Raw genomic sequence first — 57,671 nt, 5'->3', positions numbered from 1 at the left:
CACCGCGATACTGCTTTTCAGCTGGACGGCTAGCATCTAATGGCAGCTGATGGAGTGCCGGCACCTGTTGCAGCTGTTGCTGCCAGTATTCCAGCTGCTTTTTTAGCCCTGCTTGTGCAAAGCTGCGCTGCTGCCAGTGTGCAAAGTCGCTGTACTGAATGATAAGGGGAGCAAGTGGGCTCGGTGTGCCTTGTTCGAGTGACTGGTAAATCGCAAAGAACTCTTTGGTCAATACATCCATTGACCAGCCATCCGACGCAATATGATGCATATTAAAGCTCAACAGCGCCTGACAGTGTTCTGCATCATCATGCGTTAATTGCAGATAGCTGGCTCTTATCATCAGATCCTGGCTGAGATCAAAGGGGCGGCTTGCTTCGCGCTCCAGATGAGCCCTGGCAGCTTGATGCGGGTCTGCCTGGTCACTCAAATCTAACACTGTGATATGCAATCTGGCATCGTCTAACACGCGCAGACACGGCGCACCATCACACTCATAAAAAACCGTTCTTAACACCTCATGGCGCTGCACTATGACATTCAGTGCTTGCTCCACCTTGGCTACATCCAGGCATCCATACACCTCGAAAGCCATCGGCATATTGTACTCGCTGGAGCCGCGATTCAGTTGGTCAATAAACCACAAACGGCGCTGAGAAAAAGACAATACCGGCGGCTCGCCAGGCTGAGCTTTGGCAACCGCAATAGGCGACTCAGTAACGCCACTTTGACGCTGTCCAATCGCTTGGATGATCTGTTGTTTGTTGTTCTTTAGAAAGTCTTTCTCGTCTGCTGTCAAAGCCTTGAGCTTACCTCTGACCAGTAACTTACCCTGTTCGTCGACAGTAAGTTTGATCCCTTTCTCGCTGAGCTGTAAAAAGAACTGTTTCATATTTTCGCTTTTGCAATCATATTGATATAAAGAAAAAACACCGGCATCAGAATCCCTAAAGCAGGGAACCTGTGATATCACCACCAGTGATACATAAGTCCAATCAGTCTTAATCTTTTTGCCATATTGAATGAAAAGTCCAGCACACTGTACTTATTCAAAGCCCCATTCGATGAACCTAGGCTCATACCCGGGTTGTCATATTGTCGCGACACTTTTTCGCTACAAAATAGCGTACACAATTAAGTGAATTGGCATCATAGAACCCCGCATGCAAATGCAGGGCTCTTTGGTTTATTGTTGCTGTTGTAGCCCGCTAACATGCCGCAATGTCAGTCAACGGGACTAAGATATGTATAAATTCATAGCCTGACTTATGCGTCAAGCTCGCAGCCACTTAATGAACGCAGTGACGAAGCCGGGCAAACGTATACACCACTACGCCCGTCTTGGTAACCAAAGTCATAGGCTATCTTGAAGATGTGATGGAGCAGCTGTACATCTACAGCCTCTGAATTCATATTGTGGATATTCAGATTGATGCCCAGTTCTGTCAGTGCGTCATTTTTCATCTTATCAGTCCATGTTAAAAAGTATTGCAAAGTGTTAAATTTTCACGCAAACGCATTATTATGTAATCTGCATCTTTTTTCTACACTTTTATTTCTCAAAATTATAAATTTCATAAACCAAATCAATAAACCTTTATTTTTATTGACTTAATTGAGTTTTTCACTTCTTTTTACTTGATCTGCAAAACTTACCTAAAACAGGTATAGAACAAAGCAACATTTAAACAACAACATTAACAACCCTGTGCCAAAGCCCTCTCTGTGGCGCAATATCCAGTTCACAGCTCAATGCAGACCGATACTATTTACGCTTTTCGAACCTGGTCAATGTGCTTCATTGGGGACATTTATACCCCATACATCGGGACAATAACATGACGGTTTAGGGAATTAATTGTTTCAAAATGGTGCAAAAGCGCTGCAGGGCGCGCAGCCAGCCGTTCAGACTCACCGTGTTTATGACGTTTACAGACTTGATTAATTTATAGATTTTATTTTCATGGATGGCGCAATAAAAAAGCCATAAAAAAGTGACTTCTTGCTGTCATATTCTCAAATTCGTGCGGTTTGTTGGCACAAATGCAAAACTGGCATCAATGCCCTGATCACAAATAACTCCCAGCTTAAACCCCGACAAAGACTACACGGCTTACCCAAAATGAACACCAAACTGATCGCAGTAAACCCAGCCGCAGGCGCATGTTTGGCGGCATCCTGGTGTCTACTTAATGAGCAAAATTCATTGTAATGAAATAGAAAAATCGTATAAAACGCAACAAAGGGGCGCGCCATGGCGGCCCCAAGATACCGCCATTATGTCACTATTTACACTGATACAATTCTAAGAGGGTAACGCACGTCAGGTTTTGTTGATGTGATTACTCTTGTTCAAGATGGGCAATCACCTGTGCCAGCGCCGTTGACACGGCTTTTTTATCCTGCCAGTCAAGTGTGGACCAGTCGACGCCGCATGCCAGCTGCGTGACATCCTGTGTCAGCAATTTTTGCAGTGCACCGGGCGAGCCAAACGATGTGGTGACAAAAGGGGCTTTACTTTTCTCAGGTCGCTTTTTGATCCCCTGTAATTGCTGCACAATGAGGTCAGAGATAGCGCGTTTATCCACAGCATTTAAGGTCGACTTGTCATGCTGCGCCTTATATTGCGACTCCACAGACAAAATAAGTCGCTTCATTTTGACAAAAGAATAACTGCACCCGGTTTCATAGGCTGACATAACCACCGGATAACGTGATAGCACGTTGTAGTTATCGTATGCGCCCATTGAAATGCCAAGTTTGGGGACTATGGTCCTGACCGTGAGTCGCGACATGCCAGCCTGCAGGCGTGCCTTATTCAGCTGTTCAATCTCTGTCATCGCATTAGAAAACGCCTGTAACTTACCATACTGAGGCAGATCCTCACGACTGGCATTTTCCTGAAACTGCTTAACCTTAGTCAGCAGGGGCTTATTATCGTAGACCTTAAACTGCGCAGCCGCACCATACCCTTTGGCGTATACCAGTGCGAAAAATCGGCGGTGTCCCGTGAGGATTTGAAAGCGACCATCCTCCAGGGGATATAAAGTGGGTACCTGGATCATTTCAGACACAGAAATGTTGTTGCCCAGCTCAATGATGGAATCTATGGTTTGCGAAGCCCGTTTCCAGTCTTCCGTATCGCGTTTCAAACAGTTAATGATGATCGATTTACCGATCAGAACGTGGTTTTCTCCCTGATAAAGCTTGGTGAGCTGTGCTTTACTCAGTTTACGCGCCACAAACAGACGAGCGTCTTCATCACTGACGAAAATAGACGGTAAAAATCGACCATTGGAGGGATCCGGAACAACTGAGCTCAAAAAAATGCTCTTATACTCGAAAGACTCATCGCTGAGTTCATTCTTATTGTTCAGGTTGCTCAGTAGCATTTGCTCTAACATAGTTTGTACTCTTAATCAGGCTGACATACGCGCTCAGCCGGGCGCCGTGGAACTTTGCCACAAACAACTCAAAGGTGATCACACCTAAAAAAGAGCAACGGCTCTGCCTTCAAGTTTAACGAAAATTTCATCGGGTGCCTACCGCCTTGCAATCCCTTTGCTATCCCTCACGGGTCAAATGACACACAAAGTTAAAGTCACTTTCTTGCACAGGTCAAGGCAGGAATTATTATTTTGTGCGTTACAGGGCCTCTATCAGATTATTGATGGCCTGCTGCTGCGATACCTGACCTGCCATATAGGGCTGCCAATATTGCGTTAGTTTGGCAAGCGGCTCCGGACGATTTTTATATAACCCCTTCCAGTGCGCATAAGGCACAAAGGTATGCCCCTGTGCGGCAAGCGCCTGTCGGGTTGCCTCACCGACAATATAAAATAACATGGGATGCCACAATGATTTAAACGCAGCTTGCTTACCCTGTTGTTTCGCCCGGCTTTCCAGCGCCTGATACAAAGGAGAATCCGGGAAGCTGGTGTGTGCCACCTCATGAAACAACATTTCGAGCGCAAACCAGTCATTAAAACCCGCCTGATAGGTATTGATAAACGTAATCAAGTTCCTGCCAGAGGTAAAAGCACCAGCGTGTGTAAACGGTCGGGCAACGGTTAAAACGCGATGCTGCTGCGCCACAATCACATCTGTTCCAAATATTTCATTCAGCCGTGAACAAACCTGTTCGCCGTACTCATCGAGCAATGCAATGCTCTGCGCCGTCCAGGCCTGGTTCTGAGCCTGATGTTGTGGCCATATCTCGTCTCGGTAGCTGCTCATCACCGCAAAATAGCCACGCGTCAGGTCGTTTACAGGTAAGTCGGTCACCGCACTGTTGGTATCAAACAGGTGTTCCGTCAACTCACTCAATACAGAGTCACTAAACAAAGGGTGAAACCTGGGCTGGCTTGTATGTAACTGATACTGCTCGATAGCAGCATGCCATTTTTGCCTGTCCTGAGCGTTTAATTTGCTCGGTAACGCGCTGGGGTTGCGCGCCAAAAAACTCAGATAGGCATGTAAGTTGTCTTCGGCTCGATTATTAAACTCCAGTGTTTGCTCATTGCATTGCCAGTGGGACTCAGAAGTCTGTGCAGAAACGGGAGCCTGCAAAGCAACACTCACCAAAGCACCAAGTAATCCGATTTTATTCATTATGCTTTCCTTAATTGGGTCTGTCACTGTTGGTCGCGACCAAGTGTACCTTATAATTATACGCCGCCAGTATCTAATCGGTAAACTGAGCGACTCCTTAACGGTAAAGATTCTATTAAATCGAACGAAACCTTCAATATTTGCAAATTTCATTCTCACATAGCCATTGCTAAAGTGATCACATCAGGCAGACACAGCGCATTGGACTAACTTTAACTGATGGCGCAGGCAACGAGGTTTTTATGCAGATTATTCGTATCAATAAAGCACAGGCTACGCAGGATGGCGCGGGCGTGAACATCAGCCGTATTGCGGGCTTTGATGGCAAGAGTTTAGATCCCTTTTTGATGATCGATGAACTGAAATCAGACAACAGCAACGACTATATGGCGGGCTTTCCGCCTCACCCACATCGTGGTATTGAAACCTTTACCTATATTCGTAAGGGCGGCTTTGAACATCAGGACCAGATGGGCAATAAAAAGGCTATTCGTGCGGGTGATGTGCAATGGATGAGCACCGGGCGCGGCGTCATTCACTCTGAAATGCCACTCAGTGACGCCAAGCAGGGTATGCATGGTTTCCAGATCTGGCTCAATATGCCAGCCAAAGACAAAATGCGTGCGCCCCGCTATCAGGACACAACCGAACACAAGGCGCCTGTAATTACCACCGACTCTGGCGCCGAGCTCAAAGCACTGGCGGGTAGCTGGCAACTGGGTGCACAAACGGTTCGCTCGCCACTGAATGATTTAGCAGGCAATGGTGCCATTGCGGATGTGATTTTACCACCCAACCAGCAGGTTACACTGGATATGTCGGGCTATGGCAAAGTCCTTATCTATATTCATACCGGCACACTGGCAGACTCGCAATTCAGTGCCACTTATCAGCTGGAATTGGACCCGACACACCCGGTTGAACTGAGCAGCGGTCCGGAAGGTGCAGGGATGCTGGTGCTGGCCGGCCACCCTATTGGTGAAAAAATTGCCCACATGGGTCCGTTCGTTATGAACACCCAGGCAGAGCTGCAACAGGCAGTACGTGATTATCAGGCCGGAAAATTCGGTAGCATTTAATGCCCGGCACAGTAAAGCATTTAGCAAATTAAGAGGACAATACAATGGGACGATTAATTGAAGGTAAGTGGCATGATGTCTGGTACGATACCAAGAGCAATCAGGGCAAGTTTAAACGCGAAAACGCGCAATTGCGCAACTGGATAACGGCTGATGGCAGCGCCGGACCATCGGGCGACAGTGGCTTTAAAGCCGAGTCTGGCCGCTACCATTTATATGTGTCGCTGGCATGTCCGTGGGCCCACAGAACACTGATCTTTAGACGCTTAAAACAGCTTGAAGCACACATTGATGTGTCTGTAGTCAGTCCTGATATGCTGGAGCACGGCTGGACCTTTGACAAGGCAACCGGCAGCAGCGGAGATACTCTGTTTGGTCATGACTACATGCACCAGCTGTATACACGCAATAAAGCAGACTATTCAGGTCGTGTGACAGTGCCAGTGCTATGGGACAAACAAACTCAGCGCATCGTCAGTAATGAGTCGAGCGAGATTATCCGTATGTTCAATTCAGCTTTTAACGAGCTGACAGGCAACACAGATGACTACTACCCTGAAGCACTGCGCCAGGACATCGACGACATTAACGATTTTGTTTACCACAAAATCAATAATGGGGTATACAAAGCTGGCTTTGCCACCGAGCAGGCAGCCTATGAAGAAGCGGTACAGGCCTTATTTGAGGCGCTTGAGCAGCTGGAACAAAAACTGAGCAAGCAACGCTATCTGGTTGGTGACACCCTCACAGAAGCAGACTGGCGTTTATTCACCACCCTGATCCGTTTCGACAGTGTTTACCATGGTCACTTTAAATGTAACCTCAAGCAAATTGAAGACTATCCAAATCTGGCCGGCTATATCCGCGAGCTATATCAATGGCCTAATGTCGCCGAGACGGTGGATTTCTACCATATCAAGCGCCACTACTATTTTAGCCACACCATGATCAACCCGACTCAGGTTGTGCCGGTTGGCCCGAATATCGATTACTCGCAGCCACACCAACGCGGTTAAGCGCCCTACACAGCCACTGTAAACCCCGTTTACAGTGGCTTTCTTTTAGCTGTTAACATGCCAATCCAACCTAACCCAATAACGTCGCGTTGCTATTTTTTCATTCCACATTTATTGAAATAAATAGCATAAGGTGTCTTTTGGTGCTAAATTAGCCACTGTCTAACGTGACTTTAAAGGAGTGAAATCATGAAGACAGATAAACAAAATCGTAAAAAGATAGCCAGCAAAATTGGCGTCAGTATGGTCACCGGATTGGCTGTTGGTACTGCTATAGGCGTCTCTTCTGAGAATATCGTCAATGGCGTAACGCTTGGTGTAGCGATCGGTGTGGCCGTCGGTATGCTGCTAGACATCAACAGTTAGTGCCCGAGTCAATTCGCATGCTTCGAGTCACAAAAACAACGTCAGCCCGAGTGATGAATGTAATATCTGCGCATTATTCGTTTACTCGATACTGGGCATACCTCTTTAGTGTGTCTGCGCTGAGCTACTTCAGCCACCCTTTAGAGCAATTTTTCAGCTTTGTAACGCTTAATCTTATACTCGGATTGTTCAACCTGACCCAGATGAACAACTACCAACTGGGGTTTCCTATGTATATTGGTCCATCCGAACACCCCCTGCCAAATAAACCGGAGTTTCAGCCATTACGTCAAACATGGTATGCCGGTTACACGGTGTTTTTTTGGCTCGGTATTGTTATTCAGCTAACCGTGATCCTGGTTCATTCACTGAGATAACACTACCGACTTTTGTGCAAAACGACAGGGCGGGCGCACCACTTGCTCATTAATCACTGATCACGTCTGCGGCAATGGCAAACACTTTTTCAAGATTGCTGCGTCCATCCTGCTCAGACAATTTATAACGCTTTGGGCTGTCAACGTGAAAGGTCTGGTGCGCTTCAAGCATTTTGACCCTTAGCATCTCACGCTCTTTTGCACTCAGGTGATTCTCATGCAATGTATCCAGCTCACCAGTATCAAGCCAGATGCCACCACAGCCTGGGCACTCATCAATTTCAACCACACGTAACGGACTAAAATAACGACGCATCATGACGATATCAGGGCATTTCGGGCACTTGATCCGGGCGCTTTCATCGCCAAGCGGAGCGGAAAACTGGCGCAGGTGTTTTGCCAGCACCTCTGAGCGCAATGCAGAGGGGTTAGTGAAATTAGACAGCACCTGGTTGTCAAAAAAGACACCACCACTGTGCTCGGATATATACACTTTAATACCACCCACTTTCACTGGCTTAAGTGGGTGTGACGTTCTTGGGCACTGCATGTTACTACTCCAATCATCTGCACCGGTTTAATAATCGCAGTATACTGATTGCGCTCAAGATTGAAAGCCATCTTGTCGAAGCACAGATTTAGCTGGTTACAGCCCGGCTTCCCTTGGCTTATCAAACAAATATCCCTGTGCAAAATCAACCCCCAGCTCCCGGGCGATAGCTAGCTGCTGCTGCGTTTCTATGCCTTCGGCCAGCACCTTACCACCATATAGATGCACCGTATCAACCACTTGCCTTATCTCATCGATGATCTCAGCGCCATAATCCAGGCGACTGATAATGGTGATACACAGCTTCACCACATCGGGTTTCACTGCATTGATCAAAGTCAGCTCAAAGAATCCGCAACCAACATCGTCGAGCCAGAAGGTGTAACCTAGCTGGCGCAATTCGGCCATCTTTGCTTTGATGGGGGCCCAGTCATCGACTGGCAGATGTTCAGTCAACTCAATACAGAGCAAGTGCGCATAAGGATAATCGAGCAATGCGCCCGACACGTCCGCGTCAAATAGTAAAGCGGGTGAGAGATTAACCGTTAACCTTACCGTGCTTTGTCGCTCGCATTGACCCTGATGCGTTGCTAAGTGGGTAGTCAGTGCCAGCTTTTCCATATCAAACTGTCGCCCCTGCGCCATGGCAGCACCAAAGAGCTTGTCGGCACGGTGCAAGGGTGACGCCTTCGGACCTCGGATCAAGGCTTCGTATCCAAATATGCCGTTGCTTTGCACCAGCTGAATTGACTGCCAGTAAGGCAGCAAGTTTTTGTTGGCAAACACCCGCAACAAGTCTTCTTTGCTATCCGGGTAAAGCTCGTTCAGAGCACAGGCCGCACCAGCCCGAATAGTTTGTTCCTGTGAGGTTTGCTCTGTCACCTGCGCTGAGCTCACCTGGATCTCGGCTTCATGTACCAGCTGACAATCCAGCTCGTGCAGCAGGTGCTGCGCCACAAGTTGACTCAGTGCTCTTTCCGCCTGCGCGGGAGAATCAAACTGTTCGGTTTCGAACCACAGCTCACCCAGCTCGAATATGTCCTGCTTCAACCCGGGTTGGCCATTTTGCGACAGTAACACCACTAACGCACGCCATACTTTATGTGCTGTAGGCTGGCCAATACGCTCGACAATATCGGACCACCCCGACAGAGAGACTAAGGTTAAAGTAAGCAAAGGACCTCCGGCTGATTCACACTGTATTCGCTTGCAGTATAGCAGGGCAAATCAAAACCAGCCTCACGTGCGGTAACCAGCACACCTCACATCCTATTAAATAAAGGTGATGTAAATCAGAGTATTAACATCAGTGTTCTCCAAAACAGAATACTTTATCCGGATCTTTGCGGCATTCATTCACATCACGAGCTGTTACCATCCTGGGAAGTAACCAATCATTATCCGGAGCAACCCCGTGAGCATCACAAATACCCCACGAGATTATGGCACCATTGCAAAATGGCTACACTGGGGCACAGCCCTGTTATTTCTTGCGGCTTATGTCAGCGTTTATTATCGTCAGTGGTTTACTGAAGCCAAAACCCCGGAAAACTGGACCGCATTGCAGCTCCATTTGTCATTCGGTGTTTCAATTGCGGTGATTGTCGCACTCAGACTCATCTGGCGATGGCTAAATACCGCACCCACAGCGGAACCTGGCACCCGCATCGAGCATCTGGCCGCCCATCTTGGTCACTACGCTTTGTATGCCGTGATGATCATTGCACCATTAACCGGCTATATTGGCACGGGCGTGGACACCGAGTTTTTCTTTTTGTTTGATATTCCTAAATTTGAAAGCACAGCGCTGTTTAGCACGCTCGTCGAGCAGGGGCTGGGACTGTCATTCGCCGAGTTTGAAAAACCCATCGACTTTATTCACAAGGAGATTCTCGGCGCCTGGCTTGTCTGGCTGCTGATCCTGGGTCATGCCGCTGCAGCCTTGTACCATCACTTGGTTAAACGCGACCGGACGTTGCTGAAAATGACCCGCGGTGGCGAGCGCTAGCCGTCAGTCAGGTAACACGTTGATCCCTTTATTTTTGCATTAAAAAAGCAGCCGAAGCTGCTTTTTTATACCAATTTGCTTAGTTAAGTGGGCTATTTTGAGGCGAGAAAATAGACCAAGTATTAGGTCAAATTGATATTACTTAATTGCTTAGCGTGTACAACTTGTGTCCTGACCAAGCAATCTCCATACGCCCCAGGTGCCCGATTCACTTGGCACATCGCCACGTGTCCACCAACGTGCTTCATACTTAAAGCCCTGATAAGTCACCTGATCTGGCTTATTGTAAACCTTGCTCGCATCCCAGTTGCCAGGACAGTTCGTATCACCACCAGATGTGACCGTCGCCGTGGCTTTGGCGCTGTAGTTCACCTGGCTTTCTTCCAGGGTAAAGTTGACAGCAACACCGGCTGAGCCACTGCCGCTGGCACCAAATTCAACCCCCACCTGACAGCTCTGATTTGCAGCAAGCGTGCTCGCGCTACATGTATCAACCGGCTTAACCAGACCAGAAGTGACACCGCTGGCGGTTACATTTAAGGTCTTAAAGCTGAATGGCGTATTGCCTGAGTTGGTGATGGTGAAAGTATGTGCTTTGGTTTCGCCAACCTTGAAACCCGTCAGCGTATCGTTTGCTTTGAACGACACAGAAACCGGCTCTGCACCGCCTTTTACGCTGTCGATCCAGCTGCGCAGTGCCGCCACATCTGAGTACACACCATATTTTGCAGGACGTGCACAGCCAATCCCCCAGCTGACGATCCCCAGCTGTACCACCTGGCCGCCGGAGTTTGCTACGATTGGGCCACCGCTGTCACCGCTACAAGAGTCTTTCTGACCCTCAGGGTAGCCGGCACAGAACGCCACGCTGCCCACATTCTGATACGAGCCGCCAGACTGACGACATACCTGATCAGAGACCAGTGGCACGTCTACCTCATACAGGTTAGTAGGACGACTGCCGCCTTCGCTCAAACGGCCAAGACCAGCAACAGAAATTAAATCACCAACGCGTACATATTGCTCAACATTACCCTGCGCCAGCGTAACGCTAGACCCCTGAGTTGGAGTACGAACCAGCTTAAGCAGTGCAATATCGTGGTTTAACGTGCTGCTGTTATACTGTGGATGAACGTATTTTTCGGCCACAGCAATGCGGTCACCATCATTGCCACCAAGGATAAAGCCCGCCACTTTAACATTGAGGCCGCTTGCCGATCTGCCACTCACACAGTGTGCTGCAGTCAGTACATAACCATCACCGACATAGCTACCACCACAAAATGCCGTGGTGCCATTCGAGCTTAAAATTTGTGTATAGAATGGCCAGTCTGCAGTATTGGCTGGATTACCACCAACAATTTCAGGCTCATAATATTCAGTACTTATACTATCAAGTAAGTGCTCACCGACATTAGCCGGCTGGGCAATCGCTGCGGCACTCAGACCCAGTCCCAGCGAGACAGACAACGCTGTCATTGAAAGTGTTTTTTTAACCTTTAACATGTGTATACCTTTGTGTTTCCTTTATTGGGAACCAAAAAATATAAACACTAATTTTACAGTTGTAAATAAAAACAACATAAAACTGATCATTTTTTATCACCTTTCAGCGTCTGAAGTGCGGGGCGAAGCAAGACCGACGATCAATTATCGTCGCAGTTTGCTGAGGTGAGGCCATGGATGACCGATGGGCACAACTACACGGATGTATTTCAGCTCGGTACTTATTGTGACTTCGTTCAATCCTCTCTCGTGCGGAGAGCTCAGCTCAATTCCGCGAGGCTATAAATCATTTTTAAGAGTCTCAATCCCCTCTTGTGCGGGGAACACAGCCTGGCTCTTGCCGACCAGTTCGATTGTTGGATTGTCTCAATCCCCTCTCGTGCAGGGAACGCAGCTTTAGAGTTTTTAAGTGTAGCCTTTCGTCATGTGTCTCAATCCCCTCTCGTGCGGGGAAAGCAGCAGACCTTTGAGGAAATAAGCATCAGATTGTCAGTCTCAATCCCCTCTCGTGCGGGGAAAGCAGCTGTGAAGGTGAGGGCCTGCCGGAGCCCATCAACGTGTCTCAATCCCCTCTCACGCGGGGAACGCAGCCTGGATTGATGAAGGCGCTGATTCGCCAGAATCTGTCTCAATCCCCTCTCACGCGGGGAACGCAGCCCGCTGGAGTTTAGTCCGGTAGACGACAGAGCCATGTCTCAATCCCCTCTCAAGCGGGGAACGTAGCCACTGATACCGCCGAATTTGATATTCGAACAGCCAGTCTCAATCCCCTCTCGTGCGGGGAACGCTGCAAAGAAAAATTACTCCAGTTAAAGCAAAGGTATGGTCTCAATCCCCTCTCGTGCGGGGAACGCTGCCTGAAGGCGGTCTCGTTTACGGTGAAACCCGCCATCTCAATCCCCTCTCGTGCGGGGAACGCTGCTTGCCTGAGAGCTTTTTTGATGAGCTGAGCTGTGGTCTCAATCCCCTCTCGTGCGGGGAACGCTGCTTCCACCCCATGAGCAACCGCTACTTCCAGCTGGTGTCTCAATCCCCTCTCGTGCGGGGAACGCTGCTAGCTGGCCGTTAACGCCTGAGCATCAACGGCAGGTCTCAATCCCCTCTCGTGCGGAGAACGCTGCGTATCGGTCCAACGGGCCGGTGAGCTGGTATTAGTCTCAATCCCCTCTCGTGCGGGGAACGCTGCTTCACTGCTCATCTTCCCACTGAGTCAGATAGTAGTCTCAATCCCCTCTCGTGCGGGGAACGCTGCCAAGCTGGTACAGAGATTAGCTGCGCCAGCAATGTCTCAATCCCCTCTCGTGCGGGGAACGCTGCAGCCTAAGCTGAAGCCAGCATAGCACAAGGCCAAAAACAGGCTTTTGCGCTAACCTCTGACTTTTTTGTTCAAAGCCGACTTACACTATGAGCTTAAACTACACAACATTCTAATAAACATCAACTTACAGAAGCGCTAACCTCCCCGGGTTTTTATGAGCACCAGGGGTTAGCGCAAAAAGCATGTAGCATCAGCGGGGAATGCAGCATAGTGCCAGATTGCATAACGGCCCTGAGCGGTGTCTCAATCCCCTCTCGTGCGGGGCGAAGCAAGACCGACGATCAATTATCGTCGCAGCTTGCACAGGTGAGGTCATGGATGACCGATGGGCGAAGCAAGACCGACGATTAATTATCGTCGCAGCTTGCTGAGGTGAGATCATGGATGACCGATGGGCACGGCTACACGGATGTATTTCAGCTCGGTACTTATTGTAACTTCGTTCAATCCTCTCTCAGGCGGAGAGCACAGCTCAATTCCGCGAGGCTATAAATCATTTTTAAGAGTCTCAATCCCCTTTCGTGCGGGGAACGCTGCGCGGGAGTTGGTGTTTGCCAATATCCCAAATCTGTCTCAATCCCCTCTCTTGCGGGGAACGCAGCCAGATCCAGATTACGACTATTTGCTTATTAGCGGTGTCTCAATCCCCTCTCATGCGGGGAACACAACAACATGCACGAATACTCATTACCAGGTCGCATTGTTTCAATCCCCTCTCACGCGGGGAACGTAATTGCTAATTTCAATAATGTGCTGTGAATTCATCCATGAAGCGCCAAGTGGTGCGTTCGCCAGAATCGGCGTCCATTGCCTGTTTTGTTGATTTACTGTCCTTGCAAATCACCAAAACCGGCTTTCGGCTTCCTGCCTACAGTGTTCAAAGTCATTTAAGCGTTGCTTAAACAGCATGACTTTTCACCGTTCACGCCTGAAAAAGCAGTGCTTTTTCCGGGCGGCGCTCACCCTCTCGTGCGGGGCGAAGCAAGACCGACGATTAATTATCGTCGCAGCTTGCTGAGGTGAGGTCATGGATGACCGATGGGCATAGCTACACGGATGTATTTCAGCTCGGTACTTATTGTGACTTTGATTATTCTCCTCTCGGGCGGAGAACACAACTTCGATTTTGATTTTACGCCGGTATACTTCGCTGAGTCTCAAAACACAACAAAGAAATCACCGCGTTAGATTTAGAGGTAAAGGGTCTCAATCCCCTCTCGTGCGGGGAACGCAGCCTATGGGCTGACTATAACGACGCAAAAGAGCAGTCGTCTCAATCCCCTCTCATGCGGGGAACGCAGCGTGGCAAAGGCGTTCCATGCGGGTACTGATTTTTTGTCTCAATCCCCTCTCGTGCGGGGAACGCAGCCACATACTTTGGTGATGTGAATTTGCTGGATGCAGTCTCAACCCCCTCTCACGCGGGGAACGCAGCCAAGATCAAAGCCGCGCAGAGCCGGGCCGGAATGTCTCAACCCCCTCTCGTGCGGGGAACGCAGCATCTGATGAAGATTTAGTTGCTGTTTCGTCAGATGTCTCAATCCCCTCTCGTATGGGGAACGCAGCCAAGTACCATCACCGTGGGCATCATGCTCGATAGTCTCAATCCCCTCTCGTGCGGGGCGAAGCAAGGCCGACGATTAATTATCGTCGCAGCTTGCTGAGGTGAGGTCATGGATGACCGATGGGCACAGCTACACGGATGTATTTCAGCTCGGTACTTATTGTGGCTTCGTTAAACCCCCTCTCGTACGGGGAACGCAGCTACCGACGATGACTACCACTTGGCAATGTACGGAAGTCTCAACCCCCTCTCACATGGAGAACGCAGCACCCAAATGTAATTAATATGGAGGCGGCAGTAAAGTCTCAATCCCCTCTCGTGCGGGGAAAGCAGCAGCCTAAGCTGGGGCCAGCATAACACAAGGCCAAAAACCAACTTTTGCGCTAACCTCTGACTTTTTTGTTTAAAACCGACTTACGCTATGAGCTTAAACTACACAACATTCTAATAAACATCAACTTACAGAAGCGCTAACCTCCCCGGGTTTTTATGAGCACCAGGGGTTAGCGCAAAAAGCATGATTGGTTGGGGGAATTAGCCTCAAGCATACAATGACAAAACATAGTACGCAGGTTCAGACATGTAAAGTGAAAGCTCTGGAACCAATCACTGGTGGCAAAAATGACATTAAACAGAAGGGGCAGTGCAATATATCGGGGCATCACAGTGACGCCCCAGAAACTGCCTGGTTTTTTACGCAGGCAAACACAAAGCGGCTTAGTATTTTGCGCTGATGCCGATCAAGGCGTTTTCTGACTCACCATCATAACAACGGGTATTGCCGCCATCGCGATTCTCAATAACCAGGTTGTAGACTGTGCGTGAGTCCTGGCCTGCTTCAATGGCTTTCAATACCGGGCCAAGCAGGTAAGTGTGCGTACTATAGATGATTACCGGCTCCATCTGATTACCAGTGCGCTCACTGTTGTATCTGACTTCAAAATTACCATTGTGAGAAGCAACGCTGGTCACAACTCCTGAGCAGGTAAAGATGGTTGCTTGTGCAGCAAATGCGCTGCCTGCCATACATACGCCAATAGCGACGCGTAATAAATGTGTTCTCATTATTCTTCCTTAAGTTGATTAGTGCCAATACTGGCAACACACAGACTAAGCCCGCAGAGTGAATAAAAAGACACCAAAAAGTTAATTTTTTATTTCAGCTGAAGTGATAACTAAAAGCAATCGCCAATTTACCTGCTGTCAGCCTTCGTAATGCGGAAACAGCAAGCGTACCCGCGCGCCCTGGCCGTCCGGGTTATTGTCGAGCTTAATGCTGCCGCCATGTGCAAACATGATCTGCCGACACAGAGCCAGACCAATCCCGCTGCCCTGTGCTTTGGTTGTGTAAAAGGGCACAAAAACATTGTCCGGGTTTGCGATCCCACCACCATTATCCACCATGGTCAGAACCAGCTGGCCCAGTGAAGTAGTAGAAGACAAAGTGATTTCGACCTGCTGGCCGGGCGTGACGGCTTCCTGCGCGTTCTTGGTGAGGTTGAGTAATACCTGTTCAAACTGCTGTTGATCAACCAGCACCGAGGCAGACTGATCCAACTCAAATTGCCAGTGTATATCTGGGTAAAGGGTTGTGAGTGTGCTGATCACCCGGTCCAGTTTTACCGGAACTTTATTGGGTTGAGGTAAGTGCGTCAGACGAGTATAGCCTTCTAAAAAAGCCCTCAAAGAGCTGGCGCGTTCACTGATAATGCCTATGCCCTGGCACAAACTGTCGGCAGATGGCTGTTTGTCTGGCTGTGATAAACGCTTGCTGAGCTGCTGCGCTATGGTGCTGATGGGGGTCAGGGTGTTGTTTACTTCATGACTCAGTACCCGCAACAGACCCTGCCAGGCCGTGCGTTCTTTTTCCATCAGCAAGCGCTCAGCATTACTGATAATTAAAAACTGATGTGCTTTGCCTTCACTGATAAAGCGCTCTCGTAATACCAGATATTCACCGCTGATCTGGCCGTCGTCCAGCATCACTATTTTACCTTCACAAGCCATCAGTTGGCGACCTACAGCGCTGCTGGCAAGTGCGAGTGGCTGCTCTGTGCTGGGAGTGCCAGTAAGCAACACAGTCTGGGCAGGCTGATTGGCCATAATGACCCGCGCTTGTTCATCCAGCACCAGTACCATGGCATCCATCTGATTAATGAACTTATTTAGCATCAGGCGCGATTCCACCGCCTGAGTTTTATGATGGCTGAGGCTGTCTGCCAGCAGATTAACCTGACTGAGTAGATCAGACATGGCTTTATCGCCGCTCACCCGTCCCCGCATCGAATAATCCCCCACTGTCATGGCTTCAATCAGGTTCGTTAAGGTATGCAGCTGATGCGCCACCATGGCCTTGCTCGCCACCACCAGACAGATCAGCAATAAGGCAAACACAGTCGCAATAAACACCACCAAATAGCCATTCCAGTTGGCCATATACAAGCCTGTCACCATCAACAGATAACAAGGCAGACATACCGCGATGATCAGGCGCTGCAAGTGCGTTAAGGCAAAACCAGAGACCTTGCGCATTGCTATTCGGCCATCCCAAACTTGGCCAGCCTGCGATAATAACCGCTGCGACTCAGCCCTAAAGAACGGGCTGTTTCACTGGCATTGCCCTGGTGATGGCGCAGTCTCTGACGCAGCACGGCTTGTTCGATTTCATCCAGCGTCAGGCTAGGGTCATCCACATTAGCCTCCGCAGGCTCCCCGGTTGTGATAGCCAGATCGTCCGGGATGATCTGAGCCGTACGACACACAAACAGCGCCCGCTCCAGGACATGACGCAACTCGCGAATATTACCAGGCCAGTCATACTGACAAAGCGCAGTGAGGGCTTGCTCACTCAGTTGCGGCACAGGTTTGTTGTACTTTGCTGCAAACTGTGTCAAAAAGTGCTCGCTCAGCGGACCGATGTCGGCCACTCTTTCTCTGAGCGAAGGTACTCTGAGTTCCACCGTATTCAGCCGATAGTAAAGATCCTGACGAAAGCCACCAGATTGGATCTGCGCTGGCAAATCACCATTGGTGGCCGAGATAACCCGGACATCAGCAACCTGTGACTGACTGCTACCAACCGCCTCAAACCTGCGCTCTTCCAGCACGCTGAGTAACTTAGCCTGCTGAGACAACGGTATATTGGCAATCTCATCCAAAAACAAGGTGCCATGACGCGCCATTTCAAAACGACCCGCTCTGGCGGCTTTGGCATCGGTAAAGGCCCCTTTGACATGGCCAAACATCTCACTCTCGAACAGGCTTTCTACTATCGCCCCCATGTTGGCCGTGACAAACGCCTGCTCAGAACGCGCCGAACAACGGTGTACATAAGCCGCCAGCATGCTTTTACCGGTGCCGTTGTCGCCAGTCAGCAAGATGCTCATATCACTTTGAGCCAGTTGTTCAAGCTGAGTCAGCAACTGTTGCATCGGCTGTGAACAGGCCACAATCTCGCTGCGCTCCTGAGGATATGCGGCTTGCTGTAGCAATTGGTTTTGCTGCTTCAGCCGCTCATTTAACCCCTGTGATTGTGCAAGCGTGATATGGGTTTGCAAGGTGTGCAGCAAACGCTCGTTGTCCCAGGGTTTTTGCACAAAATCCTGAGCACCACTGCGCATCGCATCTACCGCCAGTTCAATGGTCGCCCAGCCGGTCATCATCACTATCGGCAGACGGCTGTCGAGCTGTCTGAGTTCAGCTATCAGGGCAAGTCCTTCTTGTCCTGAGGTGGTGTCTTTACCAAAGTTCATGTCCAGCAAAGCGCAGTCAAACGACTGCACTTTGACTTTTTCCAGCGCGGCCTGGGCCGTGGTAACACAACTCACCTCGTAGCCTTCGTCCTGCAACAAAAAAGACAGACCTGCAATGACGTTCATATCGTCATCGGCGACCAGAATATGTTGTTTTGTGCTCATGCCAGTTCTTATACTTCCTTCACTTTTATGGGGTTATTCATAACGCAGCGCTGCGATCGGTTCAAGCTTAATCGCCCGCTTGATAGGCATATACACCGCTAGCAATACCACAGCACTCAGCGCAGCACTCACCGCCGCAGCCAAAGCATAATAAGCACCAACGGGGAATAAGCCCTCGGTAAACTTCTGAAAACCCATCGCTAATAAAGCAAACAACAGCAATGCCAGCCCAAGGCCAATTACCAGCTGAACCGCCCCCTGGCGCATAAATAACCCCACAATAACACCATCACGTGCGCCCACGGCACGACGAATGCCAATTTCATGCGTGCGTTGTGCCACGGCATTGGCTGTCAGGCCATAAATACCAATCACTGCGAGCACCAGTGCAAAGCCGCCGGTTGCAAAGGTTAATTGAGAAATAAACTTCATCGACTCGCGCATTTTATCGCGGTTTTTAATGGCTGGCATCACCGTTTGCGTGACCTCCAGGTTAGGCGCAATTTTGTACACCGCCTGATAGAAAATTTCATCGGCATTGAGTGTACCCGGCAAAATGCGATACGACAGCTTTTGCAGAGTTTGCACAAACTGACTGCCACTGATGTAAATTTCATCGGCTGAGTCCAGCTTGCCAAACAGAGATTTCGGGTTCATCAGGTTCGAGACCACCCCCACCACAAACACTTGCTGCTTTTTGCCCTCCAGCTCCATGGTAAAGTGCTGCTCCAGCGCCGATTCTCCCGGCCAGTAGCGTTGTGCCATAGAGTCACTGATGATCACCACCCTGCGCTTGTCCATGGTGTCGCCCAGGTTGAATAAACGCCCTTCGAGTAGCTTAACCCCGGTGGCCTGGAAATCCCCCAACATGGAAATCGTGTCAATTTCAGTGCCCATTTGCTCATCCCCATAGGCCTTATCGGCAAAAAAGACGTTGCGTGGGCCTAACCACTGTGCCACCGATACATGTGTGACTGCGTTGTGATTTTGCACCTCATTCATCAGTGCATAAGTCAGGTTAAGACGCTGTTGTGGGCTGGGATAATCATGTTCCGAGGTACTGTAACGCGTGCTCATCACATTCTGATAATCATCGCCCAGGTCAAGATTGACAAATTTATTGGCGATCAGCGCCGATATAGAGCCTATCAACATTAACAACGCGACTAAAAAGACCTGAGTGGTTACCAAAACACGAGATAAGCGACCGGCTTTGCGACTTTGTGCTCCTCGGGTGCCGTCTCTGAGCGTGGCATTGATATCCTGACGCGTACTGCGCCAGGCAGGCAAAAAGACCGCCAGCAACACAGTACTCAGCATATAGGCCAGCGCCATCAACAAGGTTGCCCCGTCAAGCCCATATTGCCACCAAAACAGGCCGGCACCAGGCAACCAGGAACGCAGCGCCACGTTAACATAATCCAGTACAGCACCAACCAGGCAAACACTCAAAAATGTCCCCAACAGGGTGATTAACACGCCCTCCCACATGAGCTGGCTGATCAGGCGCCCAGAACTTGCCCCCAGCGCGTTGCGAATAGCCGTCTCTTTTTGTTTTTCAAGAATTCTGGCCAGCAACAGATTGCCCACATTGATACAGGCCAGCAGTAGCACTACCCAGGAAACCGCACTCAGAAAGAAAAACACCGTGGCGCCCTCTCCGCCGGTTTGCGCCATCTGAAAGGTGAGGATGCGCGCCTGTTTTTGTACCGGCTCCATGCCATAACTCTGCTGATTTTGCAGTTGCAGGGTACGCAGTATTTGCGTCATTTCGCGCTCAGCTGCGGCTATTTCAACTCCTTCTTTGAGGCGAATATACGCATTAAACTGCTCGCTCACCGGGGCTTGCGCGTCGATTACCTTGTCGGGCAGAGGTAACCAGATACGCGCAATATGTGGAAAACGATACCCCTTCGGCATAATCCCCACCACTTCGGTCTGTACACCATTGAGCTCAATAGCCTGACCCAGCATTTGCGGGTCGCGGTTAAACTCATCCTCCCAGACCTCTTCGCTGATCACCGCAACAGCAGGGGCGCCTGGCAGGCTGTCCTGAGCATTGAGCGTACGCCCTGTCAGTGGTTTTATACGGCTGAATTCAAAAAAGCCTCCCTGTACCGCAGCACCAAAAAAATTGCGGCCAGCTTCGCCTTTACTCATCCGCACATCCTGATCGCGAAAGATCCCCAGTTCAGAGAAGGCCTGTGCACCTTGTATCAGGGCCTGAAACTCGTTGGCAGTGGGCGTATCGAATTCGCCATCGTTATAAACCACCAGGCGTTTTGCTGACTCGCCATCTGGCAAAGGCAGCGCTTTGTAGATAGTGGTATACAAGAATGAAAACGTAAACAGGGCTATCGACAGGCCACCAAGCAGTACCCCCAGCGTCATCACGGTAAATTTGGGCGACTTATAAAGCTGACGCAATGCGTATTTTAGGTCCAGCAACATGGCCATCATAACGCCTCCAGATCCAACGCGTTGTGCGCCACTGGCTGCGAAGTCTGTGTATTACGGGTGTCTCCTACCAGGCGGCCATCGAACATTTCCAGGCTGCGCTGCGCACGCAATGCCGATGCAGGGTCATGGGTCACCATGCAAATGGTTGCGCCTTCGCTATGCAACTTATCGAACAACGACAACACCGCCGTGGCGTTTTTAGAATCCAGATTACCTGTGGGCTCGTCGGCCAGAATAATAGCAGGGTCATTCACTAATGCCCTGGCAACGGCAACACGTTGCTGCTGACCACCGGATAGCTGGGATGGAAAATGCGCAGTACGATGGCTCATTTCGACTTTCTCAAGCACTTCCTGCGCCTTGGCCTGCATTTCTTTACGGCTGATCCCGGACTGATAGCTTAAAGGCAGCATGACGTTTTCTGCTACGGTGAGGTCAGAAATGAGGTTAAACGACTGAAACACAAAGCCAATTTGCTTACTGCGGATGGCTGCACGCTGATCGCGCGACAGCCCGGATACATCCTGATTGCTCAGTATATAGTGCCCCTGTGTGGGTGAATCCAGCAATCCCAATAAAGACAACAGGGTTGACTTACCACACCCGGATTGCCCGGTCAGGGCCACGTATTCACCCTCTGTGATGCTCAGGTTAATGCCGTGCAATGCCTGAGTTTCTATTTCATCGGTGTAAAAGCTTTTACTGATATTTTCTAATCTTATGAGTGCGCTCATGAATGACTCCATTTCAGAGCCAACAGGGTGCAGCAAACAGCCTCTGTTGGCAAGGTTAAGGCGTAACAGCCTGCTTGTTTCTTAAGTAGAAACGCATTAATTCAGTTTGATTTCGGCATGATCCTGCCAGTCACTGCTGTCGGATATAATCACTTCATCCCCGGCGCTCAGCCCCGAGACGATCTGCACCCGATTAACAGACACCTGACCCAGGGCCACCGCCGTTTTGTGGGCAAAACGTCCAGCCTGATCGAGTTTATAAAGCTGGATCCGGCTGGATTTGGGTGCATAAGTTGGACGGCGGACATACAAAGTATTGCTCAGATGGCTGACCTGAACCTGTGCGTCTACCGTCAGCTCAGGACGGGCATCCGCAGGCAGACTGTCGGGTAACGCAACATCGACCAGTACCATGCCATTTTCCACTGCGGGGTCTATACGTGAGACCGTGCCGGTTATTTCATTGTTTCGGGTATCCAGCGTCACGCTCTGGCCAATCTGAATATCCTGAACCCTGACTTCCGGCACTTGCAGCTCGGCGTATAAATTCTGTTGCGATGCCAGCAATGCGATGCTGCCGCCCAGGCTCACCTGCTCACCCAGCTCCAGCGAAATTTGCTGTACGACACCACTTTTATCTGCACGTACCTGCAAAGCATCAACCTGTTCCTGCATACGCCTGAGATTATTCTCCAGCAGACCAAAGCGGGCTGTTTGTGCGGCTTTGGTAGCTTCAATTTCAGCGCGCATTTTGAGCGCCTTTTGCTTCGCAGCCTGCCACTTTTGTTGCTCACGCTTTACCGCCAGCTGGCTTTTTTGATAATCCAGTTGAGACACAGTGGCATTGCCTTGCTCAATCAACAGGGTTTCGGCGTCGAGTTTTAGCTTTTCTGCCTGATAACCCAGATCTGCCGAAACCACCTGATTGTCGAGTTCTACCAATTGAGACTCCAGCGAAACTATGGTGGCGTTATTTTCAGCTTTAGCGGCTTCTTGCTCCCAGCGAGCCTGCTCAAGTTCTCGTTGCAACTGCGGATTAGATAACTTGAGTAGCAATTGCCCGACTTCGACCTCAGCACCCGCTTTAACTAGCACCTGCTCTACCCGACCGGATACCTGCGCTGCCACCCAACGGATCTCTGCGGGCTTGAGTACACCGGTAGCCCGCACGTTGACCTGAAAATCGCCCTGCTCCACCTTTGCCGTGACCACGGTTTCCCGATCCACGAAATAAGACGCATCACCGGTGAACTCCTGCATCGCGAAGTAACCCAAGGCCAGCGCGACAACCGGCAGCAAATAACCCAGTTTTTTCCAGCGCACAGGCTGTGTAAGATCTCTTTGTATATCCATCTGCTTTTCCCTTCTGTTATTGGGTCTGGTTTGCAGAAGGTGTTACAAGGGATATGCCAGATTTAAAAACACTGTATGCAGCTGTTTTAATTGATGTTTATTTCTTTCCCTGGAAAATGGATTTTGCAGGTGTATCGGTTTTGAGACAGGTGAAACAGGCCAGTGTGTCGAATTTGACACAGGTGTTTAATTGACGAAGTCGATGGAGGTAGGGGTTATGAAGCCATTGTGTAAAAAGGCCAGGCAAAAACTTCTCGTATTCGGGTGAAAAATCACAGGCACTGGCTTTGCCGTTGAAATAGCATCAATGTGATTCGCGTAGCTTGCCTCTGCATGTGCTAGAACAATACCGCGATTCTGTAACCTTGCACCTGATCCGAACAACCTGGGTTTTATTCAAGCTTGTCACATGATGTACTAAGATTATGATTTATCTGCTTTATTAATCGTGGAAAGCCAGTGTCTGTTTTATAACTTACCGACACACCACCAGGAAATACAGTAACTGAAAAAGCAGAACTATGATAAGTTGCACCTGCAATTTGCGTATTCCAGTCTCTCATCCAACCTCTGGTATTTGAATGGAGCTAATCAACTATTTCACTGTACTCAGGGTCTGCGCCCGTTATGACTTTTCCGCAGTATTGAAACGCGTTAGGAATAAAACCAACTTCAACCTTTTGACCTCGAAAATAAAGTAGATATCCTGTCGTTGCTGCTATCAGCACCAGTACGATCAATCCGGTTACTATTCTCACCAAAATATTCATAGCACAGCTGTAAGCATATTTTTCATTGCTACAGCTCAAAGCTTACTTTTTGAGGCAACATAAATTCCATTGTTAATGCGTAACCTTTTAAACCACACTTGGAAAAGCCATCTCTGGGTAATAGAGGTGTGAATTTTGAGCGTGCGATCATATCCAAAACAACCGATTTTGATACTTCCATTGGTTGAATGTCCGTAATGACGATCTTCTCAATTTTTCCCCTATAGTCTACATCCAGCTCAAATGAAACTTCACCCATCATGAGCCTGCTGGAAAATTCTTTTTGGAATTTGGGAATTGCCTGATGGGAAACCTTCAGCGCTAAGTCTTTATCGCATGGTATACATGCTAATGCGGACAAACTCACGAATGACATCAAAAATAAAATTAACCTCATAGATGACCTCTTGGCATAACCATGTTATCACTGGCAAAATGAGGCTTCCTGACAACCTGTAGCTGGACCAGAACAACCTTAATGCCTATGTGAATTTACTTACTTTACCCAAAAAAACCTTTGTATTTACTGAACCATTAAAACTCTACACCAACGATCAGCTCGATAGGAAACTCTCTGTCTTCCTGGCATACAGCTAAAAAGAGGATGTACTCTTCTTTCTCCCAAATTACAGAATAAAAAGAGCAGGGGACATAAAAGTCCTCGTCGTCTTCCTCCGCGAGATAATCTCCCTCTTCTTCGCTTTCTTCTGCATCATCAAAAACTGCCAAGTCATCGACTATTTTAGGCGTGCCAAACTCAACTTTTAACTCGTTTTCAAACTGACCAAGTAAAACTGAATATTCTCTCATGATCGAAGCTATCAGCTGATCATCATGTTGCTCATCTTCTTCCTTTAAATACCGTGACTTGATAATTGCATAGTCAGCCGTATTGGCTTTTATTAGACCATGAACCAAGTTGGTTATGTCTTCCGGGATATTACACTCTTCCATAAACTATTCCTCTAACCTTCAAGCACAACGCCCACATTAAGTATCCTCCAAAGGTATCAAAAAACTGGGCACTTACTTACAACACCATTCTAAAAATCAACGGTTATTAAGAATTATGACATTAATATTAATTCCATTATTTTGACTCTCGCCAGACTTTAATGGCAGTAGCCAAGTCAAACTCATTTCTGAAACTGGATTTTCTGCGCGAATAAGCCCCGGGGTTAAAAGCGATACTTTTAGCCAACTCTACGATAAACCCACGACCAAAACTCTTGTAAGAAGCGATTTCTGTTTGAGTGAGCTGAATATCAACGTTAAACATCGCGACACCACCGCAAAGAACAGTTAAATACATGTCATTTTGATTCTGAAATAATAACCATGACCAGTTTTCTTCATCTACAACAAACATCTCACCTCTCATGTTCATCACAATTTCACAATCTAACCATAACAACCTGATATTGCGCATGAGCCAAACAAAAATACCATCGGAGGCAAATCACTCCCGATTTTAATGCACTTAACTCATGTCTAGTCCGATATGCCATGCAACATTTCACCTTTATCCAGAGCATAACCTATAGCAGCTAAAAACTTGTGCAATAACTGTCTTTCCCCATCAGACAAGTCACCAATAAGCAGTACACCTAATTCAGTTCTGGCCTGACGCAGCTCGACAATAGAAAACGAGCTATCGCTAAACTGATCACACACCCTTCTCAGAAAGAAGTTATCTGACTTTTTCAGCAAAGCGCATATTAACGGATACTCACTGAAACAAATCGAGGCCACAATGACAGGAGCGTCCTTAACATATTTACTTTTTCCAACAGCCAGATCGTAGGCCATGACTTAGTTTTCCTGTCTTACTGATGAATGAGAAAAAAGGACAACCACCTGAAATCTAATACAGCCACTTTAAGTACTTTTTAGCCCAGTCTTCATCAAAACTTGAAGGTAACATCAATATACGCACTTTTATGTGCAGCAGTGCCAGAAGAACGCAACTATTGTCTAACTGTTCAGTCATTTTTGCGAGGCCAAAGCCAGGAGCTCTGACTTAGCAGGCGCGCAACAGCAACATAATATTTAAACTAGGCCAACTGCCGTGCACGCCAATCCTGATAAGTCTTACTCCACATTTCACTAGTTTGTGAAAATACCAATAAAGTTTGCTCCATTACACTCATTGTTTGAATAATTGTGTATTCTGATCTTCTTCCCACTCATTGCCGCTGCAAGGGCAATTGAAAAGGCTTGATTGTAAGACTCCACTGACTGTGACTGATTTGCAGGAAACTCAACAGATCCGTTGGCGCATGGACCTGTCCCTCCGCTTAACTTAACGTAAAACACATCTTTATTACTGCTGGAACTAGCCACTTCAGTAATGACAGCATTCCTTACCAACTCCCCTGCTCCACTAAAAAAAGGAGCCAAAAACAAAGCCGCACAGATTAAATTTCTCATACATTTTCCTTTAAAACTAACGTATTCATCAACGACGAATGCCTGAATGACTTCTTTACCGCGAAGCAACTAGCGAAAAATAGGCCAGAGAGTAGGCCTCCGTTTTGACGACACTTGTTAGCTGCTATTAATTTCCAACCAATTTAAAGCAACATTTTGATTTTATTATTGCCAAGTTTAAAATATTTAATAATCTTTTTTCGCTGCCAAAATGCGTTCTTCTAAGTGCGCACTCCTTCCCTTTCATGATCTCTAAGTCGATTTTCATTCGTAAAGTTGCATAATTCTTTATTAAAACCAACAGAGCTTTATTCACTTAAAGTAAAAGTTGTATAAATTTCAAAATCGGCGACTTATGCCTTCACACACTTCTCTAGCTACTTTTTTGTAGTAGCGCGCTATGTCTTTGGGAACATTAATTTCCGCATTCTTCATCGCGAACACACTGACGACATCACATAGTAACGTTCTACTTAACCTATAATTTTTAGCTAGAGTAAATTAATTCGAATTTTATTCTCTTATTATCAAATTCATTTAACAGACTGTTTTTCAATTTCTCAACTTCCTTTTCCTGCCATGAGTTAGCAGAAATAATAACCACCACTTTGCCACTAGTTATTTTCTCTCTTATTTTACCAATATACGCTTCAATGCCAGGTTGAGATTTTCGTGCTTTCATGAGCCCTTTTTCTGAGAGCCGTATATGTACTTCAGATGCAGGAAGCGCTTCAGGTTTAACAAACAGTGAAAATAAAAACAAACACAATACCAATGTAGAAAAGTAAAGTAATGGCTTCATAAATTTACGCTCAAAAAGCTCTCATAAAACCAGCAGCGAGCCACCAGTTGCTTAATTTTTTATGCCGATACATCGAGTTAGGCATAACAATGTCTATTTAAATGCTATCTCAGGGGCCTTTCTTGCTGAGCGCTGCGATACCTGCTCCAGCAAGCTCCCCTACCAAAGCAACAACTATGTACCCATTAAACTTACTTTCTACTTATTTTACAAGCGCCCAAAGGTATAATGCTGATGTAATTCATCATACTAACTAAGCCGTCAATTCGAAGTAACTACTTACACTCAATATAAAGTCGAGGCATCAGAGGCTATTGTATACTTCTTGCTTTTCTCGGCTAATCCAATATATAACTCTAATTGCTCGTATATAAACGTTAAGCTCACATAAAAACAAGGGATTCAACGGTGAAGGCCAAACAAAAAGAACTATACAAAGCGATAGCCTCGATACTATGGCATGACTGGGATCCAATCGGTGTTAACGATGGTGAAAACGAGTGGAGTGATGAATACGACAGCTATGTGCCTCATTTATTTCAACTTGTGTTAGAAGATAAGGATGCATCTAACATTGCGCAATACCTTTCCTCTTCTATCAAGCAAAATATGGGGCGCTCTGTATCCGAGCAACATAGCTTAGAAATAGCACACAAAATAGTGAACGCTAAAAAGCAAATTTTAGACTAGCCTATAAAAACCTTGCCATGCAAAAATCACCATAAAACACTGTTTTAAAAGAGATATAACAATGCTACGTGCTTTTTTATAACCACCAAACGTAGCTTAAATAGTCAAAGTTGGGTTGCATAATTTACTCTGAGAACGACACAGCTAAGAAATGAATAAATGAAAACATTAAAAGCAAAATACACAACCCAAAGTTAAAGCTCAGTCACATTACTGCAGAGTCACGTATTTTACATAGGCATCGGCCTGGCAGTAGTAAAATCCATACACTACCGTTTCCCAATGCGGCTGACATTGAACGCGATTGTTATATGATCCCTTATTCCACCAATCGAAATCACCAAACTTGGCTTTGGCCTTTTTATTCCACTCATTTATCGCGCTGCCGCGGAGTTGAGATATCGCAGCATCAAGTTGGTTTTTCCAGATAATACGAGAAGCTGTTCCCGTGAAGTACTCTCTGTTTTCAGAAGAATAAATATCAGCACCAAAACGATAAGCTTCATTTTCATCACCTGAAACCAAGCCAATTGAAGTAGTTTTACTCTGCACCTTCAGTACATTATTAGTAACGTCAGACTGAAGGCCATAACCACTCATGTTTCCACTCATAGACTCGATAACAACAGCCGACCAGGGGCCTTGTATCTCCGACTTTAGTGAACACTGATTATGCTCCGTCGAGCTACATGACAGTATTTCAGAATGAACAATATCGCCGTTCTTGTTGTGGAAACTCACATTAAAATCACCGTATTCCGTGCCTTCTGAATGGGCAGCGACATGCAACTCAAGACCACTAAGCTGTGATACTTCCGTTGCCATAACACTCCATGCACTTGAAACGGAGATCAATGCAGATAGCAATATCGGTTTTTTATACATTTTAAAACCTCAATTATTTGTTAGTTAAAAAATTACCGTATGGCAAAGCCACGAAATTAAGCTTATGGTTACCTGTGTAACCTTTCGCCTCCCCACCTGGTGGTAATTGAGCAACGACAACAAATAAATCAATTTTGATTATTTAATTTATTACAACATTAAACATACCTATTAACCCCAACAACTTCCAACCAAAGCATGAACAAATTAAAAATCAGAAAAACCATTATAGATAGATTTAATTAGCCATATTAAAAACAAAAAGCATAAAATATATACATGAAAAAAGGCCCAGTCAACAACCGAGATGTTCCACCGAAACAGTCCTCACAAAATTAAGTACACTCGCTACTTTCTCGATAATTCAGCCTCTGATAAAGATGCAGGCCTCCTGATAAAAAGTCACAAAAGTCTCGCGCTATGAAGGGGGTAGGCTATCCTGATTAATGTTTAAAGGATGAAAAGGTGGCCTATGCAACAAATACTTAAGCTCTTACTGTCCATTGTAATCGTGACCATGACCTTTATCGTTTCAGCGACGCTTGCCGGCATGCTGGCCGAATACGCAGGTTGGTGGAAAAAGCCAGTAATAGGTGGCGTTGCCGCGGCCTGTGTGGTGCTTTCTGGTTATATGAGTGCGCCCGGGCATAAACTGTATTATGCAACCGCATGGCTGGGAATTGGTGCAGTCGCAGCTTGGGTAATGTCTAACGCATTTATGTATGCGGAGGATGCCAATACATCTGCCCCTTTGTACATCACCTATGCCTGTGGTTTCTTTGCCCTGATACTTTGCTGGATGTGGGAACGCAATCGGTATTATCAAAATTAATCGAATCACCAACGGCGATACTGTATTGTTACTTGCATAAACGCCCGACTTTAAATGGCATTAATTGAATACAACATTGGCAGCGGCCTGGACAGCCAGATTAACTTCTGCCCCCCCGCAGAGTGAAATTGTGGTGATATAAATTCGTCCGTTTGCGGCGCATAGGCCGAAAAACTCTCGCTGCTCTGTGCACACCATTGCCCGTCGATCATATGCTTGCCGGTTAACACTGACATTCTTCTATCCTGTATTTGTTTTTTCACTGTCAAATACTCTAGGCAGAACACAGCCGTGCGGATAGTGATAGATATTTACAGGGCCAGTGAGCCAATCCTCATGCCCCGGGAAAGCCACAAGAGACGGGAGCTAGACCCTCTTTCAGGTAAGGAGAATAAAATCAGACCGGTTTTAAGGGTAAGCATAAACTCATCGCTTACCCTTGCTTATTGGCGTGCCCCTCATAGCCATAATTGGCGAAACCAGTTTTGGATAGTATTAATATCCAATAACATGAACACGTCACCCATTAGAGGGCTGGATCTGTCGATAACGGTGCTAAGAATGCGCATAAGGCTGCGCAACTCTGTTATGCACAGTGATATAAGTTCGCACCTTGCAGGCAATATGATGATAGGAAAGTAATGACGTGCTTATGATGCTTTACAAAAGAGAGTGCTCAAAAGCTCCTTAAACCGACCTCAAATTTAACCTAAATACGCACTCCATGTTTGTAATGATAATGCGCCTGGCTTGCGGTTGTGAACCCGCCAATGAATTCCGGCTGATTACTCTTTTCAATGATTTTCTCAGGCTTGATATTGTGCATATCATTGTCAATCGCCCAGTCAAAGACCCCCTGATCAAGTGGATACTGAGTTAAAACACCCGACAGGCTGTTATTTTTTATCCACGCTTCAGCTAAACCAATTTCGCTGAATATACCACCAGGAAAACCAGAATTACTCTTATTGAATACCCAAACGGATCCCATTTCTTTTCTCCGAAGTCAAAAGCATATAATAACAAAAGCGCTTATAGATCACCCTGAGCAAGTTTAAGCAATAATAACGCTTCATTATACGATGACCTGTTTGCCTGCCGTATTTATAAAGCGCTGGACGAACACCTCTAGCTCATTTGCGTAATCTTTGACGTCATCATTAGAAAACGATTTAAGCTCATCTATCGCTTCACGCACTTTTTGCGCGTCAAAACGCTTATCATCGGAGCAAAGGCTCTCCCTGACTGAAGCGTAAAAAATGCTGTAGCATTGATGGAACCGATTATATTGCTCTGGATTACGAATATGCGGAGTGCCTTGTCGAACGAGATCACGCCATTGCGTCAGCACTTTAGTCAGGCCCCTTTGCTGAATTGAACGCAATTGAGAAGGTCGAAACCCACTATTTTGCTTCATAAAACACCGCATACACAATCCACCGCACTCAAGCTTTGTGGTTTCAAGCACCTGAGACTGGCAGGATTCACAACTGACTTTTTTCACCAAACTATTTAGTACCTTAGCCACCTCTTTGATGGACATTCAATGCGTTGATTCTCAAACAATGCGGGGGATACTTGCCCGACTTCATAGGGCCACCTTAGAGGCCTATAGTGTCTCATCTGTAATTACCATCCTGTCGTCTATAACTTCTCCTGTTATGTCCGTAACCCAACAGTAATAACCAACGTCATTGTCATCAAAAGTAATATTCAGAACCACCTCAATGTAAGGCGCTGCTCTAAACTCGTGTTTAAAGCACAAGTTACAGGCATACAGCTCATAAACAAACTGGCTTGTTTTAGCGTTTTCAATATCAAAGTCACTGCTTGCAGCCCATTGCCTGGCACCTTCAAGCGCCTTTGATTCAAGTTTCTTATCAACAACTAATTTATCCAGGGCTGCTAAAACTTCACTCGTCATTACATCTCACTTTATGTCACTGCACTGTGGCCAAATGACACATAAATACCAGCATGAGTTAAGCACCGCCATATGGCAGAACATAGTATGAATAACGATAAGGTATTGTGCATCAGCCCCCGGTTTCTGATAACCACAAATTATCGATCATACATGAGATGCGGACACTCAACTCTTAGCGTCCGCTGCTGCGTACTTTACTGTGCAAGCACTTCTTTGATGAGCGGGTACCCATGCGTTGCCTGACACCCGTCAACATATATTTTTATTGGTTTACCCGTAGCATAGGCAGACAACAACAGAGAATATGTTTCTTTGAATAAGTTTTCATCTGCACTTAAAAATAAATTCGTTCCCCTCGTACAGCCACCCGAAACCATGTTCTCATGAGTAAAGTAAATCCCATTTCTAGTTGGCTTTGGGTACACTTTCGTGATTTTTCCGGCCTGATTCCATTCTCCAGCCATCGAGCCAAAAGACGAAAAAGCCATTAATACCGTTGCTATTATTCTTTTCATTTTCTCTGCTTCCTATCATTTTTTTATGGTCATACATGAATAGAGTGGATGCCAAAAATAAGCGAGTTATTCTGATAAAAATTTAGTTAAAAGTAGCGTACCTTCATCACACCAAAGTCAGTGCTGAATCCAGTAAACAGTTTTGTCAGACTCTTTTTGACACAACACCCTAATTTTGCAAGTGGTTAATATACCAATAAACAGACTATCCAAGTGAGCCTTTATTGTATGCTAAGCGGATTATGTAACAAGCACTTAAGTGCTTGTTTTTCGATTCAATCATGATCATGAACTGATTATATTGAAAAGCCAGGGAGCACAAACAGTATCACCACCATTAATCTAACCAAATAGGGTAATACCATGCTTTTACACAAGCGCCCGGCTTTTGCTGGCCTTGATTGAATACAACATGGGCACTTGCTGACCTTGAATTAGCTTTTGGTACCCCTGCTCCGACACAAACTCCAGCCCCTCAAAGCAATCGTATGGGCTATACGGGTGCTCAGTAAGTGACTCGATATTCAAGCCAGCGCCAATCAGCGCGTTAACCACATCACTGACCGAGTGAGTCCAGGTCACGGTTGTGGCTTTGGTGCCATCGCAGTTTTCTGTGTAGGTTCCCTCTTCTTCAATATCAGGCGCACCATGAGGAAAATAAGCATAGCCTGCCAGCAGGTCATTAATAGGATGAAACTCAACCAGATGGAACACTCCGCCCACTTTGAGTGCGCCAGCTACTGTCTTTGCCCATGCGGTTAAATCGGGCAACCAACACAGTACGCCGTAGGAGGTGAATACGATATCAAACTGACGCGTATTACTTTGGCCAAATTGGACCACATCACTTTCAATAAACTCTGCGTCAATTTCAAGCGCATCTTTGAGGGTATTCGCCTGAACGATGGCACTTTCAGATAGGTCCACACCTGTCACATCGGCACCCAAACGCGCCCAGGATAGCGTATCCTGACCAAAGTGACATTGCAGATGCAGCAAAGACTTGCCCTTCACAGTGCCCACCTGCGCCAGTTCAACCGGGTTCAGTGAACATTGCCCGGCCTTAAATCCGGCCACATCATAAAATTCAGATGCTACGTGTACCTGGGTTCTTTTATCCCAGGCTGACTTATTAATACTCAAATAATCCATCGTCTTTCCATGCGCTATTTATCTATTCGGAGAGTGTTCACTTTATTTAAGGATTATAAGAGTGCTCAGAAAAACACTCAATATTCAGGCCAGCACCAATCAGCGCATTAACTACATCACTGACCGAGTGGTTCAAGATCAGAGTAGTGGCTTTAGTGCCCTATCAGCTTTCTGCATGATTACAAGACAAAAGAAAAAGCAGGATAATAAAGGCCACTATCTTTTTACACTAAGTGCTCTTTAAGTGATTAAAGAGCTATCAGATTAAAAGAAATCTAATATTGTCACAAGCTATAATCATATAAGATATAGAAAAAAACAACAGTATCCCCCCAGATGCAAGATAATGGTCATCTTCTGTCATAACTTTAATGAAAATACTTAAACCTCCAAATAAAAAGACTAAAAATGGAAAGCTAAATACTGAAGTACTCTTTTCCCCCACCTCAAGGACAAAGAACTGTGCGGTAACTGCAACACTAATCAATGACACTAACAACGCAAAAACGACATAGCCGCCTCCCATTAGCCCTAAGCGCCGTTTAAAATTGAATTTGGCCTTGTCCAATACCCAATCAATTAACAATGCCGATGTAACAATTGAACCTAACCCGACTAGCCAAAATATGTCATTCAAATATTTGTGGTTTGAACTAGTAACGGATGCCATCATAGGTAAAGTAACAGCCGACGTTGTTACCAACAGTGCTGCCATTGCAATTGCAATGTTAACCATTGCACCATCAGTCCAGTCAGGTTTTAAGTTGTTTGGATTTTGTGGGTTTCCTGTCGAATTATTATGCACAGTCTTTAAAGCTGCATTGCTCATTTTTCTTACACCGACTTTTAAATTTAGAATCATAGAACACTCACGTGAGCGCTATGCTCACGCGAAACAAAGCGCTAATGTATCGAAAATACAAAACTTAGCGATAGAATTAAAACTGCCAAAAGAGGCCTTTACCCATACTCTCAGTGCTCCCAATGGCAATCTTCGTAGTAAGATTTGATTGAATCTGGCGATACCTCTGCTAATGGCTCACCGGTGTCATACCCGGCAGCAAAAAACAAAAACGTACGAGAAGGCGATTCAAACTGAAGGAGTGCACACCCCAGATCTAAGAAGTACAGTGATCCCCCCTGCGATTGCCCATAGCTGTTACTTTGGTCCGCAAAATAAAGCGCAGCCTTTAGCCTATCCAGCTTAAGGACATCCTCGCCAGCAAAAACCAGGCTTTGTCTAACAGAAGAGGGGTCGATTGAAAACGCAACCAGTTTTCCATCTTGATACTGCAGGTTTCTGATACCTGGTACCCCAGCACATGCTGACTTTACTTCAGACTTACGCATCCCGAATTTCAGCGCACCGAGTCCAACAAAGGGTTCAAAAATAAATTCCACAATGAGATTCCTTTTAAATTTCTGATTTCATCCAACAGAATGATGTTTTGGTTCACAAATCAAGTGCGTTACTACAGCGCTAACCCCAGTTTTTTGATCAGCGACTCATCCTCAGGCACATACACCGATTCTGTTGGCGTATACAGCGACTCCAGACTGCCGCTTTTCATATTTTCTCTTTGTTCGTTAACAAATTCCGATATGTCGGAGATATCCAATATCCAGTCACGGGCATAACGCTGAACCGTTTCGCCTTTGATACCCAACTGGATCGCCCTGCGTGCTTGCTTGTCACCATATGGTCCATGATCAGGGTCCCATTGCAGGCGCACGTCTGATCCTGCCATCGCCGACTTCCACTCATCCCGGGTTTGGTATTGACTCTGCTCAAAGGAAGAAGGCACGGAGTGCGCAAGTATGCTGTCGAATGCCGTACGACGAATTTTAACGGCCAGTGTGACCTCTTGATTTACTTTAGTTCCCCAGCCCGAACGGTACATCATCCACAGAAAGTTGGGCTTTATCCACGTCATCCGGGTAAAACTAAAGTCACCACCAAACGTTTGATGTTTAGCAGCATACTGACCAATCGATTGATTGTATGCCTGATATACAGTGACAGATTCTTCATCGTGTTGTGCCAGTATCACTTTTCCTTCTTTTGGCCACCGGGCCAGCTGCGCCTGATAACTGTCACAGCGTATATTATTTTTTACCACTTACTTTTAACCTACTCCTGTAAAGGGACTTACCATAATTGATGACTGTAACTGAGCACCCAAACTATCATGCGGCAGCAATACTGCCTCACCTGTGATACCAGGCACAGCGGCCACTAAAGTCATCCATTATGCAAAAGAAGGGTTATGTTACACTAATCAGTTACTTGATGTCAGGAATAGTGATAAATATCAGGAAGATAGAAAGAAAAAATGTGGTTTTTAGGGCGATTTTCACACAAACACCTGCATGAAGCTTTTGTAAGCACTCAGGCTCTGCATTTTTGATACGACCCATTTTAAATGCGTGCTTGTTTTAAACAGGGATGTTATATCTGGCCTTATAATATGTTCGAAGGTGCAGGGCAGACTTCGATATCTTCAATACTCTGAGTTTGCCCTTTTTTGTGCACTCAGTTCCTCACAGCGATTTTTAATCTATCGTTTTCACTGGTCAATATTCCTTTTCTGCACTGCTCGGCTGCCAATCGGTTCATTCTCTCTACGGCTTGAGCTGTGGCACGCTGAAATCCAAGTAACCCAAGCGCAGCAGATGCTGAGTCTGTCATATTGATAGCGTGAGCATCTCGTACCGTCAATAAAAGTGCATTGGTCAGCTCAGCATCACAGACGTTTTCCAGTTTTTTCATAGAGGCGTCTGTAGCATCCCAATTCCTTAACTTTACTGTGGACACACCCTTGGGCCATAGTACCGTGTTATCATCTTTTTGAATCGCTCCCTTGCCTGCTAAACCATCAATGGCCTGATCCACTATCCGCTTTATTTTACTTCCCACACGAGACAAACCAGCTGCATTAGCCAAACGGCTTGCAACGATAGAAGCAAAGATTGGATATTCACTTGCTACAACTCGCTCAATCGCATGCTCTATTGCACTTAATGGAATAGCACTAAAATCATCAACCTTGGGCATATTGAGTTCAGAAGCATCCACTTTTTTATAAGGGGTTTTGCACGCATCGAATATCGCCTCTTCTGCTACTTCACTTCTTTGTATTACCGGGGCTCTATCTTGAGGCTCGGTTTCTGTAGTCATATATAAAGTATCAGCCAATACAGCTGCCTGTTCAGTGCCATTTTCCAGTGCAGCAATGTGTGCATCGTGATTCAATATGGCTTCTTCAATCACCTCTTTCAGTCTATGCAGCTCCGATTTTGGATCTCTGTACCAGTCGGTTGACCAGATACGAGCAAATTTCCATCCTAACCCTTCTAATACGCTTTGTCTCAACCGCTCCCTATCCCTAGCAGAAACCGCCTCATAGTAACCCGCGCCATCATACTCAAATGCCAAAACATATTGTTCAGGATAACTTGGGTGGCGTATTGCCAAGTCAATAAAATATCCCTGATTTCCCACTTGTGCCGCAACGTCAAAACCCAAGCTTTGAATGGCATCTTGCAGTACACGACCAAAAGCAAAATTTGCTTCCTGCTCGCCTTCAACAGCCGTTTCTGATTTGTTGAATTCAGCAAACTCTAAAAACGCCTGCAATGCACGCAGCCCGAATGGGCTACCACTATCCACTCTGAGCTCTTGTCCATGGAAATTCGCAAAGACCTCCATAGACAACCTAGCCCTGGATATTAATACATTAAGCCTGCGCTCTCCCCCTGGCTTGTTTAACAAACCAAAGTTCTGGCTTACCTCACCCGTTTTAGTTTTACCATAACAAATACTAATCAAAATAACGTCCCGCTCATCGCCTTGGACATTCTCTAGGTTCTTTACAAAAAACTCATCACCACCAGCATGGCTTTCAAAGAACCCGTCAGTTTCTGGGTGTAAGCGACGCACTTTTTCAAGCTCCAGAATAATTGCGTCACGCTGAGACAAACTAAAAGCAACAATACCGAGCGATAAATGGGGTTTGGTCAGAGCATGCTTAAGCACAGCCGCTACCACCGCTTTTACTTCTCCTGGGTTAGTTCTTGACCCCCCTTTGTCGTACCAGCTCTCTGGCAAATAATGGAACTTCAGCCCGGTTGCATCACGGTGAAACCCGGGGCTCGGAAATGCGATCAACTCATTCTTGTAAAACTGCTCATTTGAAACGGCTATTAACGAATCGTGGCGTGAACGGTAATGCCATTTCAGCATATGGCTTGGCGCACCTTTAGATTCCATGAGTGCCAGTATGCTCTCAATGTCAGCGGTATCACTCTTTTCAAGCTCTTCGTCTTCCAAATCCACCGACTTCGCAAATAAGCTATTGGGTGGCATCTGCTTGCTATCGCCAACTACAATCACCTGACTCCCCCGCATCATCGCACCCAATGCATCTGGAGCGGGGATCTGGCTGGCTTCATCAAAAACAATCAAATCAAATTCCAGCGCACCTTGCTTAAGGTAAGTTGCGATAGACATAGGGCTCATCATAAAGATAGGTTTAATCTGTTGAATAACATGGCCCGCTTCACTCAATAATTTCCGCAAAGGAATATGGCGCGTCTTCTTACTGAGCTCCCGCAGTACCAGTTCCATTTCTCCTTTTGCATTTTTATTCGGTAACTGTTCAAACAACTGACCGACGAGCTTTTCCTGAGCGAAAAACAGACTTTCTTCGTCCACTTTTTTGAATTCTTTGATGGTCTTCTCGTGCTTTGTCCGATCAAATTGTCGGATAGCTGCGGAGTTAGCATACGCATAATCAACCAAGCCCTGGTAATAGCTTTTCTCAAACACATGCAACAAAGCTTCCGGGGGCTCTTTCCAGTTGAAGGCCAGTTTCACGAAAGGCTGGACCTGATATTGCTCAAGCGCAGTAACTATCTGGTTATATCGTGCAAACTCATACAGCTGCTCTGGCTTATTCCAACTCGCTAAAAGATCGGACAAAGAACCAAATTTCATTGTTGCAAGTTCATACTCTGACCTTTGCGGGTCTATCGCAACGATTTCTGTTAATCGATTACACAGGTGTAACGACTCATTATACAATCGGTTCAGCTCTTCTGACTCATTCAGTAGCAGTTGTTTATCTACATCAGCATCAATTACTTTTGCCAGTTTCAATTGCAGCTGACCACTATTCACTTTTTGATAGTAGCCGCAGATCCATTCAAAAACCCGTTTGAGCTCTGCCAAGTCAGAGTGTTCTCCCTGCCATAGCGTGCCAAAAGCATTCGATAGAAACGTACAGTAGGTATCAAACTCGCGTTTCGCACTTTTATACTCCAACACTGTATCTAATAACTCTAACCACTTTGCAGGGTTGCTCGGCAAAGTACCTTTGTACAGGCCAGAGAGCTTAGTTTTCGCTTTTCTGAAACTAGGCGACAAAAAGCGCCACCATTTATCCGTTTTTCCAACTAACCCTTCACGGATACTCAGTAAATCGGCCTCAAACACAAGTGCAATAAACTCTGCTTGAACTGCCTTTTTAAGCAACATGGCGCGCTCAAGACTCTCCAGGCCACGTACTACCTGTTGCTCGTCCGAAACCCACACCGGGTTATCTACTTGTACGCCATGAAGCTCAGGCACCTCAGACAGCCAGCGAGCGGTGGAAATCAATTGAGATACTGCCTGCAAGCTGTCGGGGCTTTCAAGCTGTATGTGGTCTGCAACCGTTTGACTATGAGCAACCACTGCTGTTATTTCATCGCTCAATGCTAGCATCTCAACGGATAACGCCTGATGCATCGCGGGAGAAAAGTCCTGTCGGGTAGACATAGCAAACGGGTGCGCGGCTGGCTCCCCCATTAGCTGTATCTGCTGGACCAGTTCGTCGACAACTTTTATTACTTGATGGTATGTTTCGTCTGTCCATTGTGAAAACAAGCTAAATGGCAACAGTGGTATTGGTTTGCCTGTTGACGCTTGCTCGAGCAGCATCAGCTTACCCAGTGCACTGATATAATTGATTTTGCTATTGAGAATGGGCACTCGCACTTCTTTCGCATAAGAATCCAGTAGTGATTTGGCGGCTGTAAGCTCAGCAAACTCTTGCCCTCTGTCTACTATCTGGGGCTTGCCTTGTGCCAGTGACTCTGAAATAGAAGCCAGTACCACTTTCTTGGTACTTTTGTGGCTGTGCAGTTCGAGCACGGCAAGCCCGAGGTGAGTTTCATCAAGCCGCTTCTTCACCACCTCCAGTGCCGCCATTTTCTGTGCCACAAACAGCACTTTTTTACCCAAAGCAACTGCCTCAGCAATGATGTTGGTAATGGTTTGAGACTTGCCAGTACCAGGTGGACCCTGAATGATAAAATCAGCACCCGACTTCATTGCCAAAATCGCCGCTATCTGACTGGAGTCTGCATCTTTTACCAAATGAAGCTTTTCTGGGTGCGCCAATTCACTGGTGTTGTACTCGGTTGCTGAGCTAAACCCCTCACTCAAAAGGCGTGTCATGAGCGGCAGCTGTCCAGGTTTTTTTCCTTCTGGCCAGCCACTCGGATCTAAATCCATATACATTTGAAACTTGCCGAACGAGAAGAGCCCCAGACCGATTTTATCCGGGTGGACTGTCCAGCTTGATTGCTTCTCGACAGCATTCGCAACTGCTTGATAATAGTCTGCTAAAGTAGTTTCAACCGTGTAAGTAGGTAATTGTAGTTTGAATTCGGTTCTCAATTTTGCGGCCAGCGTCAGGTTAGAGCCCAGCTCCTCACCCGTATATTTCAGCTTAAAGCTATCCCTCGCGGACGACCTTGTAAGCTTTACGGGGACCAGGATCAAAGGTGCGTAGCGCGACACACGCGTATTGGACGGTTCATGCCATTGCAAAAACCCAAGCCCCAGGTACATTACTTCTATACCCTGCTCTTGCAGCATTGTATGTGCATCCGCCTCTAATTTTAAAAGTGCCTTATCAAGCTTTGCAGGCATAAGCCCGGTTTGAAGATACTTATCGCTAAATCGTGCCTCCCCCTTTTGCTGCTCCAAATACAAATCCAGCGGAGGTAACTCAGTGTCTTCATCAGACTGAAAAAAAGTGCTTTGATCATCGTCGCTGATGTTGTTTTGATAAGCCTTTGGTAATGGCAAAAAGCTCATTGTTTTCTCTTTTTCGACAAGCAACTCAAAAACTTGCTCAGACTTTTCGTCTATTATATCTATCGCTTTTCCACTGCTACGATAGTTTAGCTGTGGGTTTGCCCGCAGCCCCATATCAAGCAACTCCAGTCGTGCACTTTCCAATTTCTGCTCAATCGTCATAAACAACCCTTGTAATAACTTACCCAGCCAACCTTGAATAAATAGAATAAAAATAGAGCTAACAATAAAGCGTAGAGCCACAAGAGTAGTTTTGCCACTTCATAAGCAAATCAGATAGTTGTTTTGAGAGAAGTTTAATAGAGCCAAATTAGTTAAAGTATGGAATAAACGAATAGATAGCAGTTCCATATATGCTGCTTAGTCAAGCTATGAAAACACCTGATTCCCTCGGATAAGTTTAGCAACGAATAAATACTTATAATTGACAGGGCTACGAATTATGATAACTCTACACTACGAATCTCTTTTAAGCAGTAATTGCCATGAAATACAGATTGTTATATGCCATTTTTCTGGTGTGCTGTATGTCAGTAACCTATGCGAGTGAGACACAGAAGCCTGTTAACCTAAAACAACTGCACCAGATCATTGAGCAGGCAGAAAGGTTAGTAGTAAAAGATCCAATAAACGCACTGGTGCAATTTGAATCCGAAAAAAGAGAAGACTTATCAGCTTTGAAAAACAGCCTGGTAATTGAACGCCCCGAAACAGAGCGACTCTGTTTATGCGTTGGTAATCCCGTAATTTATTTCTACAAAGGTGATAAAGAGCTAGGGGCTCTATCATATATTAGCGGTAACTATTTACGCTTCTCGCACTGGAGCAGTGATGCTTCTGTAGTCGATACAGATAAATTGCTGACCTGGTTTGATGATCGCGGCATGCCGTGGCCACGACAGATGTTTGATAAGCAAAGGAAAGAGCAAGTACAAAACCAGAAAAATGAGCAGCGCTGGCTTGGTGCAATGCCCTCATCAATCAGCGCAGTCTGGACAGAGATCCTAACCCCTTATGGCACAAGAGATGCACAGCGATTGATGACCCCATTCACAGCTGCAATACCAGATAAACGCCTACAGGTCCTGGCTTTACTCGAATGGTATGGCTCCGGCGCAGGGCCTTGGTCAGGTTATCCATCCTATGAGGATGTTGCAAGGAAAATGCTGTTTGACTACACAACGGCTAACATCATCTCAATCATTAACTCAACCCAGCTAAATACAGCACAGACAGAAGGGGCAGCCAGGTTTTTTGGAGGTTGGGAATTTTCGCAAAAACGACCCGATGACCTGGAAAAGGTGCCTGATACACTCAAGGAACAATTATGGGAGCACGTATCATCAACAATGGATAAAGATAAACTTGCCAGGGCAAGGCGCGCATTTAAAAAATGACAGTAACTCCAGCACATTCTTTGCAAGATACTCGTAGTAGCGCCAAAACCAGCTGAAAAATCTTTGCACTGGTGTCTGTTACTTATATTCTGATGCTGATTTATCCTACAACCCTAACCTGCTACAGCGAGCTGATGTGACATGTAAGTTAGCTATTATATCGGCGAGGTTTTCACCAACCGTCAGGTCAATAATAATTTTAGCCCCAGCGTCTAAGTATTTCTTTAGTACATTGTTCGAACAGACAAAGTTCAGCGTCTTTACTTTGTACTGGTTTTTCTTTTCTTCAAATAATGCGTCACTTCGGCTAAAGCCTTCAACGCCAATATCTAATGAAGTCACGTCAGTTGATTCATAAAAATAGAGTAATTTGGCTTTATCTCCATCTTTAAGGAGCAACTTAGAAACATCCTCTTCAAGCCTGACATGCTCATTTTCACTAGTTGTTGCTTTGTATATTATTGAAAAAATCAGTCCCAATGCCACGACAAACACATGTAACAACTGTCTGCTTTTTTGCTTCAAAACATATCTCCGGAAAACCTGTTAATGATCGTTTATCACCATCGCGTCTTAAATAAAACAACGTACTTGTCAGTGACTGAGCACACCTCACTCACTGCTTGACCAAATATTACCCTATAAACCTGGCGGAGCCGACCCTGTACGCCTGACGTAACATCCCTAATAAAGGCAATATACCAGAATCACCCATTCGATATATGGAAAGGATGTCCATTAATCACAAACAAAAATATACCAAAACAGAATCAAATTCAGGACACACTCCCTACCCCTTTGCACAATTGAGCCACATTGTGCACATTTCAAAAATTGAGCATAAATCATTAAATTTTAAGGACTTCATAATGGCCAGGAACAAATTTCAAACAGCCTTTTGGCCTTATTTCAGGTGAAATGTGCAAATAATGTGAAAGTTGATGTGTGGGCTTTGTGATTATTGCAATTTTGGGCTACCTTCCTCAGACAGGCTTAAAATAGCAAACCTTTCGAAAGGAAGGGACGCAAAGCTTCCGGTCTAAGGTGCGTACTAAGATAGCGGGGTTGCTGAATGCCAATGAGTATAAATGAAGCGTAATGTGCATACTGTTGTTTTGTATGCGCATTGCGAAGCATATTGGTATTCACGCCAATGGCATGAGCTGTCATACCTCCCTCTTTTGGTCTCTCCTCATACCTGAACTTGCTCTTGCTATTGCAGCCTGTTAGCTCTGGTCAACGCTTAACCCGCGAAGAGCAGCAGGGAATTAACATGTCAAATGGCAATGTTTCGGGGAACTTTCATGAGACAACGTAAATACAACACCAGGCAGCACCGGTTTTTAAAAACCAGTCTCTGCTTACTGGCTTTGGGGCACTCCATACACGGCTTTGCTGCGCAATGCGAGTTCAAAGTGAAGAACGAATGGCAAAGCGGTTATACCGCAGAAGTCACCGTGTATAACAACACCGATGTCGCTATTGATGGCTGGTCAGTCGGATTAGAGTTTAATCAGGGTGAGTCCATCAATAACGCCTGGCGCGCTCAACTGGGCGGTAGCAACCCCTACCAATTTGAGAACCTCAGCTGGAATCGCAAGATTAATCCAAATTCATCCAAGACTTTTGGCTTCAACGTGCAGAAAAGTGCCGGACAAGCCGCGGTTACGCCGAGCTTATCTGGCATTTGTGAGAGCGGCGGGCAGGATGACAATAACGAAGTCAGTGTTGCCATTACGGCGTCTGACACTCGGGCCACAGCACCTGCAACTATCCAGTTCAACAGTGAAATAGCTAACTCAGCATCGGACAACCTGAGCTACCTGTGGGATTTTGGTAACGGCCAAAACTCAGATGAAATGAACCCACAACATACTTTTAAGCAGGCGGGTGATTATCAGGTGTCATTAACCATCAACGACGGCACCAATGACTACCAGGCGGCACCGATTGCGCTCTCTATTGAAGAAGCGCAGCCAGAATCAGCACACTGTCTGTTTGAAGTGGAGCAAGAGTGGATCTCCGGCTTTCGCGGCAAGGTCACTATCACCAATACAGAGAGCGTGGCCATTTCAGGCTGGAAAGTACTGATGGAATTTGCCGACAACACTAGACTGACTGGCGTCTGGCATGGCAATCACAGTGGCAATAACCCGTATGAGATCGTCAACGAAAACTACAACGGCACCATCAATCCGGGTCAGAGTTTGAACTTTGGTTTCAATGCCCAAAAGGCACAAGAAAATGACACACCAACAACGCCTTCACTGGGCGGGTTATGCTCGGTAGACGGCAATATTAATCGTGCCCCCTCAGCTATTGCATCGGCTTCTGTGACAAACGGCCAGCGTCCTTTAACGGTAAACTTTGATGGCAATGACTCTTCCGATCCAGACGGGGATGCCCTGACGTACAGCTGGGATTTTGGTAACGGTAATACATCAAGCGAGCCAAACCCTGCTTATGTTTTCGATCAAACAGGTACATTTACGGTCAAACTATCGGTCAATGACGGGGTCAATACCACGGTCAGCCAGCCCATCAGTATTCAGGTCGAAGAGCCGGATGTGGCCCCCATCACCGGACCATTTGAGTTAAACCCACAAAGCTCCAGCCTTTACTTTGTCTCCACCAAAAAACAACACGTGGTTGAAGCACACACCTTTGAAAACCTCAGCGGCAGTATTTCTATGCAAGGGGCAGCAAGGCTCACTTTGGATCTGACCAGCGTCAATACGGGTAACGAAACCCGGGATGGCAGAATGAAGGAGCACCTATTCGATACCAGCTTGTTCCCTGAAGCCGAAGTGCTGCTTGCGGTTGATTATGCAGCCCTGGCCGCCATGCCTATCGGTAGCACCGAACAACAGACCGTCACCGCCACTGTGAATCTCACAGGCGTGATAGCCGAAGTGACTACAGACGTGGCAGTTCGCCGCCTTACGCACACTAAAGTCATGGTGCAAAGCCTTAAGCCGGTTGTACTGGACGCGACAGACTTTGGCCTGGAGCCAGGCATAGAAACACTGAGAACACTGGCGAATTTATCTGTGATCAGTTACGCGGTTCCCGTGAGCTTTAACTTAGTGTTTGAAGCGCAGGAATAGGAGGGAAAGAAGATGATATTTAATAACTTAACACGATTCTCTACCTTTACTCGTGCCAGCTCAAGGGCGCCAGCTATCGCCAAATTTGCCGTTTGCATGAGTTTAATCGCGAGTGCGCAGTTTGCTCAGGCGGCACAGTGTTCATTTACCATTCCAGATAACTGGAACAATGGGTTTAAAACCGAGATAGTCATTGCAAATGACTCAGATCAGAGCATTAACGACTGGTCTCTCGAACTCACCTGGAACCAGGGCATCTCCCTGCAAAATGGCTGGAATGGCAATTTCGACTGTAACGACACTGGGTGTACCATCACCTCACAAGGTCATACCGTCCATGCAAATCAGTCATTTGGGCTAGGTTTTGTTGCCAGTAAAAATGGCCTGAGCGAAGACGTTGCCATCACCCTTAATGGTGATGTATGTAGCAACTCAGGCCCGACTACGCCCCCGGATGCTGTCACAGAAACAGGCTTATGGGCGCTGGACACTACTGAGTCTTCTCTGAGCTATGTATCGGTCAAAAAAGACCATGTCGCAGAGCTGAACCAGTTTGTATCGCAAGATAATGCAGCCCCTGCGTTGTCGGGCAGTATTGATGCCGATGGGCGCATACTCCTGGCAGTCGATTTGAATAGCGTGTCTACCGGTGTGGATATCAGAAACAGCCGGGTTATGGATTTACTGTTTGAAACAGAATTACTGCCAACGGCGTACTTCAATACTCAGATTGACCCTGCGCTACTGAGCACGCTGGAAGTGGGCAATCCGACGGTTCAAACCGTTACAGGTGAGATGAGCCTGCATGGCGTAAACCAAGAGATGAGCCTGGATGTGTTAGTAGTGAAGCTGGCAACTGGCCATGTTAACGTCAGTACGCTGACGCCTTTGATAGTCGATAGTAAAACCTTTGATATGGACTACGGTATTGAGGCGTTGCGAGTAGTCGCCAACCTGAGTGGCATTGGTGAGACCGTACCGGTTTACTTTAACCTGACGTTTTTATCAGCCGAGCAAGACAGTTTTGAGCCTGTTGATATGGCGGCTAAACCGGCTGCACCTTCGGAGCTCAGCGCCAGTGTCCTATCGGCCGAAGCTCAGGCGCAATTAAGCTGGTACGACAACAGCAATAACGAAACCAATTATCTGGTGCGTTTAAAATCGCTTGATGGCCGCTGGCACACCACCGCAACGCTTGCCTCTAACGCCAGTTACTATGAGTCGGGTTTGCCGGAATCTGGTGAGTTTGATTACAAGGTGATTGCGCTGAGCAACTCAGTGCCCTCCCAGCCGAGTAATATAGCGCGCGTCACAGTCACTGAAACCGACCCCATTGCCCGTGGCATGGAACTGTACAAAACCAACTGTGCCGGTTGTCATGGTTCTGAAGGCGGCGGTCTGGGTTCATTCCCTGCACTTAATACCGAACGTGATGTACAGGCCATGATTGATGTGATCACCGCGACTATGCCTTATGGCGCGCCGGGAGCCTGTGATGAGCAATGTGCTACGGATATCGCGGATTACCTGCAAACCCTGTGGCCTGCGCCACTCACCTGTGATGTGGGTGTCGCGCCTGTGGCATACGGTGCACGACAGCTGAAAATACTGACCCAAACCGAATATCAAAACACAGTAGAAGACTTACTGGGTGTTGATTTCGCAGTATCAGACGGCCTGTCGCCGGATTCTCAGGTGGGCTTTTTCATCAACAATACCCATGCCGCTGTGCAGCCTTCTAACTACAGCAACTACCTGCTGGTTGCCGAAGAAATCGCACAATGGGTGGCTGATAATGGCTATTCGACTGCTTTAACTTGTGCAGCCATTAATGAAGACTGTGCCAACCGTTTAATTGATGAGTTAGCACCACAGATATTCCGCCGTCCGCTAACGCTGGATGAGGCAGACAGTTACCGACTGATCGCAACCGGCTTTTTCAACAATAACGACGTTGAAGCAGGCATGCAGTTAGCACTGGAAGGCTTGCTGTCTTCGCCGCAGTTTATTTATCGTCATGAATTAGGCGAAGCGAACCCGGATAACTCGGAGCTGGATTACGACGCCTTTGAGCTGACCTCATGGGAAATGGCCACCTTCCTGTCTTATACCTTTACCGGTTCAACGCCAGATCAGCTTCTGTGGCAGGCCGCTGAACGTGATGAGTTGCGTGATGAAGCCCATATCATTGCCCATGCAAACCGCCTGGCAGAGCAAGCTAAGCCCGTGTTGGGTGATTTTGTAGGCAGCTGGCTGGGTACAGGCAGTTTAGAGGTCGCCAGCAAAGATCAGGACCACTATCCGGGCTTTGTCAATCTGGTACCTGCCATGAAAGCGGAGATCAACGAAACCTTCTCCTACATCATGACTCAGCCGGACGAAAAATTTGGCTCGCTATATACCGCCAACTTCACGTTCGTCAATCAGCTACTAGCCAACCACTACAACATTCCTGGCGTATCGGGTGATGAAATGCAAAAAGTTGAGACCACACAACGCGGTGGTATCTTAGCCAATGGTGCGTTTATGTCGCGCTGGGCAGAAGTAGATGAATCGCACCCTATCTTACGCTCGGTCAGAGTGCGCCGTCGTATGTTATGTCAGGAGCAGCCCGATCCGCCAGCCGGTACCTTTGAAGCTCGAGAGCAAAGGCTCGCCGAGCTGTCTGACTTGTTACAAGACCCGACGACCACCAACCGACTCAAGTACCACAGCTTAACGGAAGGTCAGCCTTGTTCAAGTTGCCACGAAAAGTACATCAACCCGATGGGCTTTGGTATGGAAGACTTTGATGCGGTGGGCAACATCCGCAATCAAGACAACAACGGCAATGTGATCAATGCATCGGGCACCCTCTACGCCCCTGAGAAGTACGCTCAGGTCAGTGACTTTGTGCCATTCAACGGCACTAAACAGTTAGGTGCCGTGATAGCCGACCTGTCTTCTGCTCAAAGCTGCTTACCACAGCAAATGTTCCGCTACGTAATGGGTGTGGGTCATGACTCAATCGACCCGACGAGTGAAGAAGACAAGCGCCTGTCTCAGACAGAGCAGGTCGGTTATATGTGTGAAATCGACACACTGACCAACACCATGATGCAGGAAAGCCCGAGAGCCATGCTGGAGAAATTTGGTTCACTCAAGTCGGTGCGTTATCGCAAAGCCTGGTCCAGAAGCGAGTAATGCGGGTCACAACATTAAGAGGTTAGTAACATGAAAAAAGAGCATTTAAATAACATGGCGATATCACGCCGCAGCTTATTAAAAATGTTTATGGCGTCGGGTATTTCGACCGCCCTGATCCGCACATCGCCGCTGGTATCAGGGTTGCTTTACGCACGACATGCCGATGCCATGGACGCCGGGCTGCCCAACAAAACCGTGTCTATTTATATTCCGGGCGGCTCTATTGCGTCGCTTTGGAACCCCACGGGCAGTGGTGAAACCATGCAATTGGGCGTGATGTCGGCAGGCTATGAGTCGGTCAAAACCGAATGTAACTTTATGGTCAACATGGCCCACTCCAATGCAGGCCATGGCCGAATGCCAGTACTGCTCGCCCAGAACTGGGGCGGTGACAGTTACGACGTCACTATGGGTAATGCACTGGGCCCGAACCTGCCATTTCGTTATCTGAACTTAGGCGTTCACAGTAATGGCCAGGGTCACTTAACCAAAGACAACCGTAACCATTTGCCGTTCCAGGAAAACCCCTTCACCGTGTATAAAATGGTGTTTGGCGGCGCCCAGGGCAGCAACAGTAAAACACCTATCATGAATGCGCATATGTCGGCAGCCAACGCGATTAAAAACAGACTCGCAGGCTACGAAATACAGCGCATGAATGATCACCTCGATGCCATTGCAGACACCCAGCGACGTTTAGATGAGCTCTCTGGCGGCACCTCCTGTGGCATTGCCCCCGATGACACTGAGTTCCCGTTGACCTTTGATACCTTCAGCCAGCAGGCCAGGCTGCAAGCAGACATTGCCGTGGCAGCTTTGCAATGTAACCTGACCAGCTCGGTATCACTGGCCTTTGGTAACCACCAGTCAGAGTTCCGTATTCCTGAGCTGAACTTCCAGGGGCACTATCACAACGCCATCCATGGTGGCAGTAACGGCCAGCCAAACTACCCGTACTACACCGAAATGCGCAGCCACCTGGGCAGCCTGAGCGCCTATTTGATTCAAAAACTCAAAGCAGCCGGCATCTTAGACAGCACAGTAGTACTAGAAACCACCGACATGGGCCATGCAGACAAACACTCTGCCAACCCCTGCGCCTATCTGATCGCCGGCGGCGGCGCGCGCATCAACCGGGGCGTAGTCAGCGACATCGGCTCTGGCTACAACCAGCACGATGTACTGCACACCGCAGCTAAAGCGTGTGGCGTAGACCTTGGGTTTGGTAAGGAAATTCCGGGGGTGATTGTTTAGGTGGTTGTTTTGGTAACTGCTATTTAGTGAGTAGTTTTGGTTTATAGATAATCAGGACAGCAAAGCCCCTTTTTAGGGGCTTTTTTTGTGGCTTAGCACTTGGGCACGCGCATCCTCATTTGATACGCCAAGACCTGAAGCCAACTGGGCCTCCGCTGTAAGCATTTCTTCCAGTAGTTCAATTTTCTCTTGCATCGCTTCGTACTCGGCAACATCAAGCACAACGGCAACACCTTTACCATGCTGCTTGATTACCAATGGACGACGCGTCTCATTGATTTGCTTGATATAGGATGCAACACCAGCACGAAACTCAGAAAGCGGCTGAATATCTTTGTCCAGATGAATACGACTCATAACGAACTCTTTATAGTTTATGGTGAGTCACAATAAAAAATGGTCTTTTCCAACTTTTAGATGAAAATTTTTTCGAGCGCAGCGCCACCCAAGAAATTTACCAGTTCATGTTCATTTTTAACTCGTCTCTTTCAACTTCTACCAAATGAACTAGATCCTTAATGGACTCAAGTAACTCCTTATGGTTATCCTTATCAGAGTACTGAATTATATTTAGGTTCATGGTATCTTGTATTACTTCAATTACTGAATTATGAAGTGCTTTTTTGGGAAGCAGCATAACGTGAGACCGAGTACTGTTATGTTTAAAGAGAGTATCTTCGAGAAGAAGTTTGATATCTGGGTCATTAACTCCACACCCTAGAAAAACAAAAGTATGTGTTAGTGCCAAAGCCTCCAAAACTTCATAAAATGTAGCATATTTCGTGCGAGCTTCAGCATACTCAGCCCTAGTGAATATCAAATTTTCAGGCGAGTCTATCGTACCGTGAACTTTTAAAATAAGCCGCCCTGAACCCCGGATACTTGAAATCACATCGGTATCATAATGTTGTTTTACGACAATTGAGCCGTTTGCTTCACTATTTGCATAGGTTTCATATATCTTATCGAAATTTGGCGTCGCTACTATTCTTGAGTCCAAAGCGAATATTTTTTTATGAATCTCTGCTGGCTGATAGGCTGGTGTAAGAAACTCTTCTCTAACAATGCGTGTAAAGTCCTCTTTTCCAAGCTCTCTTTTTATCACTTCACAAGCTGTAAGGTAATCACTTTCTTTTAAAAGTTTTTTTATATGAGCCTTAGGATTAATTTCTTCAAGTGCACTTTCAAGAAATGCCCGCCAAGTCTTCGGCCTTCTTCCAACAGCATTAACACTATTCATTGAAATACCTGAGCCTAAGAAGATAACACAGCGACGGCGGCTAATATCGCTAACCACTTCCTTCGGCCACTTAATCATTGTTTTCTCCAATATTCTCCAATAGATTATTAGCGATATTTTTAAATACTTCTTCTGCGTACTGAACTTTTTGGAAATGTGCACCAACAACCCCGTCTTTAGCTTTCAATGCAAATATTGGTGCATTTGTCGTTTGTGACATCGGTACTAAGCTATGTAAATTCTCAATTTCACCTAGAAAAAGAGCCTCAACCTCCATCTTAACAGCAGAAATTGAGCATATTTCTCTTTTTATTTTTGTCGGAATTTCTCTAGATATTTTTTCGAATGCTTTAACGTGAACCTTTTCCCCTCTTACGGTTTTAGCTTTGTATTGCTGCATAACATACCCAGCAAAATTTAGGCTCCATTTGAATTCCTCGTCAGATATTTCATAAGGCTCTTGTTCTTCTTCCTCATATTTTTTTAGACCTTCTTCTATACCTTTTTTCCACTTAGAAAGTGATAAATTGATATTTTCCAAAGCCATCAAACTAAAGACATCTACAGCCATTGGAATTAAGAAGTAATCAGATGCAATTAATACAGAACGATTGATCGCCCCTAAGGATGGGCCAACGTCAAAAAATATGTAATCGTATTCCGCATACTGTTGTTTTAAGTGCTCAAAAACCAGTGTTGTTTGCAAGCCTCGAGGATCTCCTGACGTTGCACCTTTCCAATCGGATGCTAACAAGTCTTCACTAAGTGCTAACCTAGGGTCGCCGGGAATAATATCGACTTTAAACCTTGTTGATTTCATGGGTTTTATCTTCTTTTGAAGATACCCTTTTGCTCGCCTTACTGGAGATAAAAAAGACTCAATACTATCTCTTCTCGACTTACCATAGATTGAATCAAGTTGTTCATCGGACAAAATATAAGTTGTACTATTGCATTGAGGATCTGCATCTACGATAAGAATCTTTTTGGCCATTCTCGAGGACAAATATGCTGCTAAGTTGCAAAGGAGAGTTGTTTTCCCCACTCCCCCCTTATTGTTAAAAAAAACTATACTTTTCATTTCTTTCCTTTACTAATACTTGTTTGCTCGGGGTGCCAACACTTCTGTCTTTATTTGTATGCTATACGGCCTTGTTGATCAAATCCAGGTAGCTTCGATAACACCGTAATTTCAAGTCACAACTTCAATTTTCGCGACATCAATTAACGCCTTAGTTTTATGACAGCCTGTATGCCCTAGAAATACTTGCCCATCTACTTTTACAAATTTGTCTAAAATATCATTTCTGTTGTCATAAAAGTCTTCTTTTAGAGCTAACTGAAAGCAGCAAGTGTTACCATATTCAGAAAGCTTTTGACTCTCAAAGCATCTGCCAAAAATAGCGATAGGTTCATTAACGTACAAAAGCCAATAAAACTGGGGACGATCACCGTCATTGATTGATTCATAGTTTGGGGGGCCAGCGAAAACCTCTTCTTTGACCTTACCAAACAGGGTTACAATTTGACCATCGAGCAACTCTTTAGGTTGCATGTCTTTGGAATCAAATAAACTGTTTTTAGATTTAAAAACCTTGGCCCTGAGATCAGTTGTAAAAATAAGGCTGATTACAGCGAGTATAAACGAAATAATGACCCCGATACCCTGCCACAAGCTACTTGATAAAAAGTCACTCAAAATCAATGTCCTTGGTAAAATTAACGCCCGCTAAGGGGCCTGTAAAATATAACAGCGTTAAATCTGAGCACCAAGACTAAATAGCCGCATAGTTTAGATGTATCGGTCCGAGCTTATCCGCCGGCCTTTAGGTCCGACAGCTCGATTTTTAGTAAAGGCAAACATAGCCTTCTTGCTCTAACTGCATGGCCATGACTTTAGCCCAACGTAATTCAGGGTGCTCCATCCATAGCTGTTTCAACATACCAATGGCATTTTCTTGTAAATAGTAAGCATAAAGAATTACGGCCAAGTCTCGTGTATGTGTCATTAGTTCTTTGTTTTCAATAACAGTGAGGAGCTTGTGTTCCTTTTCATGAACTAATGCAATTAGAGACTCTGCACTTTGACCCAGTGTACCACGTTCAAAGCAATCACCTTCATCTAGCAAGCTTAGCATTTTCGCAATATCGTATTCTGACATAGATGATATAGATGAGCACAAGCTCTTCCTTACACTAGCTGGTATAGCTTGCCCACTACGCCAAGAAATATCAGAATGACCAGGAATATGCGCCATATAGTACAAGATCCTCGGATCTAACTTATCTGTATCTCGGCACTTAAAAATATCAAAAATTTTTCCCCAGATCTCTTTGGATTGAGTATGAAGCCTAACCAAGGAGTCCAAACCTATACAATGTTCAATATAGTCACTTGATTCAGAAAACCTAATCGATTCATCGAGCGACAATTTGACTCCTTGTTTCAAATGGATAGGTTTGAATATGATTTCAAAATTATGGGACGTGAAGCTTGAGAACTCTGTTTTATCAAAAGTTATCGTGTAAGAGCCATTATTTGTGCGACCCCTATCAGAGTCAATATGGTATTTTATATTCGTCCAATAAGCCGTATCTTCATCAGGATCATACACAATACCTATTACGGGTAGTGAATGCTCCTTCCAGTACTGAAAGTGCTTTTTGGAAGCTGGGATTGAGCAAGACTTCTTTGTGCAGAAAGACTTTCCCGATTTGATCTGCACTGCAATAGTAATACCCTTAACGTCTTCCTCATCTACTAGCTCAACAAAAGCATCGTTACCGTAATCATTTTCTTGGTGTACTTCATGAAAGATACTGTTTGACGACTCAATTATGCTTCGAACATAATTAACTCCTCTTTTAGCCATGGCCGAACTTTTCAGTTTAGTTGTTCCCATAGTTCCTCAAATAATCTAAAAGCATACTAGAGTGCGTAGCAGTTTTAGCTCGTTTCTAATACAGGAGAATAAGGCACTTACAGAACAAGTTACTGCTGAAATTAACAAAAACCTATCACTTCTATCACCTAATTACTAGCAACTCAAACCAAAACAAAGTTTGCTAACTTATATGAATATGGCCTTTCTTGAACGAGCATAACAAGCGTTCCCCCCAAATTGATGTACCTCAGGGTATTGCTGTGCTGTATGTAAATAGATCCAGGCTCGCAAGCGCCGGAGGTGGATTTTTGCTTGGACACTCACCCTAAATATGTGAGCCTCAGAACACTGCTGCGCTGTATGTTAATAGCTCCGGCTCGAAAACGTCCGGGATGACAAAGGTGGAGGCCAGTTTTGAAAGACCGGTTTTGAAAGAGAAGTTTGGCCCTATCAGCTTTGACTGTCAGGCCGGTACTAGTTCAAACAATGCTTCACTGTGATTTTCGTGCGATCTAATGAATACTTTATCCGAACGCCCACCTCAACTTTTAGTAACTCTCCTAAAGCTGAAACTAACCCGGTACTCGCCTGTAATCACGAACTAACAAAAATTGTCCATAATAAATCAGAAGTTTGTTAGATTGCTCTAAGGCACGCAGTTACAGGCTGACATAAAGGCACAGCCAGTGCCCACTCGTAGCAATGCTAAACAAGGCACTTTGTGCCGTTAGCAAAAATACTAAACACTAAAGGAAGGTCTATGAAAGCGTTATTACCAGCTCTACTTATTTTGTTCCCTGTATTGGCAAATGCAGCAGATATCAACTGTAAAGGCAAAGTCACCTGGGTGATGGACTATCCTCAGCAATGTAGTGGCAACACTGCATTCAAGACAAGCGGCTCTAATGGAAAGTGGATTTGTCCGCCATCGGACAAAAGTAACGCCATTGTTTTAGCAGCCCTCGCGGCAGATAAAAGCGTGGAAGTTTACATAGATGATAAAAATGGCTCCATTAGCTGCTCGTCACTTCCTCACTATGTCAGCGCCAGGTACGTAATCATTAATCCCTAAATTCTGAGTCGTTACGCAGTGTCTGGGGCTTGTGAGTTCGGTTGGAAATGGGTGTTACTGCATCGCATGTTGGTAGATCCTGGCTCGCAAGCGTCCGGGATGACGGTGGGCCTGTGAGTTCGGCTGTAAAAGGGTACCACTGTGCCGCTCGATAGTAGATCCCGGCTCACAAGCGTACGGGATGATTGTCAGGGTTGTGAGTGCGGCTGTAACAGAGTGCTACTATGCGCACATTGGTAGATCCTAGCTCGCAAACGTCCGGGATGACAGTCGAGTTTGTGAGTTCAATAGCGAGGGGGCTACCATCAAGTGGCAGTTGATCTTTTCTCACCGGCTAGCAATGAGTGGGGCGCTTATCACCTGAATTCAAGCTTGAAATAGATTTTGCGTTTGTCTAGTATGAAAACCCCACAGTTAATGTGGGATTAAAATTTTAAATAAAGGATTAACCATGAAGTTAAAACTAAGTAAAAAAAGCATTAAGCAATTATCAGCAGACAAAGCAATTTCTCAGCGATTAACGCCAGTTGTTGGTGCCGCAGGACCTGACGTCCCTGCTAGCCCAGCCCTAAACCCAACCGATGCATACACGTGTTATTGGGGCCGTACGTGTAAAATAGAAGCTTAATTTAGCTCTAAATCACGGAAAAAAGAGCGCTGATGAGCGCTCTCATTTTTGCCAGGGTCGCGACTGCTCTAAAGGTGGCAACGATAACCTGATTTAGTGATACTTGCCGCGACATACAATTCTTACCATAAATTCACAAGTCAATTGTTGGAAAACGGGTGATATCTCGCCCCAATTTTACATGCTTCAGGATACTACTACGCTGAACGTTAATAGCTCCCGACTCGCAAGTCGTCTGGGATGACGGTGTGGTTTGTAAGTTCGGCCGTAACGGAGTACCACGGTGCAGTACGTTGGTAGATCCCGGTTCGCAAGCATCCGGGATGACGGAAGTGGATGTCGGTTTTAAGAAAAAGTTCTATTTTTGAAAATGAAGTTCGGCCGTGTCAGCTTTGACTGCCAGGCCGGTGCTCATTCAAACTCTGTTTCGCTTTGATTTTGGTGCTATCTGATAAAGATGCGCTACACCTTTGATCCACCATCATCCCCCAAAACCCAATTGTTTTACTTTACTCAAAACCTGCTGATAGCGGATGTCTGCACAGCTGCCAAACCCGGCGCGTTGTCTGAATTTGGAAGAGGTTGCCAATGGCGAGGTCATGCCGGTTAGGAATCGAGTCAGTATTGCCAGGCTTGGCGTAACGCCAATTTGCATCAGGTGCTGTTTTAACGCATTTAAGTCGTTTCTTAATGTGTCATCCGACGGAAATTCAGTCTCCTTAGACTGGGTTAATTGTGCAATTTGGCCTCGGCACGCTGAGCAGTGCCCGCATTGCTCTGGGGCATTTTCATCGTCAAAATAGCGCGCCAGGTTGTAACTTAAACACGTATTTAACTCAAAAAAGCGCAGCATGGCGGCGATGCGCTTAACCTCGGCTTGCTCCTTTTCTAAAAAGTAATCGGCAAGTTCTTTGGCTAAGTCTGGCTCTGCCAGCTTAGTTTCATCCACCTGATACACCTGCATCATGCGTTTTGACTCAAGTTCGATATGCCCTTGTTCGTGCAAATAGTCCAGCGCCGCTACAATGCGATTTCTGTCGTGCCCTAGTTGCACTAAGGTCTGAATATCAACGGTGCCCCACACTTTCTTAAATTGCGTATTGGCAATTATCTGCTGAATAAATTGCTGACGGTTCGCATCGAACATACTGATGACTTCCTGCTCTGTGCGTAACCACTTAAATCTAAAGTCGGCGTAAAACGCGTATTTGGCCTCGATTACGCCTTTGAGTTCGAGCTGCACCAGCAAGGTTTTTAATGCCAGTAATCGGATATTGCTGACTTTAGAGGCGCTGAGTTCCTGCATTTCCCATAAGCCCTGCTGTTGCTGCGATTGAATTTCATCAATCAGCGCCTGAATGCTGGCTTGCTCCGGGGTGTCGGCGTAAACAAAGTTCTCGAGCGTCGCAACGCCATCTAAGTTAGCGAGGGTAATGCATTCAGAAAATTGCCCGTCGCGCCCTGCGCGGCCTATCTCCTGGCTGTAATTCTCTATCGATTTTGGCAGGTCGTAGTGCACCACAAAGCGAATATCGGATTTGTCTATGCCCATACCAAAGGCAATCGTGGCAACAATCACTTGCTTGTGATTGCTCATGAAGTCGTTTTGGATACTCTGACGTAGGCTGTCATCCAGCCCGGCATGATAGGCTGCGGCATTTACGCCTGCCGCCTGTAACTGCTTAGCCACCTGCTCAGCCTGTTGTTGCAACGTGACATACACAATACCTGCGCCAGCTTGTTGTTTTAAATAGCCAATGAGTGCCTGCACTTTTTGCTCTTCCGGGTAGGCATACACGCTTAAATCGAGGTTGGCGCGATAAAAGCCCGTTTGCACAATGTGCTCGGGTTTTATATCAAATCGGTTCGCCATGTCGCGCTTGACTTTTTTGGTCGCCGTGGCGGTGAGTAGCAGCACTAATGGGATATTTAACTCATTACGATAGTCAGGTAACTTAAGATAATCGGGCCTGAAATTGTGACCCCATTCAGAGATACAGTGCGCTTCGTCAACCACCAGCATAGAGACAGGCACTTGTTTGATGAATTCTCTGAAGCGTTCGTTCTTAAAACGCTCAACCGAGATCATCAGCACTTTAATACTGCCATTTCTGACATTTTGCATCACAGACTGACTTTGCTCCCGGGTCAACGTTGAATCTAAACTGGCCGCATTGATGTTTTTGCTATGTAAAAACTCCAGCTGATCTTTCATAAGCGCCAGCAAAGGCGAGATTACTAAGGTTAAATTGGGGAGCTGTAAGGCCGTCAGCTGATAGCACAAGGATTTACCTGAACCGGTTGGGAAAATTGCAAGGCTAGAGTGGCCATTAACCAGCTGGGTGACAGTCTGTTCCTGGCCGGGCCTAAATGCTGAAAAGCCAAAACGCTGCGATAAGGTTTGGTGGATCACCGATTCGTTCATGATGCAAAATTCCATGTTAACAACTGCCGTGTAAGATAACACATTACCAATCCCCAACAATACTTAACCTGTTTGACGAGTCGCAGGCTTCTACGTGACGGCGAAGTTGGTTGGGTTCGCGACTAGAAGCAACTACAGCATTGCGGGTTAATAGATCCCGGCTCGCAAGCGTCCGGGATGACAGTGTAGTTTGTATGTTCAGCTGCAACGGGGCACCACTGTGCCGCATGTTGGTAGATCCCAATTCACAGTCATCCAAAAGACAGGCGGGATAACTGACATCCAACATAAACTCTCAGACAAATTGTGGGGCAGTTTCACTACAGCTCTTGCGAGTGGCCTGGATTTTCCCCACAAAAACAGATTAACACAGTAAAATCAGCCAGAAGGCTCAACTTTCACGTGTTGCTACTTTCAATTTAGAAGCACTTTGATTTGTTTAATTTTCTCTTTTGCATTGCTATTTTCCGG

General features: G+C 46.3%; 51 protein-coding genes and 1 riboswitch (2 of these 52 only partly in view). Of the genes, 13 read left to right on the top strand and 38 right to left on the bottom strand.

The window, feature by feature from the left end; all coding sequences use genetic code 11:
• The 4 genes from PRUB_RS22490 to PRUB_RS22475 form a co-directional block, all read right to left on the bottom strand.
• On the bottom strand, nucleotides 1–892 hold the start of the coding sequence (locus tag PRUB_RS22490; RefSeq protein WP_010384222.1) for a non-ribosomal peptide synthetase. Its footprint begins 5,801 nt before the window's first position; 892 of the gene's 6,693 nt are visible here — the first part of the coding sequence; its start codon is at nucleotides 890–892; its stop codon lies off the left edge, out of view.
• Between the two features lie 374 nt (nucleotides 893–1,266).
• The gene (locus tag PRUB_RS22485) at nucleotides 1,267–1,464 is read right to left on the bottom strand and encodes a hypothetical protein (protein ID WP_010384223.1); all 198 of its coding nucleotides are present in this window, start codon (nucleotides 1,462–1,464) and stop codon (nucleotides 1,267–1,269) included.
• A gap of 878 nt (nucleotides 1,465–2,342) precedes the next feature.
• Nucleotides 2,343–3,404, bottom strand: coding sequence for a hypothetical protein (locus PRUB_RS22480; RefSeq protein WP_010384226.1), 1,062 nt, complete (start codon nucleotides 3,402–3,404; stop codon nucleotides 2,343–2,345).
• Between the two features lie 241 nt (nucleotides 3,405–3,645).
• Nucleotides 3,646–4,611: a hypothetical protein gene (locus PRUB_RS22475; protein ID WP_010384227.1), complete on the bottom strand. Its 966-nt coding sequence runs from the start codon at nucleotides 4,609–4,611 to the stop codon at nucleotides 3,646–3,648.
• Nucleotides 4,612–4,853: 242 nt separating this feature from the next.
• Here PRUB_RS22475 and PRUB_RS22470 point away from each other — a divergent pair, with 242 nt between their 5' ends.
• The 4 genes from PRUB_RS22470 to PRUB_RS22455 all read left to right on the top strand — a co-directional run bounded on the left by PRUB_RS22470 (nucleotide 4,854) and on the right by PRUB_RS22455 (nucleotide 7,449).
• Nucleotides 4,854–5,690, top strand: coding sequence for a pirin family protein (locus PRUB_RS22470; RefSeq protein WP_010384228.1), 837 nt, complete (start codon nucleotides 4,854–4,856; stop codon nucleotides 5,688–5,690).
• A 44-nt stretch (nucleotides 5,691–5,734) separates the two neighbouring features.
• The gene (locus PRUB_RS22465; RefSeq protein WP_010384229.1) at nucleotides 5,735–6,706 is read left to right on the top strand and encodes a glutathione S-transferase family protein; all 972 of its coding nucleotides are present in this window, start codon (nucleotides 5,735–5,737) and stop codon (nucleotides 6,704–6,706) included.
• 189 nt (nucleotides 6,707–6,895) lie between these two features.
• Nucleotides 6,896–7,072, top strand: a complete 177-nt coding sequence (locus PRUB_RS22460; protein ID WP_155946340.1) for a glycine zipper domain-containing protein — start codon at nucleotides 6,896–6,898, stop codon at nucleotides 7,070–7,072.
• A gap of 53 nt (nucleotides 7,073–7,125) precedes the next feature.
• Nucleotides 7,126–7,449 carry a hypothetical protein gene (locus tag PRUB_RS22455; protein WP_021032873.1) on the top strand — a complete coding sequence of 108 codons (324 nt, stop codon included), beginning with the start codon at nucleotides 7,126–7,128 and terminating at the stop codon, nucleotides 7,447–7,449.
• A 49-nt stretch (nucleotides 7,450–7,498) separates the two neighbouring features.
• Here PRUB_RS22455 and PRUB_RS22450 read toward each other — a convergent pair whose 3' ends face one another.
• Together PRUB_RS22450 and PRUB_RS22445 are read right to left on the bottom strand one after the other, a co-directional pair.
• The gene (locus PRUB_RS22450; RefSeq protein WP_010384231.1) at nucleotides 7,499–7,999 is read right to left on the bottom strand and encodes a zf-TFIIB domain-containing protein; all 501 of its coding nucleotides are present in this window, start codon (nucleotides 7,997–7,999) and stop codon (nucleotides 7,499–7,501) included.
• 96 nt (nucleotides 8,000–8,095) lie between these two features.
• Complete coding sequence (locus PRUB_RS22445) at nucleotides 8,096–9,175, bottom strand: EAL domain-containing protein (protein WP_010384232.1); 1,080 nt, start codon at nucleotides 9,173–9,175, stop codon at nucleotides 8,096–8,098.
• 238 nt (nucleotides 9,176–9,413) lie between these two features.
• On the opposite strand from PRUB_RS22445, the gene PRUB_RS22440 reads away from it, so the two are divergent.
• Nucleotides 9,414–10,007: a cytochrome b gene (locus tag PRUB_RS22440; protein ID WP_010384235.1), complete on the top strand. Its 594-nt coding sequence runs from the start codon at nucleotides 9,414–9,416 to the stop codon at nucleotides 10,005–10,007.
• 150 nt (nucleotides 10,008–10,157) lie between these two features.
• On the opposite strand, the gene PRUB_RS22435 is transcribed toward PRUB_RS22440, so the two are convergent.
• The 13 genes from PRUB_RS22435 to PRUB_RS22375 form a co-directional block, all read right to left on the bottom strand.
• Complete coding sequence (locus PRUB_RS22435; RefSeq protein ID WP_010384236.1) at nucleotides 10,158–11,513, bottom strand: trypsin-like serine protease; 1,356 nt, start codon at nucleotides 11,511–11,513, stop codon at nucleotides 10,158–10,160.
• Between the two features lie 3,599 nt (nucleotides 11,514–15,112).
• Nucleotides 15,113–15,460 carry a hypothetical protein gene (locus PRUB_RS22430; RefSeq protein ID WP_010384239.1) on the bottom strand — a complete coding sequence of 116 codons (348 nt, stop codon included), beginning with the start codon at nucleotides 15,458–15,460 and terminating at the stop codon, nucleotides 15,113–15,115.
• A gap of 138 nt (nucleotides 15,461–15,598) precedes the next feature.
• On the bottom strand, nucleotides 15,599–16,927 hold the full coding sequence (locus tag PRUB_RS22425; protein WP_010384240.1) for a sensor histidine kinase: 1,329 nt from the start codon (nucleotides 16,925–16,927) through the stop codon (nucleotides 15,599–15,601).
• 2 nt (nucleotides 16,928–16,929) lie between these two features.
• On the bottom strand, nucleotides 16,930–18,312 hold the full coding sequence (locus tag PRUB_RS22420; RefSeq protein ID WP_010384241.1) for a sigma-54-dependent transcriptional regulator: 1,383 nt from the start codon (nucleotides 18,310–18,312) through the stop codon (nucleotides 16,930–16,932).
• Nucleotides 18,313–18,345: 33 nt separating this feature from the next.
• A complete protein-coding gene (locus tag PRUB_RS22415) occupies nucleotides 18,346–20,772 on the bottom strand; it encodes an ABC transporter permease (protein ID WP_242065346.1) in 2,427 nt (808 codons plus the stop codon).
• Complete coding sequence (locus tag PRUB_RS22410; protein ID WP_010384243.1) at nucleotides 20,769–21,506, bottom strand: ABC transporter ATP-binding protein; 738 nt, start codon at nucleotides 21,504–21,506, stop codon at nucleotides 20,769–20,771. Before PRUB_RS22410 ends, PRUB_RS22415 begins: the two co-directional genes overlap by 4 nt.
• 96 nt (nucleotides 21,507–21,602) lie before the next feature.
• Nucleotides 21,603–22,859 carry an efflux RND transporter periplasmic adaptor subunit gene (locus tag PRUB_RS22405; protein ID WP_010384244.1) on the bottom strand — a complete coding sequence of 419 codons (1,257 nt, stop codon included), beginning with the start codon at nucleotides 22,857–22,859 and terminating at the stop codon, nucleotides 21,603–21,605.
• 798 nt (nucleotides 22,860–23,657) lie between these two features.
• Nucleotides 23,658–24,026, bottom strand: a complete 369-nt coding sequence (locus PRUB_RS22400; RefSeq protein WP_010384247.1) for a hypothetical protein — start codon at nucleotides 24,024–24,026, stop codon at nucleotides 23,658–23,660.
• A gap of 137 nt (nucleotides 24,027–24,163) precedes the next feature.
• A complete protein-coding gene (locus tag PRUB_RS22395) occupies nucleotides 24,164–24,583 on the bottom strand; it encodes a hypothetical protein (RefSeq protein ID WP_010384248.1) in 420 nt (139 codons plus the stop codon).
• Between the two features lie 136 nt (nucleotides 24,584–24,719).
• Nucleotides 24,720–24,998 carry a hypothetical protein gene (locus PRUB_RS22390; RefSeq protein WP_198452412.1) on the bottom strand — a complete coding sequence of 93 codons (279 nt, stop codon included), beginning with the start codon at nucleotides 24,996–24,998 and terminating at the stop codon, nucleotides 24,720–24,722.
• A gap of 122 nt (nucleotides 24,999–25,120) precedes the next feature.
• Nucleotides 25,121–25,438, bottom strand: coding sequence for a hypothetical protein (locus PRUB_RS22385; RefSeq protein ID WP_010384250.1), 318 nt, complete (start codon nucleotides 25,436–25,438; stop codon nucleotides 25,121–25,123).
• 297 nt (nucleotides 25,439–25,735) lie between these two features.
• Nucleotides 25,736–26,059: a DUF5992 family protein gene (locus PRUB_RS22380; RefSeq protein ID WP_010384251.1), complete on the bottom strand. Its 324-nt coding sequence runs from the start codon at nucleotides 26,057–26,059 to the stop codon at nucleotides 25,736–25,738.
• Between the two features lie 487 nt (nucleotides 26,060–26,546).
• Nucleotides 26,547–26,861, bottom strand: a complete 315-nt coding sequence (locus PRUB_RS22375; RefSeq protein WP_010384252.1) for a hypothetical protein — start codon at nucleotides 26,859–26,861, stop codon at nucleotides 26,547–26,549.
• Between the two features lie 408 nt (nucleotides 26,862–27,269).
• Here PRUB_RS22375 and PRUB_RS22370 point away from each other — a divergent pair, with 408 nt between their 5' ends.
• Nucleotides 27,270–27,551: a hypothetical protein gene (locus PRUB_RS22370; protein ID WP_010384253.1), complete on the top strand. Its 282-nt coding sequence runs from the start codon at nucleotides 27,270–27,272 to the stop codon at nucleotides 27,549–27,551.
• A 210-nt stretch (nucleotides 27,552–27,761) separates the two neighbouring features.
• On the opposite strand, the gene PRUB_RS22365 is transcribed toward PRUB_RS22370, so the two are convergent.
• Nucleotides 27,762–28,376 carry a hypothetical protein gene (locus PRUB_RS22365; protein WP_010384255.1) on the bottom strand — a complete coding sequence of 205 codons (615 nt, stop codon included), beginning with the start codon at nucleotides 28,374–28,376 and terminating at the stop codon, nucleotides 27,762–27,764.
• 532 nt (nucleotides 28,377–28,908) lie between these two features.
• Here PRUB_RS22365 and PRUB_RS22360 point away from each other — a divergent pair.
• Nucleotides 28,909–29,268 carry a hypothetical protein gene (locus PRUB_RS22360; protein ID WP_010384257.1) on the top strand — a complete coding sequence of 120 codons (360 nt, stop codon included), beginning with the start codon at nucleotides 28,909–28,911 and terminating at the stop codon, nucleotides 29,266–29,268.
• A 50-nt stretch (nucleotides 29,269–29,318) separates the two neighbouring features.
• On the opposite strand, the gene PRUB_RS22355 is transcribed toward PRUB_RS22360, so the two are convergent.
• From PRUB_RS22355 to PRUB_RS22310, 10 genes are all read right to left on the bottom strand, one after another.
• Complete coding sequence (locus tag PRUB_RS22355) at nucleotides 29,319–29,504, bottom strand: hypothetical protein (protein ID WP_010384259.1); 186 nt, start codon at nucleotides 29,502–29,504, stop codon at nucleotides 29,319–29,321.
• A gap of 473 nt (nucleotides 29,505–29,977) precedes the next feature.
• Nucleotides 29,978–30,259 carry a DUF7710 domain-containing protein gene (locus tag PRUB_RS22350; RefSeq protein WP_010384260.1) on the bottom strand — a complete coding sequence of 94 codons (282 nt, stop codon included), beginning with the start codon at nucleotides 30,257–30,259 and terminating at the stop codon, nucleotides 29,978–29,980.
• Nucleotides 30,260–30,343: 84 nt separating this feature from the next.
• Nucleotides 30,344–30,685: a hypothetical protein gene (locus PRUB_RS22345; protein ID WP_155946342.1), complete on the bottom strand. Its 342-nt coding sequence runs from the start codon at nucleotides 30,683–30,685 to the stop codon at nucleotides 30,344–30,346.
• Between the two features lie 192 nt (nucleotides 30,686–30,877).
• Nucleotides 30,878–31,192 carry a hypothetical protein gene (locus PRUB_RS22340; protein ID WP_010384262.1) on the bottom strand — a complete coding sequence of 105 codons (315 nt, stop codon included), beginning with the start codon at nucleotides 31,190–31,192 and terminating at the stop codon, nucleotides 30,878–30,880.
• A gap of 197 nt (nucleotides 31,193–31,389) precedes the next feature.
• Nucleotides 31,390–31,710, bottom strand: coding sequence for a hypothetical protein (locus tag PRUB_RS22335; RefSeq protein ID WP_010384263.1), 321 nt, complete (start codon nucleotides 31,708–31,710; stop codon nucleotides 31,390–31,392).
• Between the two features lie 369 nt (nucleotides 31,711–32,079).
• On the bottom strand, nucleotides 32,080–32,862 hold the full coding sequence (locus tag PRUB_RS22330; RefSeq protein ID WP_010384264.1) for a class I SAM-dependent methyltransferase: 783 nt from the start codon (nucleotides 32,860–32,862) through the stop codon (nucleotides 32,080–32,082).
• Nucleotides 32,863–33,121: 259 nt separating this feature from the next.
• Nucleotides 33,122–33,724 (bottom strand): hypothetical protein, encoded by a 603-nt coding sequence (locus PRUB_RS22325; protein WP_010384266.1) that lies wholly within the window; start codon nucleotides 33,722–33,724, stop codon nucleotides 33,122–33,124.
• A 110-nt stretch (nucleotides 33,725–33,834) separates the two neighbouring features.
• Nucleotides 33,835–34,263, bottom strand: coding sequence for a hypothetical protein (locus tag PRUB_RS22320; RefSeq protein WP_010384267.1), 429 nt, complete (start codon nucleotides 34,261–34,263; stop codon nucleotides 33,835–33,837).
• Nucleotides 34,264–34,334: 71 nt separating this feature from the next.
• A complete protein-coding gene (locus tag PRUB_RS22315) occupies nucleotides 34,335–34,982 on the bottom strand; it encodes a DUF4291 domain-containing protein (RefSeq protein ID WP_010384268.1) in 648 nt (215 codons plus the stop codon).
• 413 nt (nucleotides 34,983–35,395) lie between these two features.
• On the bottom strand, nucleotides 35,396–40,168 hold the full coding sequence (locus PRUB_RS22310; RefSeq protein ID WP_010384270.1) for a DUF3320 domain-containing protein: 4,773 nt from the start codon (nucleotides 40,166–40,168) through the stop codon (nucleotides 35,396–35,398).
• 323 nt (nucleotides 40,169–40,491) lie between these two features.
• Here PRUB_RS22310 and PRUB_RS22305 point away from each other — a divergent pair, with 323 nt between their 5' ends.
• Nucleotides 40,492–41,403 (top strand): hypothetical protein, encoded by a 912-nt coding sequence (locus PRUB_RS22305; protein ID WP_010384272.1) that lies wholly within the window; start codon nucleotides 40,492–40,494, stop codon nucleotides 41,401–41,403.
• A 105-nt stretch (nucleotides 41,404–41,508) separates the two neighbouring features.
• Here PRUB_RS22305 and PRUB_RS22300 read toward each other — a convergent pair whose 3' ends face one another.
• Entirely contained in the window at nucleotides 41,509–41,928 is a 420-nt protein-coding gene (locus PRUB_RS22300; protein ID WP_010384273.1) for a hypothetical protein, read from the bottom strand.
• A 465-nt stretch (nucleotides 41,929–42,393) separates the two neighbouring features.
• Nucleotides 42,394–42,476: riboswitch (cyclic di-GMP riboswitch) on the top strand.
• A gap of 231 nt (nucleotides 42,477–42,707) precedes the next feature.
• On the opposite strand from PRUB_RS22300, the gene PRUB_RS22295 reads away from it, so the two are divergent.
• The 3 genes from PRUB_RS22295 to PRUB_RS22285 are packed head-to-tail and all read left to right on the top strand — an operon-like array spanning nucleotide 42,708 to nucleotide 48,950.
• Entirely contained in the window at nucleotides 42,708–44,510 is a 1,803-nt protein-coding gene (locus PRUB_RS22295; protein WP_010384274.1) for a cellulose binding domain-containing protein, read from the top strand.
• Between the two features lie 12 nt (nucleotides 44,511–44,522).
• Nucleotides 44,523–47,693 (top strand): DUF1592 domain-containing protein, encoded by a 3,171-nt coding sequence (locus tag PRUB_RS22290; RefSeq protein ID WP_010384275.1) that lies wholly within the window; start codon nucleotides 44,523–44,525, stop codon nucleotides 47,691–47,693.
• Between the two features lie 30 nt (nucleotides 47,694–47,723).
• Nucleotides 47,724–48,950: a DUF1552 domain-containing protein gene (locus tag PRUB_RS22285; RefSeq protein ID WP_010384277.1), complete on the top strand. Its 1,227-nt coding sequence runs from the start codon at nucleotides 47,724–47,726 to the stop codon at nucleotides 48,948–48,950.
• A gap of 72 nt (nucleotides 48,951–49,022) precedes the next feature.
• Here PRUB_RS22285 and PRUB_RS22280 read toward each other — a convergent pair whose 3' ends face one another.
• The 5 genes from PRUB_RS22280 to PRUB_RS22260 form a co-directional block, all read right to left on the bottom strand.
• The gene (locus PRUB_RS22280) at nucleotides 49,023–49,307 is read right to left on the bottom strand and encodes a type II toxin-antitoxin system Phd/YefM family antitoxin (RefSeq protein WP_010384278.1); all 285 of its coding nucleotides are present in this window, start codon (nucleotides 49,305–49,307) and stop codon (nucleotides 49,023–49,025) included.
• Between the two features lie 97 nt (nucleotides 49,308–49,404).
• The gene (locus PRUB_RS22275; protein ID WP_010384279.1) at nucleotides 49,405–50,268 is read right to left on the bottom strand and encodes an SIR2 family protein; all 864 of its coding nucleotides are present in this window, start codon (nucleotides 50,266–50,268) and stop codon (nucleotides 49,405–49,407) included.
• On the bottom strand, nucleotides 50,261–51,271 hold the full coding sequence (locus PRUB_RS22270) for a ParA family protein (RefSeq protein ID WP_010384280.1): 1,011 nt from the start codon (nucleotides 51,269–51,271) through the stop codon (nucleotides 50,261–50,263). Before PRUB_RS22270 ends, PRUB_RS22275 begins: the two co-directional genes overlap by 8 nt.
• A 111-nt stretch (nucleotides 51,272–51,382) precedes the next feature.
• Complete coding sequence (locus tag PRUB_RS22265; RefSeq protein WP_010384281.1) at nucleotides 51,383–51,889, bottom strand: DUF4431 domain-containing protein; 507 nt, start codon at nucleotides 51,887–51,889, stop codon at nucleotides 51,383–51,385.
• A gap of 148 nt (nucleotides 51,890–52,037) precedes the next feature.
• Complete coding sequence (locus PRUB_RS22260; protein ID WP_010384282.1) at nucleotides 52,038–53,093, bottom strand: DUF4365 domain-containing protein; 1,056 nt, start codon at nucleotides 53,091–53,093, stop codon at nucleotides 52,038–52,040.
• Between the two features lie 742 nt (nucleotides 53,094–53,835).
• On the opposite strand from PRUB_RS22260, the gene PRUB_RS22255 reads away from it, so the two are divergent.
• Together PRUB_RS22255 and PRUB_RS22250 are read left to right on the top strand one after the other, a co-directional pair.
• On the top strand, nucleotides 53,836–54,147 hold the full coding sequence (locus PRUB_RS22255; protein WP_010384283.1) for a hypothetical protein: 312 nt from the start codon (nucleotides 53,836–53,838) through the stop codon (nucleotides 54,145–54,147).
• Nucleotides 54,148–54,598: 451 nt separating this feature from the next.
• Nucleotides 54,599–54,775 carry a hypothetical protein gene (locus tag PRUB_RS22250; RefSeq protein WP_155946343.1) on the top strand — a complete coding sequence of 59 codons (177 nt, stop codon included), beginning with the start codon at nucleotides 54,599–54,601 and terminating at the stop codon, nucleotides 54,773–54,775.
• Nucleotides 54,776–55,256: 481 nt separating this feature from the next.
• On the opposite strand, the gene PRUB_RS22245 is transcribed toward PRUB_RS22250, so the two are convergent.
• Both PRUB_RS22245 and PRUB_RS22240 read right to left on the bottom strand, forming a co-directional pair.
• Nucleotides 55,257–57,200: a RecQ family ATP-dependent DNA helicase gene (locus PRUB_RS22245; RefSeq protein WP_010384284.1), complete on the bottom strand. Its 1,944-nt coding sequence runs from the start codon at nucleotides 57,198–57,200 to the stop codon at nucleotides 55,257–55,259.
• A 414-nt stretch (nucleotides 57,201–57,614) separates the two neighbouring features.
• On the bottom strand, nucleotides 57,615–57,671 hold the 3' end of the coding sequence (locus tag PRUB_RS22240) for an alpha/beta hydrolase-fold protein (protein ID WP_010384285.1). Its footprint extends 1,128 nt past the window's final position; the window shows 57 of its 1,185 coding nt (coding positions 1,129–1,185); its start codon lies off the right edge, out of view; the stop codon is at nucleotides 57,615–57,617.

The sequence above is a fragment of the Pseudoalteromonas rubra genome, from assembly GCF_000238295.3.
Classification (GTDB): domain Bacteria; phylum Pseudomonadota; class Gammaproteobacteria; order Enterobacterales; family Alteromonadaceae; genus Pseudoalteromonas; species Pseudoalteromonas rubra.
Note: the sequence above shows the minus strand (reverse complement) of the source record. Positions and strands in the feature narration are given on the sequence as shown.

Excerpts from the sequence above, each read along its gene's own strand:
- PRUB_RS22485 (WP_010384223.1), bottom strand. The coding sequence starts at position 1,464 with ATGAAAAATGACGCACTGACAGAACTGGGCATCAATCTGAATATCCAC.
- PRUB_RS22480 (WP_010384226.1), bottom strand. The coding sequence starts at position 3,404 with ATGTTAGAGCAAATGCTACTGAGCAACCTGAACAATAAGAATGAACTC.
- PRUB_RS22475 (WP_010384227.1), bottom strand. The coding sequence starts at position 4,611 with ATGAATAAAATCGGATTACTTGGTGCTTTGGTGAGTGTTGCTTTGCAG.
- PRUB_RS22470 (WP_010384228.1), top strand. The coding sequence starts at position 4,854 with ATGCAGATTATTCGTATCAATAAAGCACAGGCTACGCAGGATGGCGCG.
- PRUB_RS22465 (WP_010384229.1), top strand. The coding sequence starts at position 5,735 with ATGGGACGATTAATTGAAGGTAAGTGGCATGATGTCTGGTACGATACC.
- PRUB_RS22460 (WP_155946340.1), top strand. The coding sequence starts at position 6,896 with ATGAAGACAGATAAACAAAATCGTAAAAAGATAGCCAGCAAAATTGGC.
- PRUB_RS22455 (WP_021032873.1), top strand. The coding sequence starts at position 7,126 with ATGAATGTAATATCTGCGCATTATTCGTTTACTCGATACTGGGCATAC.
- PRUB_RS22450 (WP_010384231.1), bottom strand. The coding sequence starts at position 7,999 with ATGCAGTGCCCAAGAACGTCACACCCACTTAAGCCAGTGAAAGTGGGT.
- PRUB_RS22435 (WP_010384236.1), bottom strand. The coding sequence starts at position 11,513 with ATGTTAAAGGTTAAAAAAACACTTTCAATGACAGCGTTGTCTGTCTCG.
- PRUB_RS22430 (WP_010384239.1), bottom strand. The coding sequence starts at position 15,460 with ATGAGAACACATTTATTACGCGTCGCTATTGGCGTATGTATGGCAGGC.
- PRUB_RS22425 (WP_010384240.1), bottom strand. The coding sequence starts at position 16,927 with ATGCGCAAGGTCTCTGGTTTTGCCTTAACGCACTTGCAGCGCCTGATC.
- PRUB_RS22420 (WP_010384241.1), bottom strand. The coding sequence starts at position 18,312 with ATGAGCACAAAACAACATATTCTGGTCGCCGATGACGATATGAACGTC.
- PRUB_RS22415 (WP_242065346.1), bottom strand. The coding sequence starts at position 20,772 with ATGATGGCCATGTTGCTGGACCTAAAATACGCATTGCGTCAGCTTTAT.
- PRUB_RS22410 (WP_010384243.1), bottom strand. The coding sequence starts at position 21,506 with ATGAGCGCACTCATAAGATTAGAAAATATCAGTAAAAGCTTTTACACC.
- PRUB_RS22405 (WP_010384244.1), bottom strand. The coding sequence starts at position 22,859 with ATGGATATACAAAGAGATCTTACACAGCCTGTGCGCTGGAAAAAACTG.
- PRUB_RS22400 (WP_010384247.1), bottom strand. The coding sequence starts at position 24,026 with ATGAGGTTAATTTTATTTTTGATGTCATTCGTGAGTTTGTCCGCATTA.
- PRUB_RS22395 (WP_010384248.1), bottom strand. The coding sequence starts at position 24,583 with ATGGAAGAGTGTAATATCCCGGAAGACATAACCAACTTGGTTCATGGT.
- PRUB_RS22390 (WP_198452412.1), bottom strand. The coding sequence starts at position 24,998 with ATGTTTGTTGTAGATGAAGAAAACTGGTCATGGTTATTATTTCAGAAT.
- PRUB_RS22385 (WP_010384250.1), bottom strand. The coding sequence starts at position 25,438 with ATGGCCTACGATCTGGCTGTTGGAAAAAGTAAATATGTTAAGGACGCT.
- PRUB_RS22380 (WP_010384251.1), bottom strand. The coding sequence starts at position 26,059 with ATGAGAAATTTAATCTGTGCGGCTTTGTTTTTGGCTCCTTTTTTTAGT.
- PRUB_RS22375 (WP_010384252.1), bottom strand. The coding sequence starts at position 26,861 with ATGAAGCCATTACTTTACTTTTCTACATTGGTATTGTGTTTGTTTTTA.
- PRUB_RS22365 (WP_010384255.1), bottom strand. The coding sequence starts at position 28,376 with ATGGCAACGGAAGTATCACAGCTTAGTGGTCTTGAGTTGCATGTCGCT.
- PRUB_RS22360 (WP_010384257.1), top strand. The coding sequence starts at position 28,909 with ATGCAACAAATACTTAAGCTCTTACTGTCCATTGTAATCGTGACCATG.
- PRUB_RS22355 (WP_010384259.1), bottom strand. The coding sequence starts at position 29,504 with ATGTCAGTGTTAACCGGCAAGCATATGATCGACGGGCAATGGTGTGCA.
- PRUB_RS22350 (WP_010384260.1), bottom strand. The coding sequence starts at position 30,259 with ATGGGATCCGTTTGGGTATTCAATAAGAGTAATTCTGGTTTTCCTGGT.
- PRUB_RS22345 (WP_155946342.1), bottom strand. The coding sequence starts at position 30,685 with ATGAAGCAAAATAGTGGGTTTCGACCTTCTCAATTGCGTTCAATTCAG.
- PRUB_RS22340 (WP_010384262.1), bottom strand. The coding sequence starts at position 31,192 with ATGACGAGTGAAGTTTTAGCAGCCCTGGATAAATTAGTTGTTGATAAG.
- PRUB_RS22335 (WP_010384263.1), bottom strand. The coding sequence starts at position 31,710 with ATGAAAAGAATAATAGCAACGGTATTAATGGCTTTTTCGTCTTTTGGC.
- PRUB_RS22330 (WP_010384264.1), bottom strand. The coding sequence starts at position 32,862 with ATGGATTATTTGAGTATTAATAAGTCAGCCTGGGATAAAAGAACCCAG.
- PRUB_RS22325 (WP_010384266.1), bottom strand. The coding sequence starts at position 33,724 with ATGATTCTAAATTTAAAAGTCGGTGTAAGAAAAATGAGCAATGCAGCT.
- PRUB_RS22310 (WP_010384270.1), bottom strand. The coding sequence starts at position 40,168 with ATGACGATTGAGCAGAAATTGGAAAGTGCACGACTGGAGTTGCTTGAT.
- PRUB_RS22305 (WP_010384272.1), top strand. The coding sequence starts at position 40,492 with ATGAAATACAGATTGTTATATGCCATTTTTCTGGTGTGCTGTATGTCA.
- PRUB_RS22295 (WP_010384274.1), top strand. The coding sequence starts at position 42,708 with ATGAGACAACGTAAATACAACACCAGGCAGCACCGGTTTTTAAAAACC.
- PRUB_RS22290 (WP_010384275.1), top strand. The coding sequence starts at position 44,523 with ATGATATTTAATAACTTAACACGATTCTCTACCTTTACTCGTGCCAGC.
- PRUB_RS22285 (WP_010384277.1), top strand. The coding sequence starts at position 47,724 with ATGAAAAAAGAGCATTTAAATAACATGGCGATATCACGCCGCAGCTTA.
- PRUB_RS22280 (WP_010384278.1), bottom strand. The coding sequence starts at position 49,307 with ATGAGTCGTATTCATCTGGACAAAGATATTCAGCCGCTTTCTGAGTTT.
- PRUB_RS22275 (WP_010384279.1), bottom strand. The coding sequence starts at position 50,268 with ATGATTAAGTGGCCGAAGGAAGTGGTTAGCGATATTAGCCGCCGTCGC.
- PRUB_RS22270 (WP_010384280.1), bottom strand. The coding sequence starts at position 51,271 with ATGAAAAGTATAGTTTTTTTTAACAATAAGGGGGGAGTGGGGAAAACA.
- PRUB_RS22260 (WP_010384282.1), bottom strand. The coding sequence starts at position 53,093 with ATGGGAACAACTAAACTGAAAAGTTCGGCCATGGCTAAAAGAGGAGTT.
- PRUB_RS22255 (WP_010384283.1), top strand. The coding sequence starts at position 53,836 with ATGAAAGCGTTATTACCAGCTCTACTTATTTTGTTCCCTGTATTGGCA.
- PRUB_RS22250 (WP_155946343.1), top strand. The coding sequence starts at position 54,599 with ATGAAGTTAAAACTAAGTAAAAAAAGCATTAAGCAATTATCAGCAGAC.
- PRUB_RS22245 (WP_010384284.1), bottom strand. The coding sequence starts at position 57,200 with ATGAACGAATCGGTGATCCACCAAACCTTATCGCAGCGTTTTGGCTTT.